This is a genomic window from Acidovorax sp. GW821-FHT09B03, from assembly GCF_059418305.1.
Window position 1 is genome coordinate 55,364 of the sequence record NZ_JBWKPP010000001.1, and the last position, 56,409, is coordinate 111,772.

Annotated in this window: 53 protein-coding genes (2 of these 53 only partly in view); 25 read left to right on the forward strand and 28 right to left on the reverse strand. The window is 68.1% G+C overall.

The features are described 5' to 3' along the window. Positions 1–152: the final stretch of a LysR family transcriptional regulator gene (locus AC07PA_RS00270; protein ID WP_494604056.1), read on the forward strand. The gene continues 754 nt to the left of window position 1, outside the view; the window shows 152 of its 906 coding nt (coding positions 755–906); the start codon falls outside the window, past its left edge; the stop codon is at positions 150–152. Between the two features lie 9 nt (positions 153–161). On the opposite strand, the gene AC07PA_RS00275 is transcribed toward AC07PA_RS00270, so the two are convergent. Next, on the reverse strand, positions 162–1,559 hold the full coding sequence (locus AC07PA_RS00275) for an aminopeptidase P N-terminal domain-containing protein (protein ID WP_494604054.1): 1,398 nt from the start codon (positions 1,557–1,559) through the stop codon (positions 162–164). Positions 1,560–1,707: 148 nt separating this feature from the next. On the opposite strand from AC07PA_RS00275, the gene AC07PA_RS00280 reads away from it, so the two are divergent. The 5 genes from AC07PA_RS00280 to AC07PA_RS00300 are packed head-to-tail and all read left to right on the forward strand — an operon-like array spanning position 1,708 to position 6,154. After that, on the forward strand, positions 1,708–2,217 hold the full coding sequence (locus tag AC07PA_RS00280; protein ID WP_494604052.1) for a hypothetical protein: 510 nt from the start codon (positions 1,708–1,710) through the stop codon (positions 2,215–2,217). 1 nt (position 2,218) lies between these two features. Beyond that, positions 2,219–2,893, forward strand: a complete 675-nt coding sequence (locus AC07PA_RS00285) for a PspA/IM30 family protein (protein WP_007850995.1) — start codon at positions 2,219–2,221, stop codon at positions 2,891–2,893. After that, positions 2,890–3,522: a YqiJ family protein gene (locus tag AC07PA_RS00290; RefSeq protein ID WP_145693742.1), complete on the forward strand. Its 633-nt coding sequence runs from the start codon at positions 2,890–2,892 to the stop codon at positions 3,520–3,522. The genes AC07PA_RS00285 and AC07PA_RS00290 overlap by 4 nt, the downstream gene beginning before the upstream one ends. Positions 3,523–3,572: 50 nt before the next feature. Next, a complete protein-coding gene (locus tag AC07PA_RS00295; protein ID WP_145693744.1) occupies positions 3,573–5,285 on the forward strand; it encodes a flotillin domain-containing protein in 1,713 nt (570 codons plus the stop codon). Continuing rightward, a complete protein-coding gene (locus AC07PA_RS00300; protein ID WP_494604049.1) occupies positions 5,282–6,154 on the forward strand; it encodes a hypothetical protein in 873 nt (290 codons plus the stop codon). The genes AC07PA_RS00295 and AC07PA_RS00300 overlap by 4 nt, the downstream gene beginning before the upstream one ends. A gap of 12 nt (positions 6,155–6,166) precedes the next feature. Here the strand turns inward: AC07PA_RS00300 and AC07PA_RS00305 are convergent, their stop codons facing one another. Beyond that, the gene (locus AC07PA_RS00305) at positions 6,167–6,925 is read right to left on the reverse strand and encodes a nucleotidyltransferase family protein (protein ID WP_007850984.1); all 759 of its coding nucleotides are present in this window, start codon (positions 6,923–6,925) and stop codon (positions 6,167–6,169) included. Continuing rightward, positions 6,922–7,323: an S-adenosylmethionine decarboxylase family protein gene (locus AC07PA_RS00310; protein ID WP_007850981.1), complete on the reverse strand. Its 402-nt coding sequence runs from the start codon at positions 7,321–7,323 to the stop codon at positions 6,922–6,924. The genes AC07PA_RS00305 and AC07PA_RS00310 overlap by 4 nt, the downstream gene beginning before the upstream one ends. 134 nt (positions 7,324–7,457) lie before the next feature. Here AC07PA_RS00310 and tkt point away from each other — a divergent pair, with 134 nt between their 5' ends. From tkt to AC07PA_RS00330, 4 genes are all read left to right on the forward strand, one after another. Beyond that, positions 7,458–9,515 carry a transketolase gene (tkt, locus tag AC07PA_RS00315; protein ID WP_108016571.1) on the forward strand — a complete coding sequence of 686 codons (2,058 nt, stop codon included), beginning with the start codon at positions 7,458–7,460 and terminating at the stop codon, positions 9,513–9,515. Between the two features lie 156 nt (positions 9,516–9,671). Continuing rightward, the gene (locus tag AC07PA_RS00320) at positions 9,672–10,376 is read left to right on the forward strand and encodes a hypothetical protein (protein WP_494604046.1); all 705 of its coding nucleotides are present in this window, start codon (positions 9,672–9,674) and stop codon (positions 10,374–10,376) included. A 27-nt stretch (positions 10,377–10,403) separates the two neighbouring features. After that, complete coding sequence (gene gap / locus AC07PA_RS00325) at positions 10,404–11,402, forward strand: type I glyceraldehyde-3-phosphate dehydrogenase (RefSeq protein ID WP_007849989.1); 999 nt, start codon at positions 10,404–10,406, stop codon at positions 11,400–11,402. A gap of 1,093 nt (positions 11,403–12,495) precedes the next feature. Further along, a complete protein-coding gene (locus AC07PA_RS00330) occupies positions 12,496–13,194 on the forward strand; it encodes a hypothetical protein (protein WP_007849983.1) in 699 nt (232 codons plus the stop codon). 78 nt (positions 13,195–13,272) lie between these two features. Here AC07PA_RS00330 and AC07PA_RS00335 read toward each other — a convergent pair whose 3' ends face one another. The 6 genes from AC07PA_RS00335 to AC07PA_RS00360 all read right to left on the reverse strand — a co-directional run bounded on the left by AC07PA_RS00335 (position 13,273) and on the right by AC07PA_RS00360 (position 20,349). Continuing rightward, positions 13,273–14,577: a four-carbon acid sugar kinase family protein gene (locus AC07PA_RS00335; RefSeq protein WP_494604044.1), complete on the reverse strand. Its 1,305-nt coding sequence runs from the start codon at positions 14,575–14,577 to the stop codon at positions 13,273–13,275. 7 nt (positions 14,578–14,584) lie between these two features. After that, complete coding sequence (locus tag AC07PA_RS00340; RefSeq protein WP_494604042.1) at positions 14,585–15,871, reverse strand: ribulose-bisphosphate carboxylase large subunit family protein; 1,287 nt, start codon at positions 15,869–15,871, stop codon at positions 14,585–14,587. A 4-nt stretch (positions 15,872–15,875) separates the two neighbouring features. Next, complete coding sequence (locus tag AC07PA_RS00345; RefSeq protein ID WP_007849975.1) at positions 15,876–16,427, reverse strand: VOC family protein; 552 nt, start codon at positions 16,425–16,427, stop codon at positions 15,876–15,878. Positions 16,428–16,501: 74 nt separating this feature from the next. Next, a complete protein-coding gene (locus AC07PA_RS00350; RefSeq protein ID WP_494604040.1) occupies positions 16,502–18,373 on the reverse strand; it encodes a TRAP transporter large permease in 1,872 nt (623 codons plus the stop codon). After that, positions 18,373–19,410, reverse strand: coding sequence for a TRAP transporter substrate-binding protein (locus AC07PA_RS00355; RefSeq protein ID WP_494604038.1), 1,038 nt, complete (start codon positions 19,408–19,410; stop codon positions 18,373–18,375). The genes AC07PA_RS00350 and AC07PA_RS00355 overlap by 1 nt, the downstream gene beginning before the upstream one ends. A gap of 135 nt (positions 19,411–19,545) precedes the next feature. After that, positions 19,546–20,349 carry an SDR family NAD(P)-dependent oxidoreductase gene (locus tag AC07PA_RS00360; protein ID WP_007849967.1) on the reverse strand — a complete coding sequence of 268 codons (804 nt, stop codon included), beginning with the start codon at positions 20,347–20,349 and terminating at the stop codon, positions 19,546–19,548. A 118-nt stretch (positions 20,350–20,467) separates the two neighbouring features. On the opposite strand from AC07PA_RS00360, the gene AC07PA_RS00365 reads away from it, so the two are divergent. The 4 genes from AC07PA_RS00365 to AC07PA_RS00380 all read left to right on the forward strand — a co-directional run bounded on the left by AC07PA_RS00365 (position 20,468) and on the right by AC07PA_RS00380 (position 23,841). After that, entirely contained in the window at positions 20,468–21,499 is a 1,032-nt protein-coding gene (locus AC07PA_RS00365; protein WP_007849966.1) for a LacI family DNA-binding transcriptional regulator, read from the forward strand. A gap of 205 nt (positions 21,500–21,704) precedes the next feature. Further along, complete coding sequence (locus AC07PA_RS00370; RefSeq protein ID WP_494604035.1) at positions 21,705–22,088, forward strand: DUF4398 domain-containing protein; 384 nt, start codon at positions 21,705–21,707, stop codon at positions 22,086–22,088. A 64-nt stretch (positions 22,089–22,152) separates the two neighbouring features. After that, the gene (locus tag AC07PA_RS00375) at positions 22,153–23,094 is read left to right on the forward strand and encodes an OmpA family protein (RefSeq protein WP_494604033.1); all 942 of its coding nucleotides are present in this window, start codon (positions 22,153–22,155) and stop codon (positions 23,092–23,094) included. 366 nt (positions 23,095–23,460) lie between these two features. Continuing rightward, positions 23,461–23,841, forward strand: a complete 381-nt coding sequence (locus AC07PA_RS00380) for a DUF4398 domain-containing protein (RefSeq protein WP_494604031.1) — start codon at positions 23,461–23,463, stop codon at positions 23,839–23,841. A 39-nt stretch (positions 23,842–23,880) separates the two neighbouring features. On the opposite strand, the gene AC07PA_RS00385 is transcribed toward AC07PA_RS00380, so the two are convergent. The 9 genes from AC07PA_RS00385 to AC07PA_RS00425 all read right to left on the reverse strand — a co-directional run bounded on the left by AC07PA_RS00385 (position 23,881) and on the right by AC07PA_RS00425 (position 31,726). Continuing rightward, complete coding sequence (locus AC07PA_RS00385; protein WP_494604029.1) at positions 23,881–24,888, reverse strand: aldo/keto reductase; 1,008 nt, start codon at positions 24,886–24,888, stop codon at positions 23,881–23,883. 76 nt (positions 24,889–24,964) lie between these two features. Then, positions 24,965–25,924: a Gfo/Idh/MocA family oxidoreductase gene (locus tag AC07PA_RS00390; RefSeq protein ID WP_007849961.1), complete on the reverse strand. Its 960-nt coding sequence runs from the start codon at positions 25,922–25,924 to the stop codon at positions 24,965–24,967. 1 nt (position 25,925) lies between these two features. Next, positions 25,926–26,792 (reverse strand): class III extradiol dioxygenase subunit beta, encoded by an 867-nt coding sequence (locus AC07PA_RS00395; RefSeq protein WP_007849959.1) that lies wholly within the window; start codon positions 26,790–26,792, stop codon positions 25,926–25,928. A 2-nt stretch (positions 26,793–26,794) separates the two neighbouring features. Then, a complete protein-coding gene (ligA, locus tag AC07PA_RS00400) occupies positions 26,795–27,235 on the reverse strand; it encodes a protocatechuate 4,5-dioxygenase subunit alpha (RefSeq protein ID WP_494604026.1) in 441 nt (146 codons plus the stop codon). Between the two features lie 4 nt (positions 27,236–27,239). Further along, complete coding sequence (locus AC07PA_RS00405; RefSeq protein WP_007849946.1) at positions 27,240–28,163, reverse strand: amidohydrolase family protein; 924 nt, start codon at positions 28,161–28,163, stop codon at positions 27,240–27,242. Between the two features lie 24 nt (positions 28,164–28,187). Next, the gene (locus AC07PA_RS00410) at positions 28,188–29,186 is read right to left on the reverse strand and encodes a Bug family tripartite tricarboxylate transporter substrate binding protein (RefSeq protein WP_494604024.1); all 999 of its coding nucleotides are present in this window, start codon (positions 29,184–29,186) and stop codon (positions 28,188–28,190) included. A 94-nt stretch (positions 29,187–29,280) separates the two neighbouring features. Further along, positions 29,281–29,964, reverse strand: coding sequence for a 4-carboxy-4-hydroxy-2-oxoadipate aldolase/oxaloacetate decarboxylase (gene ligK / locus AC07PA_RS00415; protein WP_145693782.1), 684 nt, complete (start codon positions 29,962–29,964; stop codon positions 29,281–29,283). Between the two features lies 1 nt (position 29,965). Further along, entirely contained in the window at positions 29,966–31,000 is a 1,035-nt protein-coding gene (locus AC07PA_RS00420) for an amidohydrolase family protein (RefSeq protein ID WP_494604021.1), read from the reverse strand. Between the two features lie 33 nt (positions 31,001–31,033). Continuing rightward, positions 31,034–31,726, reverse strand: a complete 693-nt coding sequence (locus AC07PA_RS00425; protein WP_494604019.1) for a substrate-binding domain-containing protein — start codon at positions 31,724–31,726, stop codon at positions 31,034–31,036. Positions 31,727–31,866: 140 nt separating this feature from the next. On the opposite strand from AC07PA_RS00425, the gene AC07PA_RS00430 reads away from it, so the two are divergent. Then, the gene (locus AC07PA_RS00430; protein ID WP_007849935.1) at positions 31,867–32,799 is read left to right on the forward strand and encodes a LysR substrate-binding domain-containing protein; all 933 of its coding nucleotides are present in this window, start codon (positions 31,867–31,869) and stop codon (positions 32,797–32,799) included. Here the strand turns inward: AC07PA_RS00430 and AC07PA_RS00435 are convergent. The 7 genes from AC07PA_RS00435 to AC07PA_RS00465 form a co-directional block, all read right to left on the reverse strand. Then, positions 32,784–33,698 (reverse strand): NAD(P)-dependent oxidoreductase, encoded by a 915-nt coding sequence (locus AC07PA_RS00435; protein ID WP_494604017.1) that lies wholly within the window; start codon positions 33,696–33,698, stop codon positions 32,784–32,786. The two genes, AC07PA_RS00430 and AC07PA_RS00435, sit on opposite strands and share 16 nt — an antisense overlap. A gap of 22 nt (positions 33,699–33,720) precedes the next feature. Continuing rightward, positions 33,721–34,446 (reverse strand): ABC transporter ATP-binding protein, encoded by a 726-nt coding sequence (locus AC07PA_RS00440; RefSeq protein WP_494604015.1) that lies wholly within the window; start codon positions 34,444–34,446, stop codon positions 33,721–33,723. After that, positions 34,439–35,224 (reverse strand): ABC transporter ATP-binding protein, encoded by a 786-nt coding sequence (locus AC07PA_RS00445; RefSeq protein WP_494604014.1) that lies wholly within the window; start codon positions 35,222–35,224, stop codon positions 34,439–34,441. The genes AC07PA_RS00440 and AC07PA_RS00445 overlap by 8 nt, the downstream gene beginning before the upstream one ends. Next, positions 35,221–36,189, reverse strand: coding sequence for a branched-chain amino acid ABC transporter permease (locus tag AC07PA_RS00450; RefSeq protein ID WP_494604012.1), 969 nt, complete (start codon positions 36,187–36,189; stop codon positions 35,221–35,223). Before AC07PA_RS00450 ends, AC07PA_RS00445 begins: the two co-directional genes overlap by 4 nt. After that, on the reverse strand, positions 36,189–37,061 hold the full coding sequence (locus AC07PA_RS00455) for a branched-chain amino acid ABC transporter permease (protein ID WP_007849923.1): 873 nt from the start codon (positions 37,059–37,061) through the stop codon (positions 36,189–36,191). Before AC07PA_RS00455 ends, AC07PA_RS00450 begins: the two co-directional genes overlap by 1 nt. A 194-nt stretch (positions 37,062–37,255) precedes the next feature. Further along, complete coding sequence (locus AC07PA_RS00460) at positions 37,256–38,434, reverse strand: ABC transporter substrate-binding protein (RefSeq protein WP_145693792.1); 1,179 nt, start codon at positions 38,432–38,434, stop codon at positions 37,256–37,258. Positions 38,435–38,570: 136 nt separating this feature from the next. Then, positions 38,571–39,347 carry a GntR family transcriptional regulator gene (locus AC07PA_RS00465; protein WP_494604009.1) on the reverse strand — a complete coding sequence of 259 codons (777 nt, stop codon included), beginning with the start codon at positions 39,345–39,347 and terminating at the stop codon, positions 38,571–38,573. A gap of 262 nt (positions 39,348–39,609) precedes the next feature. On the opposite strand from AC07PA_RS00465, the gene AC07PA_RS00470 reads away from it, so the two are divergent. After that, a complete protein-coding gene (locus tag AC07PA_RS00470) occupies positions 39,610–40,641 on the forward strand; it encodes a Rieske 2Fe-2S domain-containing protein (protein WP_494604007.1) in 1,032 nt (343 codons plus the stop codon). Next, complete coding sequence (locus tag AC07PA_RS00475) at positions 40,638–41,615, forward strand: PDR/VanB family oxidoreductase (protein ID WP_494604005.1); 978 nt, start codon at positions 40,638–40,640, stop codon at positions 41,613–41,615. Before AC07PA_RS00470 ends, AC07PA_RS00475 begins: the two co-directional genes overlap by 4 nt. Positions 41,616–41,620: 5 nt before the next feature. Here AC07PA_RS00475 and AC07PA_RS00480 read toward each other — a convergent pair whose 3' ends face one another. From AC07PA_RS00480 to AC07PA_RS00490, 3 genes are all read right to left on the reverse strand, one after another. Next, the gene (locus tag AC07PA_RS00480; RefSeq protein WP_494604003.1) at positions 41,621–41,971 is read right to left on the reverse strand and encodes an HPF/RaiA family ribosome-associated protein; all 351 of its coding nucleotides are present in this window, start codon (positions 41,969–41,971) and stop codon (positions 41,621–41,623) included. Positions 41,972–42,112: 141 nt separating this feature from the next. After that, entirely contained in the window at positions 42,113–44,092 is a 1,980-nt protein-coding gene (locus AC07PA_RS00485) for a CHASE2 domain-containing protein (RefSeq protein ID WP_494604001.1), read from the reverse strand. Further along, positions 44,073–47,687 (reverse strand): TonB-dependent receptor domain-containing protein, encoded by a 3,615-nt coding sequence (locus AC07PA_RS00490; RefSeq protein WP_494603999.1) that lies wholly within the window; start codon positions 47,685–47,687, stop codon positions 44,073–44,075. Before AC07PA_RS00490 ends, AC07PA_RS00485 begins: the two co-directional genes overlap by 20 nt. Before the next feature lie 273 nt (positions 47,688–47,960). On the opposite strand from AC07PA_RS00490, the gene AC07PA_RS00495 reads away from it, so the two are divergent. The 8 genes from AC07PA_RS00495 to AC07PA_RS00530 all read left to right on the forward strand — a co-directional run. After that, positions 47,961–48,845, forward strand: coding sequence for a gamma-glutamyl-gamma-aminobutyrate hydrolase family protein (locus tag AC07PA_RS00495; protein ID WP_494603997.1), 885 nt, complete (start codon positions 47,961–47,963; stop codon positions 48,843–48,845). A 213-nt stretch (positions 48,846–49,058) separates the two neighbouring features. Next, entirely contained in the window at positions 49,059–49,616 is a 558-nt protein-coding gene (locus AC07PA_RS00500; RefSeq protein WP_007849891.1) for a response regulator, read from the forward strand. Positions 49,617–49,895: 279 nt separating this feature from the next. Next, positions 49,896–50,546: a Csu type fimbrial protein gene (locus tag AC07PA_RS00505; RefSeq protein ID WP_494603995.1), complete on the forward strand. Its 651-nt coding sequence runs from the start codon at positions 49,896–49,898 to the stop codon at positions 50,544–50,546. 116 nt (positions 50,547–50,662) lie between these two features. Beyond that, positions 50,663–51,244 (forward strand): Csu type fimbrial protein, encoded by a 582-nt coding sequence (locus AC07PA_RS00510; RefSeq protein WP_494603993.1) that lies wholly within the window; start codon positions 50,663–50,665, stop codon positions 51,242–51,244. Positions 51,245–51,306: 62 nt separating this feature from the next. Beyond that, on the forward strand, positions 51,307–52,065 hold the full coding sequence (locus AC07PA_RS00515; protein ID WP_494603991.1) for a fimbrial biogenesis chaperone: 759 nt from the start codon (positions 51,307–51,309) through the stop codon (positions 52,063–52,065). After that, positions 52,052–54,421 (forward strand): fimbria/pilus outer membrane usher protein, encoded by a 2,370-nt coding sequence (locus AC07PA_RS00520; protein ID WP_494603989.1) that lies wholly within the window; start codon positions 52,052–52,054, stop codon positions 54,419–54,421. Before AC07PA_RS00515 ends, AC07PA_RS00520 begins: the two co-directional genes overlap by 14 nt. Next, the gene (locus AC07PA_RS00525; protein ID WP_494603987.1) at positions 54,418–55,389 is read left to right on the forward strand and encodes a Csu type fimbrial protein; all 972 of its coding nucleotides are present in this window, start codon (positions 54,418–54,420) and stop codon (positions 55,387–55,389) included. The genes AC07PA_RS00520 and AC07PA_RS00525 overlap by 4 nt, the downstream gene beginning before the upstream one ends. A gap of 77 nt (positions 55,390–55,466) precedes the next feature. Next, positions 55,467–56,409, forward strand: partial view of a putative DNA modification/repair radical SAM protein gene (locus AC07PA_RS00530; RefSeq protein WP_494603985.1) — the 5' portion only. It continues 335 nt past the right edge of the window; the window shows 943 of its 1,278 coding nt (coding positions 1–943); it begins with the start codon at positions 55,467–55,469; the stop codon falls past the right edge of the window.

Below are 56,409 nucleotides of genomic sequence, written 5' to 3' on the forward strand. Positions count from 1 at the left end.
TCGTGGAGGACGACCTGCGGCAGGGCCGGCTGGTGGAGGTGCTGCAGGACCTGGGCGGCCGTTCCCGGCCGTTTTCGATCATCTACCCGGCCACCCGCCACATGCCGCTGCGCGTGCGGGCCTTCATCGACCACCTCATCACCAGCGTGTAGAGCGGGCCATCAGGCGCGCATCAGCGCCTCGATCTCGTCCGCATCCACCGGCACGCCGCGCGTGATCAGCTCGCAGCCGGTGGCCGTGACGATGGCGTCGTCCTCGATGCGGATGCCGATGCCATGGAACTGCTCGGGCACGCCCTCGGCGGCGCGCACGTACAGGCCCGGCTCGATGGTCAGCACCATGCCGGGCTGCAGCACGCGGCTCGGGCGGTTGAGGATGGTTTCGCCCGAAAGCGGGTCCTTGCGCTCGGTGGTCTTGTCGGCCTCGCCGGGCTCCACGTAGCTGCCGCAGTCGTGCACGTCCATGCCCAGCCAGTGGCTGGTGCGGTGCATGTAGAACGGGAAGTAGGCGCGCTTGTCGATCACGTCCTGCACGCTGCCCACCTTGCTGGCGTCGAGCAGGCCCAGGTCCAGCAGGCCCTGGGCGAGCACGGCCACGGTGGCGTCGTGCGGGTCGTTGAAGCGGGCACCGGCGCGGGTCGCGTCCACGGCCGCGACCTGGCTGGCCAGCACCAGGTCGTACAGCGCCCGCTGCGGCCCGGTGAACCGGCCATTGGCCGGGAAGGTGCGCGTGATGTCGCTGGCATAGCCGTCGAGCTCGCAGCCGGCGTCAATGAGCACCAGTTCGCCATCGCGCACCGGCGCGGCATCGGCGCGGTAGTGCAACACGCAGGCATTGGCCCCCGCGGCCACGATGGAGCCATACGCCGGGTACTGCGAGCCGCCTTCGCGGAAGGCGTACAGCAGCTCGGCGTCGAGATGGTACTCGCGCACGTCCTCGCCAGCGCGCAACATGCGGGCCGAGCGCTGCATGGCACGGACGTGGGCGCGGGCGCTGATGTCGCTGGCGCGGCGCATGATGTCCTGCTCGTGCGCATCCTTGATGAGGCGCATCTCGTCGAGCGGGCCGCACAGGTCCTGCTGCACGGCCGGGCACTGTGCGCCGTAGCGCACCCGGGCGCGCACGGCATTGAGCCAGCCCTCCACGCGCGCAGCCAGGCCGTTGTGGGTGGCATGGGGGTACCACACGCTCTGGCGGTTCTCCAGCAGGCGCGGCAGCTGTGCGTCGAGCACGGCGCTCGAGTGCGCCGCATCCACGGCCAGCACGCCAGGCGCCGCCTCCGGGCCCAGGCGGTAGCCGTCCCAGATCTCGCGCTCCAGGTCCTTGGGGCGGCAGAACAGCGTGCTCTGCCCTTCGGCCGTGAGCACCAGGCAGGCTCCGGCCTCGGTGAAGCCGGTCAGGTAGTAGAAGTAGCTGTCGTGGCGGTACAGGAAGTCGGTATCGCGGTTGCGCGGGTACTCGGGTGCCGTGGGGATGATGGCAATGCCCCCCGCACCCAGCTGGGCAGCAAGGCGCGCGCGGCGCTGGGCATAGATGGAGGGCGAGGAGGGTGAGTTCATGCGCTATTTTTATCGCGAATCCACCGCCCTTCGGTGCCGCAGGCCATCCCGCCTGCAAACAATTCCAAAAACCTGCGGCGCCAAAGAGTTGTTGACAAACGTATTCACATGAATACCATCGCATTCAACCCCACTTCGGATGGATGCCATGGTCACCACCTCCACCACGATGGAACCCCTCTCCGCCCGCATACCGAGCGACCTCTACCTGTGGTTGGCACAGCTGCAGGTAGAGGGCGCCACCACCAACAGCGACAAGCTGCGCGTGCTGCTGGGCCAGCTCAAGCGCCACCACGACGGTGCACTGGACTATGTGGCCGCCCATGCCTGGGCGCGCGACATCACCGGCCGGCTGCGCGAGTCGCTGGTGCGCACCGAGGGCCAGACGGGCCGGCACTCGGACGTGCTCAACGCCATGCTGGACCATGTCACCACCTGCCTGGCCATCGTGGTGAGCAACGCGCCCGCTTCGGAGCAAGAGGCCGCCCGGCTCGAAGACCTGCTGGTGCGCCGGGGCTTTGCGCTCAGTGAGATGCTGCTGCGCCAGGCGACCACCACGCAGGCCAGCGCGTACGATCCGGCCGTCGTGCAGCGCCACGCCGCAGCGACGCTGGAGCTGGCCCAGTCGATTCACTCCCCTCTCTCGAAAGGAGCCTGAGATGGCAGATTCGCTCAAGACACGCGTAGGCCGCATCATTGCCGGCAGCGTGCATGCGCTGGTGGACCACCTGGAGAACCATGCGCCGCTGGCGGTGATGGAGCAGTCGCTGCGCGAGGCCGACACCGTGATCGGCGAGGTGCGCCATGAACTGGGCCGCACCAGCGCCAACCGCCACCTGGCCCAGCAGCAGCATGCCCACCTCAACGGCCAGCACGGCACGCTGGCCGAGCAGATCGACCAGGCCCTGGCGGCCGGCCGTGACGACCTGGCGCGTGTCGCCGTGGCGCGCCAGCTCGACATCGAGGCCCAGATCCCGGTGCTGGAGACCACGCTGGCCGACCTGGCGCGGCAGGAAAGCGAGCTCACCGGCTATGTGGCCGCCTTGCTGGCCAAGCAGCGGGAGATGGCCTCTGCCCTGGAGGCCTTTCGCCAGAGCCGCACGGCGGCAGCCCAGGCCGCCCCTGTGCCCCCAGGCGGTGCCAACGCGGTCCAGCAACGCATGGATGCCGTGACTGACGCCTTCGACCGCGTATATGCGCGCCAGAGCGGCCTGGCCGGCACCGACCGCAGCCACACGCTGGACCAGGCGGCCAAGCTCAAGGAGCTCGACGACCTGGTGCGCGACCACAAGATCGCCGAGCGCATGGCGCGCCTGAAAACGGGGCACGCGTGATCACCTCCCTGTTCACCGCCCCTGAGACCTGGCCCTTCGGCGTGGCCTTTGCGCTCATTGTCGGCATCGCGCTGATCGAGGGCCTGGGCATGCTGGTCTCGCTGAGCCCGAGCAACTGGCTCGACGATCTGCTGCCTGACATCGATGGCGACACCGGCCTGGACCGGGTGCTGGGCTGGCTGTACATCGGCAAGGTGCCCTCGCTGGTGCTGTTGGTGCTGTTCCTCACGGGCTATGCCATCTTCGGCTACAGCCTGCAGAAGGTGGCCCATGGCCTGCTGGGTGGCTACCTGCCGGTCTGGCTCGCCGGCCTGGTGGCCGTGGCACCCGGCATGGCCACGGTGCGCAGCCTGGGCTCGCTGATCGCGCACATCATCCCGCGCGACGAGACCTCGGCCGTGAGCGAGATGTCGCTGATCGGGCGGCCGGGCGTGGTCTCCGCCGGCGCTGCGCGCCGCGGCCTGGCGGCGCAGGCGCGGGTGCGCGATGCCCATGGCCGCACCCACTACCTGATGGTCGAGCCCGACCTGGATGACGAGGTCTTCGACGAAGGCGCGCAGATCCTCATCGTGCGCAAGATCGGGGCCTTCTACCGCTGCATTGCCAACCCGCATCCGGGGTTGATGTAGCCGTCCATTGCCATCAACATACCAACACCAACCGAGGGAGAGACTGAGAAATGAGCAACCTGATCGAACTGGGCGCGATTGCCGGCATCGCCCTGCTGGCGCTGCTGACCATCGGCATCGTCTTTGCGCGCCTGTACAAGCGCTCCACCAAGGAGACCGCCTTCGTGCGCACGGGCCTGGGGGGCCAGAAGGTCATCATGGACGGCGGCGCCATCCTGCTGCCGGTGTTCCATGAGCGCGTGCTGGTGAACATGAACACCCTGAAGCTCGAGGTGGTGCGCCGCGCCAAGGAAAGCCTGATCACCAAGGACCGCATGCGCGTGGACGTGACGGCGGCCTTCTTCGTGCGCGTCAAGCAGACCGAGGAGGCCGTGAGCATCGCCGCCCAGACCCTGGGCGCGCGCACCATGAGCCCCGAGGAGCTCAAGGCCCTGGTGGAAGACAAGTTCGTGGACTCGCTGCGTGCCACGGCCGCCACCATGACCATCCAGGAGCTGCAGGACAAGCGCCGCGACTTCGTGCAGGCCGTGCAGAACGCGGTGGCCGAAGACCTGGAGAAGAACGGCCTGGAGCTCGAATCCGTCTCGCTGACCAGCCTGGACCAGACCGAAAAGCAGTTCTTCAACCCGAACAACGCCTTCGACGCCGAGGGCCTGACGCGCCTGACCGAACAGACCGAGGCACGCCGCAAGCAGCGCAACGACGTGGAGCAGGACACCGAGGTGCAGGTGCGCACCAAGGACCTGGAGGCCACGCGCCAGAAGCTCACCATCGAGAAGGACCAGGAGTTCGCCTCGCTGTCGCAAAAGCGCGAGATCGAGACCACGCGCGCCGAACAGGCCGCGCTGATCGCCACGCAGCAGGCCGAGCGCAGCCGCGAGGCCGAGGCCGCCAAGATCGAGGCCGAGCGCCAGGTGAGCCAGAAGCGCATCGAGGCCGAGCGCGAGATCAAGGCCGCCGAGATCGAGAAGAACCTGGTGATCCAGACGCGCGAGATCGAACTCGAGCGCCACACCGAGACCAAGCGCGCCGAGCAGCGCAAGCAGGTCGAGATCGCGCGCCAGGATACGCAGATCGCCATCGCCACCAAGTCGCGCGAGCAGTCCGACGCCGATGCCGCCGCCAACCTGGCGCGCGCCGAAGCCGTGAAGGCCGAGGAAGCCGTGAACACCGCGCGCCAGGTGGCCGTGGCCGAGCGCGACAAGAACATCCAGCTGATCGAGGCCTCCAAGGACGCCGAGCAGAACGCGATCTCGATCCGGGTCTCGGCATCGGCCGAGAAGGAGGCCGCGATGGACCGCGCCGAGGCCATCACTATCGAGGCCCGCGCCCGCCAGGCCGCGGCCCTGGCCGAGGCCGAGGGCAAGCGCGCGCTGAACGAAGCGCTCAACACCCTGTCGGCCGCCCAGGTGGACCTGCAGGTGCGCAGCCTGCTGCTGCAGCAACTGCCACAGATCATCGCCCAAGCCGTGCGCCCCATGGAGAAGATCGACTCGATCCGCATCGTGCAGGTCGGCGGCCTGCCGGGTGGCGCGGGAAGCCAGGGCGCGGGGCTGGGCGGCAATGGGTCCCAGGGCACCTTCCCGGAGCAGGTCCTGAACTCGGCCCTGCAGTACCAGATCGCCAAGCCCATCGTGGACGCGGTGATGAAGGACGCGGGCCTGTCCAATGAAGGCATCACCGGCATGGCGCAGAGCCTGGCCGGCATGCTGGGCAGCCCGCCACAGGCCGCGCCAGCGCCTGCCAGCCACGCCGCTGAGTGAGCCTGCGGCCGCGGCCCGGCCTGGCCGGGCTCGCCGCCCATCGCCGTGGCTTGTGCGCCACGCAGCTCCCTGCCGGCCCGGCCGCCCTGGCCATGGGCGTGGCAGACTTGGGCACCATGCTCAACCTGCTTGCATCCCTGCTGAATTTCATCTTCACGCTGCTGTTCCCCGTGCTGGGGCTGGCACTGACGGGGGCCTTGCTGGTGTATGCCGCCTATGTGCGCTTCGTGGACATCCCGCAGAAGTGGATGCTCACCCGGCGCGCGCTGCAGATCCTGTGCGCCGTGGCCTTGCTGTGCCATGCGCTGATCCTGCTGAAGTGGTACCTCTCCGTGCGCACGGAGCAGGAGCGGCAGTACGGCGCCGTGGTGCGCGCCAGCAGGGAGCGCTTCGTGCTGCCCGCAGATTTCCAGTACGGTGAGCTGCTGCTCCCCGCAGGCAGCCTGATCAACCGCAACGACCCCTTCGACAAGGGCGAGCCCGGCAAGCCGGTCGCTCTGCACGGGCTGGAGTCGGTGCGCTTTGCCCAGCCCGTGCAGATCGCAGGAGCCTGGGTGAGCGCGCTGCAGACCCTGCCCCTGCGCCTGGAGCTGGCGCAGGACCAGACGCTGGGTCCCGTCTACCGCTTCGACAGCAACACCCAGGGCTGGGTGGAGCACAAGCTGGTGCCGGCACTGGCCTGCCGCAAGGGGCAGATGGCGGTGTTCCAGGTCCCCCCTATTCCCTACGATGTGCAGGCGGAAGTGGGCAAGCCCGCGCCGGACGGGCCCGAAGCGCGCTTTCGCCCCAGCGAATGGCTGCTGCGTGCCTGCGAGAACGGCACCGCCATCGCCGTGCAGCCTGCCCACCCGGCCGCGGCCAGCCAATGACCCGACGAGGGTTCAGCGGTTGAGTTCGGCCAGGCGCTCGGGCGTGCCCACGTCGGTCCAGCGGCCCGTGTAGAGCGAGGCACCCACGCGGCCCGCGTCCATGGCGCGGCGCAGCAGCGGCGCCAGCGGCGCTTTCAGGCCGCCCGGGTTGCCTACCGGAATATCGCACCAGGGCTTGAAGAACAGCTCGGCATGCAGCAGCGCGATGGTGCTGTAGGTGTAGCGGGGAGCGGGATCGTCCGCTGGCAGGTTCAGCGCCAGCCCCTCGGGCGACAGGCCGAAATCGCCGCGCGGGTGGTGCTCGGGGTTAGGCACCAGCCACAGGTGGGCCAGTTGCCGGCTGGCCTTGAAGGCCTGCACCGCCCGGGTGTCGAACACGAAGTCCGGCACATACACGTCCCCGGCAGCCAGCCAGAAGACGTCCGACTCCACCAGGGGCAGCGCGCGCGCAATGCCACCCGCCGTCTCCAGCGCGCCGCCGAAGTCGCGACCCTCTCGGGAGTAGGCGATCTCCACCCGGTGGTTGCCCCGGCGCGAATGGTGCGTGCCGAAGGTGGTGCCGCAGTGGGCCTCGATCTGCTCGCCCAGCCAGGCGGTGTTGATGACCACCTCGCCCACACCGGCCTCGGCCAGGGCCTGCAGGTGCCATACCAGCAGCGGCTGCCCCTGCACCGGCAGCAGGGGCTTGGGGACGGTGTCGGTCAGGGGCCGCATGCGTTCGCCGCGGCCGGCGGCCAGCAGCAGGGCCGGCACCTGGGCTGCGGCGCTCACGCGGCCACCTCCACGGCAGCGGTGTCCACGGCACCACGCTGCAGCGCATGGCGCTGTACGCTGACCGGATCGAACAGCGCCAGCAGCGTGTCCATTAGATGGCGCGCCCGGCCCGAATGGTCGGCGCCGAAGTTGCAGACATAGACGTCCAGCGTCACGGCCTGCTGCTCGGGCCAGGTGTGCACGCACAGGTGCGACTCGGCAAGCAGCACCGTGGCCGTGACCCCCCCGGGCCCCTGGGCGGTGGCCGGGAAAGCATGGAACAGCTGGCCCACGGGCTGCAGGCCCGCGGCGCGCACGGCGTCCGTGCAGGCGCGGCCCAGGGCGGCGGAATCCAGCAGCCATTCAGGCGCGCAGCGGCAGCCATGGAGGTCGGCGGTGAGGTGCAGTCCTTGCATCAGCCGCACTGTAGTGCATTGCCCGGCCACCAAGGCACAAAGACGTGTTTGCACCAGCGGAAACCGTTCTCGGGCGCTCACCGGTAAAATAGCGGGTTTCCCCTGAACCTCCCCCACCCGGAGCCGCTCTTTCCATGGCCAACACCCTGCAAAACCAACCAATGGCAAACGCGATCCGCGCGCTGGCCATGGACGCCGTTCAACAAGCCAACTCCGGTCACCCCGGCGCCCCGATGGGCATGGCAGACATGGCTGTGGCCCTGTGGGGTCGCCACCTCAAACACAACCCGACCAACCCCCAGTGGTTCGACCGCGACCGTTTCGTGCTGAGCAATGGCCATGGCTCCATGCTGCTGTACGCGCTGCTGCACCTCACGGGCTATGACCTGCCGATCGGCGAACTCAAGAACTTCCGCCAGCTGCACAGCAAGACTGCCGGCCACCCCGAAGTGGGCATCACCCCTGGCGTGGAAACCACCACCGGCCCGCTGGGCCAGGGCATCACCAATGCCGTGGGCTTCGCGCTGGCCGAGAAGCTGCTGGCCTCGGAATTCAACCGTGACGGCCATGCCGTCGTGGACCACAACACCTACGTCTTCCTGGGCGATGGCTGCCTGATGGAAGGCATCAGCCACGAAGCCGTGTCTCTGGCCGGCGCCTGGAAGCTCAACAAGCTGATCGCCCTGTACGACGACAACGGCATCAGCATCGACGGCCAGGTCGCCCCCTGGTTCGCCGACAACACGCCCCTGCGCTTCGTGGCCAGCGGCTGGAACGTGATCGGCCCCATCGACGGCCACGACGCCGAGAAGGTGGCCGCGGCCATCGCCGACGCCAAGAAGCAGACCGAGCGCCCCACGCTGATCGTCTGCAAGACGCATATCGGCAAGGGCAGCCCGAACCGCGCCAACACCGCCAAGGCCCACGGCGAGCCCCTGGGCGCCGAGGAAATCGCGCTGACGCGCGAAGCCCTGGGCTGGAGCCACGAGCCGTTCAGCATCCCCGAAGACGTGTACGGCGCCTGGAATGCCAAGGACACCGGCCAGGCCGCAGAAGCCTCGTGGAACGAGCGCTTTGCTGCCTACACCGCTGCGTTCCCCGAACTGGCCGCCGAACTGACGCGCCGCATGCAGGGCCAGTTGCCCGCCAACTTCGCCCAGGTGGCCGTGGACACCGTGGTCGCCGCCCACACCAAGGGCGAGACCGTGGCCAGCCGCAAGGCCAGCCAGCTGGCGCTGGAAGCCTTCACCGCCGCCCTGCCCGAACTGCTGGGCGGCAGCGCCGACCTGACCGGCTCCAACCTCACCAACACCAAGAGCACGCCCAACCTGCGCTTCGACATGCAGGGCCACGTGGTGCAGACCGAAGTGTCCGAGGGCAAGAAGATCGGCGGCCGCCACATCAACTACGGCGTGCGCGAGTTCGGCATGGCCGCGATCATGAACGGCATTGCGCTGCACGGCGGCTTCATCCCGTACGGCGGCACCTTCCTGACCTTCAGCGACTACAGCCGCAACGCCATCCGCATGGCCGCGCTGATGAAGCAGCGCGTGATCCATGTGTTCACGCACGACTCCATCGGCCTCGGTGAAGACGGCCCCACCCACCAGTCGGTGGAGCACGCCGCCAGCCTGCGCCTGATCCCCAACCTGGACGTGTGGCGTCCCGGTGACACGGCCGAAACCGCCGTGGCCTGGAGCGTGGCCCTGTCCAACAAGGACAAGCCCACGGCGCTGCTGCTCTCGCGCCAGAACCTGCCCTACGCGCCCAAGCGCGACCTGGGCGACATCAGCCGCGGCGCCTATGTGCTGAGCGAGCCCGCCGACGTGGGCCTCAAGAAGAAGGCCGTGGCCGTGATCATCGCCACCGGCTCCGAAGTGCAATTGGCCCTGAAGGCGCAGCGCCTGCTGGCCGACCGCAAGATCGCCGTGCGCGTGGTCTCCATGCCCAGCAACACCACCTTCGACCGCGAAGACGCCAAGTACAAGAAGTCCGTGCTGCCCGCCGGCATCCCCCGCGTGGCGGTGGAAATGGGTGTCACCGACGGCTGGTGGAAGTACGGCTGTGCCGCAGTCGTCGGCCTCGACACCTATGGTGAGTCGGCCCCGGCGCCGGTGCTGTTCAAGCACTTCGGCTTCACCGAAGAGAATGTGGCTGCCACCGTGCAGGCCGTGCTCAAGGGCGGCCGCTGACCGGGCGCGGCGGGGCAGGGACGTAACATTGTGCAAATATGCAGAGGTTTCGCGTGACTTACAGCACGTTGCAGCCTCTTTGCATGCTTGACGCCGTTACATGTGGCCGGCACGCTAGTCGTTTTCATTGACGTCCCCCTTTTTCAAGGAGCTGCCATGATCCCGACCCTGTTTCCCCGCAAGTCCCTGGCCGCCATGGCCGTGCTGTCGCTGGCCTGCCTCTCGGCCCATGCCCAGGTGGAGATCACCGATCCACCGGCCGGCCACAACTACGGCAAGGTTCCGCTCCAGGCCACGTTTGCGACGCAGTACTTCTCGGTGTTCAACCGCAGCAGTGCGCCGCTGCAACTGGGCACGTTGATCTCCAGCGGCGCGGCCCTGGCGACCTGTGCCGGCATCGGCTGCCCGGTCGTCGCCCAAGGGGACTTCCTGATCCCGGCCGGCTCGGACGGCTGCTCGAACGCCGTGCTGCAACCTGGCCAGGGCTGTTCGACCCTGGTGGCCTTCACCCCCACCGCCCCGGGGTCGCGCATCTCCCAGCTCATAGTCCCGTCGCGCACCGGCGCGGCGCTGGCGACCTACCCGCTGCACGGCACAGGCACATCGACACCGCTGGACTGCGTGCTCGACTGGGCCGAGAAGAGCTTCCCGCAGCTGCTGACCACGCCCACCGGCACCGCCACCGTCTCGCCCTTCCACCTGCGCTGCTATGCCAACGGCACGATGTGCCTGGGCGCCGACACGGCCGTGCCCACCTTCGACCAGCCCAGTGTCTACTTCTACCAGACGCAGCCCACCCCCTCGGTGCAGCGCCTGGGATACCTCTCGACATTCGCACAGGCGGCGCAATGTCCACCCTGATTCCTTAACGTTTGGAGAACCTTGGAAATGACGATCAAGATTGGCATCAACGGCTTCGGCCGCATCGGCCGCAACGTGCTGCGCTCCGCCATCCAGAATTTCAGCGACATCGAGGTCGTTGCGATCAACGACCTGCTGGAGCCCGAGTACCTGGCGTACATGCTGCAGTACGACTCGGTGCACGGCCGCTTCAAGGGCGACGTGTCGGTGGACGGCAATACCCTGATCGTCAACGGCAAGAAGATCCGCCTGACGCAAGAGCGCGACCCCGCCAACCTCAAGTGGAACGAGGTCGGCGCGGACGTGGTGATCGAATCCACGGGCCTGTTCCTGGACAAGGTCACGGCCCAGAAGCACCTGGACGCCGGCGCCAAGAAGGTCATCCTGTCGGCTCCTTCCAAGGACGACACCCCCATGTTCGTGTACGGCGTGAACCACACGAGCTACAAGGGCGAGGCCATCGTCTCCAACGCCTCGTGCACCACCAACTGCCTGGCCCCCGTGGCCAAGGTGCTCAACGACAAGTGGGGCATCAAGCGCGGCCTGATGACCACGGTGCACGCAGCCACTGCCACGCAGAAGACGGTGGACGGCCCGTCCAACAAGGACTGGCGCGGCGGCCGCGGCATCCTGGAAAACATCATCCCTTCGAGCACGGGCGCTGCCAAGGCCGTGGGCGTGGTGATCCCTGCGCTCAACAAGAAGCTCACCGGCATGTCCTTCCGCGTGCCCACCAGCGACGTCTCGGTGGTTGACCTGACCGTGGAGCTGGAAAACGCCGCCACGTACGAAGAGATCAAGGCCGAGATGAAGGCCCAGTCCGAAGGCGCGCTCAAAGGCGTGCTGGGCTACACCGAAGACAAGGTGGTGGCCACCGACTTCCGTGGCGATACCCGCACCTCGATCTTCGACGCCGACGCCGGCATCGCCCTCGATGGCACCTTCGTGAAGATCGTCAGCTGGTACGACAACGAATGGGGCTACTCGAACAAGTGCCTGGAAATGGTGCGTGTGGTGGCCAAGTAAGCCGCCAGGCCCCGGCCGACACCAAGGCCGGCTGCCCGCAAGGGTGGCCGGCCTTTTTCTTTGCCCGCATGCAGAAGAACGCAATGCCACCGTGGAGAAAACTGCTGTTGGCGTGACATGTGGCACTTTGCCGCCCATTGCTTCCTTGACGACCTCCTAGAGGGCAACCTTGTCGTGACTGACTCACGCCCAAGGAACCGCCACGCGACCAAGCCGCCCTTCTCCAATCCCTGGTCGCCTTAGCTATGCTCTCGCTGGCCGACCTGTCAGCCCATGCCCAACTGGAGATCACCGACCCGCCGGGGGAGCACCGCTTCGGCAAAAGCCCCGCTTTTCCCCACCTCGGCCATCCAGTATTCTCCGTGTTCAACTCCGGCGCCTGCGCCGTGCAACTGGGCACCATGGTCTCAAGCCGCGCCGCGGAAATGACCTGTACCGGCTTGGACTGCCCCGTGATCTCGGCATCGGACTTCGCCATAGCAGCAGGCTCGGACGACTGCAGCAATGCGCTACTCCCGCTCAGCAGGGTTGCTCGACTTTGGTGGTCTTTTCGCCCAAGGAACCGGGTGCACGGCTCTCGCAATTGATCTTCCCTTTGCGCGATGGTTCGGCGACTAGGACTCGCATCGTCGCTCGGCACGGGCGTCGCACCCAGCATCAACTGCATTCTCGAATGGACCGAAAGACCTTTCGCTGGTATTGACCACACCCATCGGCACGTTCACGGTCTTGCTGTGCCACCTGCGCTGCTACGCTAACGGCACGTTGTGCCTGGGGGCTGATATGGCATCGGACGACCTCAACCTGAAGGACGTGTAAACCAGCCACAGGCCCCCCGCTGCACCGCCTTGGAGATCTTTCGGAGCTGAGCAAGCGACCCAATGCCGGTGATTCTGTCCGCGATGCAAACCCCGGGGCCGGACCCGCAGTGCGCGCTGGCGAGGTCCCATTCCCTCTATCGACGGCCAAAGCGGCGCTCCACAATGCATCTGCTGGCGCAATCTACGGCGCTGGCGCGCGGCAAACGACTTGACGCCGCCATATGGCCAAGGCACGCTTGCCATTTTTCCCGAATTCTTCTCAAGGAATTGCCATGATCCCACCCCTGATCTCCCGCAAGTCGCTGGCCGCAATGGCCCTTCTGTCGCTGGCATCCGTGTCGGCACAAGCCCAGGACGTGTTGATCTCCGATCCCCCACAGGACCACACCTTCGGCAAGGCGGCGCTCAACTCCACGTTTGCGACGCAGTATTTCTCGGTCTTCAACCGCGCGAGCACAGCGGTGCAGCTGGGTACGGCCGGCGTGGACGGTGCCCTGGTTACCTGTGCGGCGCTGGGGTGCCCGACCATTGCACCTGCCGACTTTACGATTCCGGGCGGCTCAGATGGTTGCAGCAACGCCATACTACAACCGGGCCAGGGGTGCTCCACCCTGGTGATCTTTTCACCCAAGCAGCCGGGTTCCCGCCTGGCACGCCTAGTGTTCCCAGTTCGCGGTGCAGCCGCCGTTACCCGCACAGTGATGGGCACCGGCCTGGCCCAGCCGACGGACTGCGTGCTGGACTGGGCAGAAAACTCCTTCCGCTCCATCCTGACGAGTCCTACAACGACCATCACCGCCTCGCCGTTCTACCTGCGCTGCTATGCCAACGGCGCGCTCTGCCTCGGGGCCGATGCAGCCGTGCAGACCGCCGACCAGCCCAGCGTCTATCTCTACCAGCCTCATACCACACCGACGGTGCAGCGCCTGGGGTACCTCTCGACTTTCGCGCAGGCAGCCCAATGCCCATGATTTTGCGTACTTACAAGGCGACAACGCCAAGCCGGCGGCCCGCAAGGGCTGCAGGTCTTTTTCATCTCGCCCGCGGGCTCAGGCGCCGTCACCGTGCAGCAGCCGCTCGAAAAGATCGTCCGATCCCATCTGCCCACCCTTGAGCATGATCTCCAGGCCATCGAGCGCCGGGTGCTCGCTGTGCAGCTGGCACAGCGCCACACCGGGCGCGAGCGAGGCCCGGTACGACAGGCCCCAGGCCGCAAGCGCCTGCACCGCCAGGCTGGAGGTATCGCCCCCGGCGATGCCGATGCGGCGCAACGGCACCTGCGCCAGCACCTGCGCCAGCAACCGGCCGCCGGCCTGGGCCACCTGGTGGGCCGTGGCACCGTGCGCGGCGCTGCCCGCAGTCACCGCCAGCACGCTGCGGCCGGCCTGCAGCAGGGCTCCCAGGTGCTCCGCCAGGGCCCTGACTGCGTGCTCGCCACCGTGCACCAGGGCTGCCACATCGACGGACACCTGCTCGTAGGACACCGCAGCGCGCACCTGCTGCGCCGTCACCGGCGACAGGCTGCCCGCCAGCACGAAAACAGGCCCTGGTGCGGGCGCCAACGGCGCTGCCGTCGCCGCTGCCGCATGGGGCCACTGCGTCGCCAGCGCCTGCACCACGCTGCTCGGCCCCACCGCCAGCAGCCTGGCCTGCTGGGCACGGCGCCACACCAGCTGGCCCACGGCCTGCAGGTCATCGGGCCGGCTGGCGTCCATCAGCACCGCGGCAGGGCGCTCTGCCAGGGTGGCATCAAGCACCGCCTCCTGCCGGGCCAGCGGCTGGGCATACAGCGGGTAGTCTATGCCGGGCACCGGCTGCAGGCCTTGCTGGGCCAGGTGCAGGCGCAGGTCGCTCTCCTGCATGGGCGTGACCGGGTGGCGGCTCATGGTGGGGTGCCGGTCGATGCGGTGCACCGCCGGATCGCTCCCGGCACGCGCGAACAGGTGGCCGAACACGCAGTAGCGCCCCAGGCTGGGCTGGCCGCCGACGATGGGAACGAAGCGGTTTTCCACATGCTGGCGCAGGGTGTGCACAGCCACGCCGATGCTGCCCACGTGCGGCGCGCTGTCGAAAGTGGAGCACACCTTGTAGTGCAGCACCGGCACGCGCATCTGCGCGAAGAAGCGGCCTACGGGTTCCAGTTCGGCACGCATGGCCTCAGGGTCCATTGCGCGTGCGGCGCCCGCGATGCCGATGGCGTCCAGCGGCCCTGCGCGCCGCAGCTGCGCGGCCGTGGGCACGCCCATGAACAGCAGGGCCCGCAGCCCCGCCTGGGCGGCCGTGGCCAGGGTGTCGGTGGCCCCGGTGAAATCGTCGCCATACCAGCCCAGGCGGGCAGTGGATGCAGCCATCATGGTGTGCTCAGCCCTTGGAGCCGAAGAAGCCCAGCGCGCACTGCAGTTCGGGCGCATTCTGCGCAAAGTGATCGAGCGGCGTGCCCGCCGCCACGGCCTCCCAGGCCTGCTGGATGCTTGCCACGCCCGCGGCAGGGCCATCGGGGTGGGCCAGGATGCCGCCGCCCGACATGAACAGGAGGTCGGTGCTGCGCAGGCGCTCCCAGGTCAGCGGCACGGTGCCGGCCCACTGGCCGTTGGAGATGGCGGGCAGCACGGCGTCATCCAGCCCCGGTGCCAGCGGGGCCAGCGTGTCATGGGCCGATTCGACCACCTCGTCGTCGGTCTGCGAGAACTTGCCTTGCAGGCCGTGCACGTGCATGTGGTCCACCCCGGCCAGGCGCCACAGGGTCTGCCAGGCCTGGAACGAAAAGCCCAGCAGCGGATGCCGCGACAGCGCGCCATAGCCGTTGCGGTGGCCATGCAGCGCCAGCGGTGTGTGGCGGCGCAGGGTCTGCACGGCTGAGTAGCCGCACCAGTTGAGGCTGGCCATCACGCAGCTGCCGCCTTCGGCCTGCACCAGGTCGGCATGGCGGCGCATGGCGTCGGTCTCGTCCGTGATGTTGAAGGCCACCATGACATGCTTGCCCGTGCGGTCCTGGTGCGCGCGCACGGCGCGCATCACGGCCCGGACGCGCTCCTGCAGCGGGGCGTGCGCGGGGTCGGCACAGACCTCGTCGTCCTTGATGAAGTCCACGCCCGCCGCGCACAGCCGCGCGGCCAGCGCGCCGGTCTCCTCGGCCGACAGGCCCACATTGGGCTTGACGATGGTGCCGATGAGCGGGCGCCCCTGCACCCCCGTGAGCGCACGCGTGCCCGCGATGCCCTGGCGCGGCATGTCGAAGCGCCGGCGGTACTCCGCCGGCAGGTGCAGCGATTCGAGCCGCAGGCCCGTGACCTCGCCCAGGTCGAACAGGTTGCCCGACACCGTGGCCGCGAGCGTGGGCAGATTGGCGCCCACATTGGCCACCGGAAAACGCACCGTGAGCCGCGCCCGGCGGAACGGCCCGGCCAGCGGCCTGCCGGCCGCGGCGCGGCGCTCCAGCCAGCCATTGGGCAGGCTGGGCGCGGCCACGGATTCGAGTTCCTCGATGGATTGCACGGTGGCGCGCGCACGCTCGCGCAGCGCATCGGTCTCACCCTCCACGCGGGTGAAGGTGCCACAGGACTGTTCACCCGCAAGCACCTCGGCCACATGGGCCGGGTCCAGCGGCGTCTCGATCAGGTAGCGGGCTTCGAAATGCTCGGCGTCCATGGGATCAGAGGGTGTTGAGATCGGGGAAGGGGCGCACCGGGTCCTCGCCGTCCCAGTCCTTGGCTGCCTCGCGGATCAGCGTGAACAGCCGGCCCTTGGGCCCGGCCACTTCGGACAGCTCGATCAGCGCGCCCGGGTGCAGGCCCGGGTGCTTGCCGTCCTCGAAGTACACGAAGCGGCCGTTCACACCCACCTCGCCGCTCATGCAGACCTTGAAGCCCGCGGCCTCGGCACGTGCGAGGTCGGCGTCGAAGTCCTCCGTCCAGTAGGCCACGTGCTGGCCGCCCACATGGCCGGCCTGCTGGAAGTCACGGTACATCGAAGGCACGTCGTTGCGCGTCTGCAAGAGCTCGATCTGCACGCCGCCGGCATTGGCCAGGGCCACCGAGTTGTGCGGCTCATGGCGCTCGCCACGGTAGGTGTAGTTTTGAATCGGCACGCGCGGGTTGTAGTACCAGGGCCCGACGCCCAGCACATTGGCCCAGTAGTCCATGGCGGCCTCGATGTCGGGCACGAGGTAGGCCACCTGGCGGATTTCACCAAAGAATCGGCTCATGGTTTGCTGCTTTCAGAAAGGGAAGGAGGGCCCGGCATGCAGGGCGGCCGGACCAGGGGGTTGGATGAATTGCGTTATTTGGTCAGGAACCCCGTGGAGAACCACGGGATCGCGGCCACGATGACCAGACCCACGAACAGCGCCATGACGTAGCCGCCGATGTGGGACAGGCCTTCGTTGGGGTGCACCTTGCTGATCGCGCAGGCGCCGTAGTAGCCCACACCGAAGGGCGGCGCGAACAGGCCGATGCCCATGGCGAAGATCACGACCATGGCGTAGTGCACCTCGTGGATGCCCACGGCCTTGGCAATCGGGAACAGCAGCGGCCCGAACAGCACGATGGCCGGGATGCCTTCGAGCACGCTGCCCAGTACCACGAAGGCAATGATCGACACGGCCATGAAGCCCCAGGCGCCGCCGGGCAGCTGCTTCATCACCTCGGCCAGGTCGCGCGAGAAGCCCGACTGCGTGAGCCCCCAGGCCATGGCCGTGGCGCAACCCACGATGAAGATGATGGCGCCCGTGAGCGAGGCAGTCTCGATGAGCATGGGCCGCAGCCGGCGCCAGTCGAACTGGCGGTGGATGAACAGGCCCACCAGCACAGCGTAGACGATGCCGATCGTGGAGACCTCGGTCGCCGTGGCCACGCCCTCGACCACGGCCGCGCGGATCACGAAGGGCAGGGCGATGGCCGGCAATGCGGTGACCAGGAAGCGCACGATCTGCGCACGCCCGAAGCGCTGCACCTGCGACAGGTCTTCGCGCCGGTAACGCCACCAGACCACGGCGCACAGGCAGGCGCCCACCACCACGGCCGGCAGCATGCCCCCTGTGAACAGCGCCGCGATGGACACGCCCGTGACCGAGCCAATGGTGATCAGCACGATGGAGGGCGGGATGGTCTCGGTCTGCGCGCCCGTGGCCGACAGCAGCGCCACCAGGTCGCCGGGCTTGGCGCCGCGCTTTTGCATCTCGGGAAAGAGCACGGGCGCAATGGCCGCCATGTCGGCGATCTTCGAGCCCGAGATGCCCGAGACCAGGTACATGGCCCCGATCAGCACGTACGACAGCCCGCCGCGCACGTGGCCCAGCAGGCTGGCCAGGAACTGGATCATGGCGCGCGCCATGCCGGTCATCTCGATCAGCGCACCGAGGAAGATGAACAGCGGCACGGCCAGCAGCATGAGGTGCGACATGCCTTCGTCGAGCCGCCCCACCAGTACCAGCATGGGAGCGCGCGTGGTGAGCGCCAGGTAGCCGAAGGTGGCCAGCGCGAACGAGAAAGCGATGGGCACGCCCGCGAAAACGCAGGTGGCCACCACCACGACGAAGAAGATCACCAGGTTGAGCTTGCCCAGCGGCGGGAACAGCGGCTGCGCGAGCCAGAAGGCCAGCGCCAGCGCCCCCACCGTGGCCACGGCCGCCAGCATCACCGCCAGGCCGCCCTCGCGCAGCATGCGCAGGGTGCACACCAGCAGCATCAGGGCCATGCCGGCCGGCAGCGCCGAGGCGCGCCAGGCGTTGCTGATCTCCAGCGCCGGCGTGACGATCACGGCCTCTTCGGCCGCGTACTCATAGGCGTGGTGCAGGATGAGCAGCAGGAAGGCGAAGGACGCGGCCATGGCCAGCGCCTCCAGGTAGGCACGCGCCGCGGGCGGCACCTTGCCCACGAAGGCGGTCATGCGCATGTGCTCGCCGCGGCGCAGCGCCACCACCGCGCCCAGCATGGACAGCCACAGGAACAGGATGGAAGCCAGTTCGTCCGACCAGACCAGCGGCGCATGGAACACATAGCGCGACACCACGCCGCAGAACAGCAGGCAGATCTCCACCAGCACCAGCAACGCTGCGGCGGACTCCACCACCACGCCGATGCCGCGGTCCAGCGGGTCGAGCGTGGTGCGCCAGCCCGTGGGGACGGGCGCGGGCACGGCAGCGGCCAGCATCAGGACACCTTGCCGACGGAGGCTTCGAGCAGCGCCCAGGCTTCGTCGCCGAACTTGCCCTTCCACTCGGAGTAGTAGCCGGCCTTGCGCAGCTGCTCGCGAAAGCTCTGCGGGCTGGCGTCGTTGAAGGCCATGCCCTTGACCGTGAGGTCACCGCGCAGCGTCTCGTTGAGCTTCTTCAGGTCGGCGCGCTGCTGCAAGCCTGCCTCGTCGAAGGCCCGGCCGAGGATGAGCTTGAGGTCGTCCGGCAGGCCGCGCCAGGCGCGCCCGTTGACGACCATGTGGTAGCCGTCCCAGCTGTGGTTGGTGACCGAGCAGAACTTCTGCACCTCGTAGAGCTTGGCGGTCTGCACGATGGCCAGCGGGTTCTCCTGCGCATCGACCACCTTGGTCTGCAGGGCCGAGTAGACCTCGCTGAACTGCAGGCTGGCCGGCGATGCCGACAGGGCCTTGAACATCGAGATGCCCATGGGGCTCACCGGCACGCGGATCTTCATGCCGCCCAGGTCGGCCGCGCTGTTGACGGCCTTGGTGCTGGTGGTCACCTGACGGAAGCCGTTGTCCCACATGCGCGGGAAGGTGTACAGGCCCACCTTGGCGAAGGCCGCGCGGATGCTGTCGCCGAGCTTGCCGTCGACCGTCTTCCAGACCTGGTCGTAGTCGGCGAAGGCAAAGCCCACGGCCGTGATGGCGCTGATGGGCGCGAGCGTGGCGATCACCATGGTGCCGGCGTTGAAGATTTCCAGGCCGCCGCTGCGCACCTGCGAGAGCATGTCGGTGTCGCCACCGAGCTGGTTGTTGGGAAAGACCTTGAGCTCGAGCCGCCCCTTGCTCTCGGCCAGGATGCGCGCCGCCGCCTCGTTGGCGCGCACGTTGAGCGGGTGCGACACGGGCAGGTTGTTGCCGAACTTGAAGCTGTACTCCGGCGCGGCGGCGCTGGCCAGCCCGGGCCAGGCGCCCGCGACGGATGCGGCAGGCAGTGCGCACAGGCCGCGCAGCAGGCTGCGGCGCGAGGAAGAGGGATTCGAATGGGCCATGGTCTTTGTCTCCTGTCTTTATGGAATCGTTGGAAGGGGCACGCGCGGGGCGGCTCTTTCAAGGGCTGACCTTATCGGTGGTCTGCGCCCCGCGCAAATCAGAAATCTGATGGCTTTTGATGGAAATTTGACGCTTCAATTGCACCGCGCATGCATGCCGCCGTCGACCAGCAGCTCCACGCCGTTGATGTAGCGCGCCTCGTCGGACGCCAGGAACACCGCGGCGTTGGCCACGTCCCAGCCATCGCCCATGCGCCCCGTGGGCGAGAGTTTGTGGCGTGCGGCCACCATCTCCTCGTGGCTCGCGTAGAAGCCCGAGATCTGGCGGTAGATGTGCGGCGTGTCCATCACGCCCGGCAGTATGCAGTTGGCGCGGATGCCCTCGGCCGCGTACTGCAGGGCCACGCTCTGCGTGAAGGAGTTCACCGCCCCCTTGGACGCGGCATAGGCGCAGTAGGCATAGCCCGTCCAGCGCACGCCGCCGAGCGCGCCGATGTTGACGATGGCGCCCGACTGCCGCGCCTGCATCAGCGGCAGCACGGCCTTGCAGGTCAGGAACATGCTCTTGACGTTGACCGCCATCACCCGGTCCCAGGTGTCCTCGGAGGTTTCCACCGGCCCGCCCTGCGAGGTGATGCCCACGTTGTTGTGCAGGATGTCGATGTGGCCATAGGCCTGCACCGCCGCCTGCACGGCGGCCTGCACCTCGTTCCACTGCGTGACATCCGCGCGCACGGCAAGGGCTTCATTGCCTTCGCCGCGGATGGTGTCGCGCGTCACCTCGGCCGCGGCGCCGTCGCGGTCCACCGCAACCACCTGGGCCCCGGCCCGCGCATAGGCCGCCGCAGCGGCCTTGCCATTGCCCCAGCCATCCCCGTCGGACCCGGCACCGAACACCAGGGCCACGCGGCCCGCGAGCCGCTTGTTGTTTGTCTCCATCATTGTTCCTTGTCTTGACCGCCGCCCTCTGGCATGCGGTGGGCTCTTACGATAGCCTCGGGCCCGTGATGCACCAATCGCCAAACATGATGGTTTTTGATGGCTTCGGAGGCCGACCGTGAGCCGCGCCCTGCCCGGCGTGGCCGAGGTCGCCACGCTGGCCGGTGTCTCCACGGCCACGGTGGACCGGGTGCTCAACCGGCGCGGCGGCGTGCGCCAGGCCACCGCGCAGCGCGTGGTGCAGGCCGCGGGCGAGCTGGGCTACCTGCCGGCGGACGGCCTGGCCGCCACGCTGGCGCCAGCGCCCCTGCGCGTGATGTTCCTGCTGCCGCGCAACACCAGCCGCTTTCTCACCATGCTGGGCGACATGGTCAGCTACTCGCAGGAGCACTGGGCACCGTTCCACGTCAAGTGCCGCGCCGAAACGGTGGACAGCTTCAACCCCGAGGCCCTGGCCCAGGCGCTGTTGCACCACGGCAAGCGCTACGACGGCCTGGTCATGATGGCGCTGGAACACCCCCAGGTGCGCGAGGCCGTGGCCACGCTGGCCGAGCGCGGCGTGCCCGTGGTCACCGTGATCTCGGACCTGGGCAACTCGCAGCGCGTGGGCTATGTGGGCCTGGACAACCGGGCGGCGGGCCGCACGGCGGGTTACCTGATCGGCCGCTTCATCGGCGCGCGTGCCGCCAAGGTGGCGCTGGTGGCCGGCAGCCTGCGCTACGCGGCGCACCAGGAGCGCGAGGCGGGCTTCCTGCACGTGCTCGAAGAGCTGTTCCCGCAGCTCACCGTGGTGGGCCTGCGCGAAGGTCTCGACGACTCCGAGAAGAATTACCGCCAGACCCGCACCCTGCTCGAGCGCCACCCCGATCTGGCCGGCATCTACAACATCGGCGGCGCCTCCGATGGCATCGCCCGCGCACTGCAGGAGTGCGGCATGCAGCACAAGGTGGTGTTCATCGGCCATGGCCTCACGCCCGACACGCGCGCCCAGCTCATCGACGGCAGCATGGACGCCGTGATCACCCAGAACCCGCTCAGCACCATCACGAGCTGCGTGCGCATCTTCGCCAACCTGCGAGACGGGCGGTCGGCCTTGTCGGGCGTGGAGACCACGCGCAGCCAGGTCGTGTTCCGAGAGAACCTGCCCTGACGCGCCCCGGGTGCCGCTGCGCCCGCGCACGTAAGCCGGTGTAAGACCTCGCCCACAGGCGAACTGTGGCGGGGCCTACGCGCCATGGCGACCCCAGCGCGAACAATGCACCTGAACCAGCAGCGTCTCCTGGTCGCCTCCTCGCCCGGCATGCCGGCATCTCGGGGAAGGCCGATCCCACCCCCTCCTAGGAGTTCAGAACACCATGCATTCATACGCACCCATCCGCATCGCCGTCGCCACCCTCGCCCTGGGCGCCCTGGCGGCCTGCTCCTCCACCCCCCCACCCACCGAACAGATGGCCGTGAGCCGCACCACGCTGACCCGCGTGTCGGCCTCGCCGGCCGTGACCGCCACCGCCCCCGTGGAACTGCAGCGCGCCCGCGACAAGCTCATGGCCGCCGAGAAGGCCATGGGCGCACAGGATTACACCGCCGCGCGCCGCCTGGCTGCCGAGGCCGAGGTGGACGCCCGCGTGGCCGAGACCCGCGCCGACGCGGAGCGCAATGCCGGCAACCTGGCCCAGGTGCAGGACGGCATCCGTGCGCTGCAGGAAGAAATCAACCGCCGCGCTGCACCCGCACGCTGAGCACCGCAGCCCATGCATGCCACCACGGCAGCGACGACCACCGAATCTTGAAGGAATCCCGACCATGCATCCCATTCTTCGCCGCACTTCCGCCCTCGCCTCCGGCCTGATCGCCGCGGGCCTGCTGGCCGCCTGCGCCAGCACCGCCCCCTCCGTGCCCCTGGAACAGGCGCGCCTGGCCGTCGGCCGCGCCAGTTCCGACCCAGCCGTTGCGCAGTACGCGCCGCTGGAGCTCAAGCAGGCCAGCGATGCGCTGCTGCGCGCCGACCGCCTGTGGGCCGACAAGCACGACGAGTCGGAGACCAGCCACCTGGCCTACATCGCCACGCAGCGTGCCGAGATCGCCAACAACGCGGCACGCGCCCGCATGCTCGATGCGAGCATCCAGAGTGCGAGCACCGAGGCCGACCGCATCCGCCTGGAGGCACGCACCCGCGAGGCCGATGAGGCCCGCCTGCGCGCCGACGCCCAGGCGCGCAATGCGCAAATCGCCCAGGCACAGGCATTGAGCGCCGAACAGCGCGCCGCCCAGCAGCAGGCGCAGGCCAATGCCGCGCTGGCCCAGGCAAGTGCAGCGCAGGACCGCGTGCGCCTGCTGGAGGCCCAGTTGCGCGAGATGGAAGCGCTGCAGACCGAACGCGGCCTGATCGTGACGCTAGGCGACGTGCTGTTTGCCTTCAACAAGGCCGAGCTCTCGCCCCAGGCCGCGCCGCGGCTCGACAAGTTGGCCAGCTTTCTGCAGCAATTCCCCGAGCGCAAGCTGCTGATCGAGGGCTACACCGACAGCGTGGGTTCGGACGCCTACAACCAGGAACTGTCGGCACGCCGGGCCGGCGCCGTGCGCGATGCGCTGGTGGCGCGCAGCGTGGACGCGGGCCGCATCACGGCACGCGGCTATGGCAAGGTCTACCCGGTGGCCGACAACGCCTCGCCCGAGGGCCGGGCCATGAACCGCCGCGTGGAGATCGTGATTGCCGACGACAAGGGCAACCTCAGGGGCCGCTGACGCCACAGCCCTGGGCGGGGTTCCGCCCAGCGATGCCACCAAGACCGCGCCGCTCACGCCGCGCGGTCTTTTGCATTCGCGAACCCCGCAACAGCAGACCGATCGCCTGGCCAGCGCCTTTCCCGAAGAGGTGGATGCATCTAAGTAAGCATTTACCCACATGTAACATTTGGCGCCGTGCCTGGGGCGCATCGGCATGGTGCAGGCGCCGGACGCTGGTAACGGCAATACCCCACCAGGGTAAGCCCCATGCGGGGCGGCACAGGTTTTGCTGTTCAATTTCTGCCACGGGCGGGTCATATGCATCTGTTACATATGGATCCGATGCAGACCACGCCCAAAAGCGTCTTCAAGGAAACAGCCACCATGCATCCCATGCTTCGAAGCACCACCGTTCTCGCCATCAGCGCGATGGCCGTAGGGTTTCTGTCCGCCTGCGCCACCGCGCCGTCCATGGCCCTCGAAAGGGCCCGCACGGCGGTCAGTACCGCCAGCGCCGACCCGGCTGTGGCCCGCCATGCGGCCCTGGAACTGAAGCAGGCCACCGACGCCTTGGCCCAGGCCAACAGCATCTGGAGCAAGACCAGCGACGAGGCGGAAACCAACCACATCGCCTACATGGCAGCCCTGCGTGCAGAGGCCGCCACCAGCGCGGCACGCACGCGCATGCTGGCGACCAACATCCGCGCGGCCAGCTCCGGTACCGACCAGATCAGCCTGCACACCGACACCCAGGCACGCCGCTGATCGCGCCCGCCCTGCCATGGTGCGGGGCGTTGCAACGTCTCAGGCGAATGTCTCGGTGTCCACCTCGCTCGCGCTCTGCGCGCTGTAGCGGGGACCCACGACGTTCTGCTGGTTGATGGCCTGGTCGAGCGCGACCAGCGTCGCTGCGTCGAGCTGCACGCCAGCTGCGCCCAGGTCGTCGTGCAGGTGCTCCACGCTCGTCGTGCCCGGAATCGGGATGATGTGCCCACCCTGGTGCAGCAGCCAGGCCAATGCCAGTTGCGCGGGGCTGCAGCCCACCTGGCGCGCAATCGCGACATACCCCTCCAGCAACGCCAGGTTGGCGGCATAGGCCTCGGGCGCAAACCGCGGCATGGCGCGGCGGATGTCCTTGGCGTCCAGGGTGGAGACATCGGTCAGCCCGCCGCACAGGTAGCCGCGCGCCACCGGGCTGAAGGCCACGAAAGCCACGCCCAGCTCGCGGCAGGCGTCGAGCACCGCGATCTCGGGGTTGCGCGTCCACAGCGAATACTCGGTCTGCACGGCAGCGATGGGGTGCACCGCATGCGCGCGGCGCAGTGTGGCCGCCGATACCTCGGACAGGCCGATGCTGCGGATCTTGCCCGCGCGCACCAGGTCGGCCAGCGCGCCCACGCTATCCTCGATGGGTACCTGCTTGTCCCAACGGTGCAGGTAGTACAGGTCGATCACATCGGTCTGCAGGCGGCGCAGGCTGTCCTCGCAGGTCTGGCGCAGGGTGGCGGGGCGGCCATCGATCACGCGCACCAGCTTGCCGTCGCCGGCCACGTCCACGCCCTGCATGCCGCATTTGCTGGCCAGGGTGAAGCGCTGGCGGTGCGGCTTCATCACCCGGCCCACCAAGGTTTCGTTGGCGCCGAAGCCGTAGAGCGTGGCCGTATCGAACAGGGTCACGCCCGCGTCGAGCGCGGCCAGCAGCACCCGCTCGCCCTGCTCGGGCGAGACCGGTGCGCCGTAGGCGTGGCTCAGGTTCATGCACCCCAGGCCAATGGCGCTGACGTCGAAGGGGCCGAGTTTGCGTGTCTGCATGCTGGTCATTGCTCCATGAAAAACGCCCACAGCGTACAGGCTGCGGGCGCTGTTGAATCGAACGAAGGAATCGCTGTTATTGAAGCTGCTGCTCCAGGTCGTGCAGCACCTGGTAGCAGGCCAGCACCTGGGCCACGCTGGAGTTGGGCTCGCGGCCCTCGCGGATGGCAGCGAAGAACTCGCGGTCCTGCAGCTCGATGCCGTTCATCGACACGTCCACCTGGCTCACGTCGATCTTCTCCTCCTTGCCGTTGACCAGGTCGTCGTAGCGCGCGATGTAGGTGCCCGTGTCGCCGATGTAGCGGAAGAAGGTGCCCAGCGGGCCATCGTTGTTGAACGACAGCGACAGCGTGCAGATCGCGCCATTGGCGGCCTTGAGCTGGATGCTCATGTCCATGGCAATGCCCAGCGCAGGGTGGATGGGGCCCTGCACGGCATTGGCCTTCACGATGGGGCTGCCCGCCTGGTAGGCGAACAGGTCCACGGTGTGGGCAGCGTGGTGCCACAGCAGGTGGTCGGTCCAGCTGCGCGGCTGGCCCAGGGCGTTCATGTTGGTGCGGCGAAAGAAGTAGGTCTGCACGTCCATCTGCTGGATGTTGAACTCACCCGCCTGGATCTTCTTGTGCACGTACTGGTGGCTGGGGTTGAAGCGGCGCGTGTGGCCGCACATGGCGACTAGGCCGGTTTGCTTCTGCAACGCCACGACCTCCTGTGCACCCTTCAAGCTGTCGGCCAGCGGGATCTCGACCTGCACGTGCTTGCCGGCCTTCATGCAGGCGATGCTCTGCTCGGCATGCATCTGCGTGGGCGTGCACAGGATCACGGCGTCCACCTCGGGCAGGGCCAGGCTGTCGGCCAGGTCGGTGGTGACATGACCGATGCCGTACTTGGCGGCGACTTCCTTCGTCTTGTCCAGGTCGCGGCTGACCAGCGAGACGACCTCCACGCCGTCGATGTTCTTGATGCCGTCCAGGTGCTTGATGCCGAAGGCACCGGCGCCCGCGAGGGCGACCTTGATGGTCTTGTTCGTAGTCATGTCAGGAGTTCTCCAGGATCAAATGGCCCACGGCCGTGTTGGACGCAGGCACATGGTAGAAGCGGTGCGCGACCTTGGGCGGCTTGCCGCCAGCCACGTCGGCCATGGCGCCACGCGCGATCAGCCACATCACGAGCTCGATGCCCTCGCTGCCCGCCTCGCGCACATAGTCGATGTGCGGGATGCTGGCAGCGGCCTCGGGGTCGCTGATGAGCTTGTCGAGGAAGTCGTTGTCGAAGTCCTTGTTGATCAGGCCCGCACGCGGACCCTGCAGTTGGTGGCTCATGCCGCCCGTGCCCCAGATGTGCACGTTGAGGTCTTCGTCGTAGCTCTCGATGGCCTTGCGGATCGCCTGGCCCAGGTTGTAGCAGCGCCGGCCGCTGGGCACGGGGTACTGCACCACGTTGACCGCGAACGGAATCACCGGACAGGGCCAGGCGCCGGCCACGGGGTCGGGCTGGCCGCACATCAGCGACAGCGGCACCGTGAGGCCGTGGTCCACGTCCATGCGGTTGACGATGGTCAGGTCGAAGTCCTGCTGGATCACCGACTGCGCGATGTGCGAAGCGAGATCGGGATGGCCGATGACCTTGGGCACGGGGCGCGGGCCCCAGCCCTCGTCGGCCGGCAGGTACTCGGCCGCCGTGCCGATGGCAAAGGTCGGGATCATCTCCAGGCTGAAGGCCGTGGCATGGTCGTTGTAGACCAGGAAGACCACGTCCGGCTTGTTGTCCTTCATCCATTGCTTGGAGAAGTCGTAGCCCGCGAACAGCGGCTTCCAGTAGTCCTCCTGGGTCTTGCCCAGGTCGAGCGCCGCGCCGATGGCCGGCACGTGCGAGGTGAAGACGGAGGCGGTGATGCGCGCCATGTTCAGGTTCCTTTCTTTCCCGCAGCGCCCTGCGGCTGGCGGTGCGCCTGGGCATCGCCGTCTTCGCCGATGACGCGGTTGCCTTCGGCCGAGCGGCCGCCGCCGACCATCATGGCGCGGTATTCGTCCTCGGTCATACCGGTCATGGAGCCGGCCATCTGCTGGAAGCTCTTGCCGTCCGTGGCACCGATCTTGGCCAGGAAGTAGATGTTGCCGCCCAGGCGGATGCACCAGTTGAGGTCGCGCGCGAGCACGGCCTGTTTCTGCTCTTCGGTCATCGCCCAACCGTCAAGGTAGGCGCGCTCGTCCGCCTTGAAGCGGGCGCGGTTCTCGGCCTTCATGAGGCTCATGCAGAACTGGTTGAGCCAGTAGCCCTTGCGGCTCTGCTCTGCGTCGAAGATGGTCGTGCCGGGCACGTCCAGGTAGGGTTTGTCGAGGGACATGGCTTCAGCCTTTCACTTCCTCAGGCCAGTAGAGGCGCATGGGATTGTCCACCAGCAATTGGCGCTGCAGCTCGGGCGTCGTCGCAATGTGCGGGATGAAGTCCACCAGCAGGCCATCGTCGGGCATGTGGTCCTTGAGGTTGGGGTGCGGCCAGTCGGTGCCCCAGAGCACGCGCTCGGGAAACTCCTCGACCACGCGGCGCGCAAACGGCACCACGTCGCGGTAGGCCGCCTGCTCGCCGTCGAGCGCCTTGGGCCCGGCCACGCTCAGGCGCTCGGGGCAACTGACCTTGCTCCACACATTGGGGTGCTGGCGCATGAATTTCAGGAACAGCTCGAACTCGGGGCCATCGACGGGCTTGGTCACATCGGGCCGGCCCATGTGGTCCACCACGATGGTCGTGGGCAGTGCGGTGAAGAAGTCCCACAGCTCGGGCAGGTCCACGGCCTCGAAGTAGATCACCACATGCCAGCCGAGCTTGGCAATGCGCGCAGCGATCTCCAGCAGCTCGTCCTTGGGCGTGAAGTCCACCAGGCGCTTGACGAAGTTGAAGCGCACGCCGCGCACGCCGGCGTCGTGCATGGCCTGCAGTTCCTCGTCGGTCACCGAACGGCGCACGGTGGCGACGCCGCGCGCCTTGCCGCCCGAGTGCACCAGCGCATCGACCATGGCGCGGTTGTCCGCGCCGTGGCAGGTGGCCTGCACCACCACGTTGCGCGCAAAGCCCAGGTGGTCGCGCAGCGCATAGAGCTGCGCCTTGCTCGCATCGCAGGGCGTGTACTTGCGCTCGGGTGCGTAGGGGAACTCGGCACCGGGGCCGAACACATGGCAGTGCGCGTCCACGGCGCCCGCAGGCACCTGGAAGCGCGGCTTGCTCGGGCCGGCGTACCAGTCGAGCCAGCCGGGGGTCTTGGTGAATTCGCTCATGCTGCGTACTCCTTGTCTGGCCGCTCAGTCCAGCGAGACGTTGGCCTTCTTGATCACGTCGCCAAAGCGCTGGCTCTCGTCCTTCACGAACTGCGAGAACTGGGGACGCGTGGTGGGGAACTGCTCGTAGCCGAAGGTCTTGAACTTCTCGGCCACATCGGCACCCGTCAGGGCCTGCTCGATGTCGCGCTTGATCTTGTCGGTGACGGCAGCGGGCAGGCCGGGCGGCACGGCGATGGCGTTCCAGCCCGTGACGGTGAAGTCCTTGGGGCCACCGGCTTCGACCACGGTGGGCACGTCCGGGAATTCGGCCGAACGCTGCGGGCCGGCAAAGGCCAGCAGGCGCAGCTTGCCGGCGCGGTACAGCGGGCCGGCCGTGGCGGCGCTGCCCAGCGCGAAGTCGATGTCGCCCGTGGCGACCGAGGTGTAGAGCTGCGTGGTCTCCTTGAAGATCACATGCTCCATCTGCGTTCCCGTGGCCGATTCGAACAGCTCCGAGCCCAGGTGCACGGGATTGCCCACCGACCAGGAGCCGTAGTTGAGCTTGCCCGGGCGGGCCTTGGCATCGGCCACGATGTCGCCCACGGTCTTGTACTTGCTGCCCGTGCCCACGGTGAAGAAGAAGTGCGTCTTGAACAGCGGCAGCAGGGTGTCGAAGTCCTTGGCGGCGTCGTAGGGCAGCTTCTTGAACAGGCTGGGGTAGGCGGCCAGGTGCACGTTGTCGAGCACGATCAGGTCGTGCCCATCCTTGGCACCGCGCTTGAAAGCGTCGATGGCGATGAAGCCGTTGCCACCAGGGCGGTTCTCGACCACCACCGGCTGGTTCCAGGCGCGGCCGAGCTTCTCGGCCACGATGCGTGCCACGCCGTCCGGGCCACCGCCTACCGGGAAGGGCGTGATGATGCGCACCGCCTTGGTCGGGAACTGCTGGGCGGCGGCGAACTGCGGCGCCAGGCCGGCCGCGGCGGCCATGCCCAGGGCGAGGGCGGCACGGCGGGAGAAGGAGGAGGAAAGCAGGCTCATGGTGTGTCTCAGGGAAGTTGTCGGGATGCGCCGCACACGGCGGCAGAGACACCGCCTGCCGGACAGGCGGTGCCGATGGGTTGTCGAGGACGGGTCAGTCGATGTACTTGAGCCCGGCCTTTTCGAGCCCGGGACGCATGTTGTACATGTCCAGGCCGAGCACGCCGGAGGCGAGCTTGGCGCGCTTCTCGCCCTCGAAGCTTTCGCGCTTGCGCGCGGCTTCGAGCGTCTCGGCGGCGCGCGCAGCGGGCACGCAGACCACGCCATCGTCGTCGGCCACGATCACGTCGCCCGGCGTGACCCACATGCCGGCACAGACCACGGGAATGTTCACCGAGCCCAGCGTGGCCTTGATCGTGCCCTTGCTCGAGATGGCGCGGCTCCACACGGGGAAGTTCATCTCCTGCAGCGTCTTCACGTCGCGCACGCCGGCATCGATGATCAGGGCCCGCGCACCGCGCGACTGGAACGAGGTGGCCAGCAGGTCGCCGAAGTAGCCATCGGTGCATTCGGAGGTGACGGCCGCCACAACCACGTCGCCGGGCTGGATCTGCTCGGCCGCCACATGCATCATCCAGTTGTCACCGGGCTGCAGCAGCACCGTGACCGCCGTGCCCGAGACCTGCTGGCCCGAATAGATGGGGCGCATGTAGGGCTTGAGCAGGCCCACGCGGCCCATGGCCTCGTGCACCGTGGCCGAGCCCAGCGCGGCCAGGCCGTCGGCGGCTGCGCGATCGGCGCGCGCGATGTTGCGGTAGACAACGCCTAGTTCGTACATGTCAGAGCCCCTTTGCCTTCAGGCGTGAATCGAGTCGGGAGAACACGCGGCGCACATTGCCTTCGTAGATCTGGTGCTTGTCGTCGCCACTCAGGATCTTCGACGCCTCGATGTAGCGCTTGGTGTCGTCGTAGTAATTGCCGGTGGTGGGGTCGATGCCGCGCACGGCGCCGATCATTTCCGAGGCGAACAGCACGTTCTTCACCGGGATCACGGTGTTCAGCAGGTCGATGCCCGGCTGGTGGTACACGCAGGTGTCGAAGAAGATGTTGTTCAGCAGGTGGTCTTCGAGCAGCGGCTTCTTCATCTCCTGCGCCAGGCCGCGGAAACGGCCCCAGTGGTAGGGCACGGCACCGCCGCCGTGCGGGATCAGGAACTTGAGCGTGGGGAAGTCCTTGAACAGGTCGCCCTGGATGCACTGCATGAAGGCCGTGGTGTCGGCGTTCAGGTAGTGCGCGCCCGTGGTGTGGAAGCACGCATTGCAGCTGGTGCTCACGTGGATCATCGCGGGCAGGTCGTACTCCACCATCTTTTCGTAGATGGGGTACCAGTGGCGGTCGGTCAGCGGCGGGCTGGTCCAGTGGCCGCCCGAAGGATCGGGGTTCAGGTTGATGCCCACGGCGCCGTATTCCTTGACGCACTTTTCCAGCTCGGGGATGCAGGTCGCGGGGTCCACGCCGGGGCTTTGCGGCAGCATGGCCACAGGCACGAAGTGCTCGGGGAACAGCGTGGAGACGCGGTGGCACAGCTCGTTGCAGATGGCCGCCCAGGTGCTGGAGACATTGAAGTCACCGATGTGGTGGGCCATGAAGCTCGCGCGTGGCGAGAACAGGGTGATGTCGCTGCCGCGCTCCTTCATCAGGCGCAACTGGTTGCTCTCGATGGACTCGCGCAGCTCGTCATCGCTGATCGAGAGATCGGCGACCTTGGGCATGGCAGCCGGGTCCTGGATGCCCGCGATCTGCTGGTTGCGCCAGTTCTCCAGCGCCTTGGGTGCCGTGGTGTAGTGGCCATGGCAGTCGATGATGAGGCTCATTGCGTTGTGCTCCTTGGATCTTGGTGTTCGGGTTCAGGCTGGGTCCATGCCCTGGCGCTGCTTCGCCTCTGCGGCCGCAGGGGAGGCCAGGAAATCGAGCAGGGCCTTGGCCGCCTCGGGCTGCTGGCTGGCGGTGCTCACGCCAGCTGAAAAGATGGTGGTGATCTGGATCGCTGGCGGCAGCGGGCCCACGATGGTGATGCCCTCCACATTCAACAACTCGCTCAGCTGCTGGAAACCGAGTTCCACGTCGCCGCGTGCAATCAGCGAGCCCACGGGCACGCCGGGCGGAGCCTGCACCATGCGGCCCGCCACCTCGTCGGCGATGCCCCAGCGCTCGAACAGTTTCGCCAGCGCCACGCCACTCGGGCCGGTGGAGTAGCTGATGCTGCGCGCGGCGAGCACAGCGCTGCGCACCGCCTCTTCCGAGCCGATGTCGGGCAGCGCTGCACCAGTGCGCACCGCAACGGCCACGCCGGAGCGCACCCAGTCGGTCTTGCTCGCGGCGTCGATGGCACCGGCGGCGATGAGCTTGTCGATGGCGTCGGAGGCCAGCACCACCACGTCGAAGGCCTCGCCAGCCTGCACGCGCTTGGCGGCATCCACGCCGCCCACGGCTTCGATGACCGCGCGCTGGCCGGTCTGCTGCTCGTAGGCGGCCAGCAGTTCGGCCAGCACCTGGCGCGTGGCCATGGACGAGATTCCACGAAGGGTGGGCGCACTCATGGGAAGGTGGCAGTCGCTGTATACATGCCGCCGATTGTGGGCAGGGCCGGGCCCGACATAAAGCCGGCAGGGGCACTACCAGATATATCATTCTTGTATTGTCGAATTCGAGCTATTGCAAATAGCAGAGAGCACACCCCATGGACCTCAAGCAGATCGAGTACTTTGTGCGCGTGGCCGAACTGGGCAGCTTCACCCGCGCCTCGGTGGTGCTGGACATCGCCCAGCCGGCCCTGAGCCGCCAGGTGCGCCTGCTGGAGGTGGAGCTGCGCCAGAACCTGCTGGTGCGCAATGGCCGGGGCGCGATACCGACCGAGGCCGGCAAGCTGCTGCTGGAGCATGGCCGCGGCATCCTGCACCAGGTGGAGCGCGCGCGCGAGGAGCTTGGGCGCGTGCGCGGGGCGCTGGCCGGGCGCGTGGCCATCGGCCTGCCACCCACCATGGCCAAGGTGCTCACGGTGCCGCTCACGCGCGCCTTCCGCGTGCAGATGCCCGATGCGGCCCTGGCCATCAGCGAAGGGCTCACGGTGGCCATGCGCGAATCGCTGACCACCGGGCTGCTGGACATCGCCTTGCTCTACAACACGCCCGCCTCGCCGGGCATCGAGATCACGCCGCTGCTGGAGGAAGACCTGTTCCTGGTGCAGCGCCGCCCCGTGGGCCAGAGCGATGCCGACACCGACGCGCAGGCGCAGGAACCGGTGGCGCTCGAGGCGCTCACGCGCTTCGCCTTGGTGATCCCCACGCGGCCCAACTCCATCCGCATGCTGGTGGAGTCGGAACTGGCGGCCCTCGGCCTGCGCCCGCAGATCAGCCTGGAGATCGACGGCGTGGCCGCCATCTTGGACCTGGTGGCCGATGGCGCGGGCAGCGCCGTGCTGCCCATGAACGCGGTCACCACCTCGGGCCGGCCCGAGGTGTTCAGCACCCGGCCCATCGGCCAGGCGGGCGAGCCCCGGCTGCGCAGCAAGCTGTCGATGGCCGTGAGCTCGCAGCGCCCGGCCACGCTCACGCAACAGGCCATGGCGGAGCTGATCCGCACGACCCTGCAGACCATCTACAAGTCGCCCTGATCCTTCGCCAGATGCGCCAGCAGCCGGTCGGCGTAGTCCTGCCACGGCGCATCCTTGGGCAAGCCGGCGAACACGCCTTCGCGCGCCATGGCCGCTACGGCCGCCTGCTTGTGCGCAATGGCGCTGGCCATCAGCGGCTCCACTCCAGCCTCGCGCACGGTGCGCGCAGCCTCGTGCATCTCTTCGGAGCGGCGCTGGCCGTGCTGCACCACGCGGCTGAAGAAGTAGCTGCCCTGCTTTGCCCAGTCGATGGAGGGGAAGGTCTCGGCCAGGGTGGGCAGCACATGCGCCTCCACACCGTACTGGCGCGCGGTGGCATAGCTTTCGATCACCAGGGCCTCGAGCCCCTTGATCATCACGCTGCGGCACATCTTGATGGCGCTAGCCACGCCCAGCTCCTCGCTGACGGGCGTGGCGTCCATGCCCCAGCCCTGCAGCACGGCAGCCAGGGCCTGCGCCTGGGCGCCCCCGAGCAGCATGGGCACACGGATGCCGTAGGGCGGCACCGAGGTCATGACGCCCGCCTCCACGTAGTGCGCGCCACGCGCCTCGATCAGCGCAGCAGCCTGCTGCTTGGTGCCGGGCGAAGCGGAGTTGAGGTCGAGGAACAGCGTGCCGGGGCGGATGTGGGCAGCCACCTCCTGGGCCACCTCCAACGTGTGCGAGGCAGTGACGGCGGAGATGACGAGGTCACTGGCCGCGCACAGCGCCGCCGCCGAGGCATGGGCGGTGATGCCGTGCTGCGCGGCATGCGCCAGCTCGGCGTCGCGCGTGGCGCCCTGCGCGAACTTCAGGTCCCATGCGCCGACACCGGTGACGCCGGGCTGCGGCTGCAGCCCCAGGGCAAAGGTCTTGCCGACTTCACCGTAGCCGATCAGGCCGATGTGCTGCATGGTCATGGTGGAGTTTCCAGTCTGCGGCCTACCGGGCCACGCCCAGCAGCCGGTCCAGCAACTCGGGCTGCGCACCGAGATCGGCGGCCGTGCCGGTGTGCACCACCGTGCCCCGGTCCAGCACCGCGGCGTGGTCCGAGATCGCCAGGATGGCCTGCGGGTGCTGCTCGACGATGATGGCCGAGAGCCCCTCTTCGCGCGTGATGCGGCGGATGGCGCGCAGCAGCTCCTCGACGATGATGGGGGCAAGGCCTTCGAGCGGCTCGTCGAGCAGCAGCAAGCGCGGGTTGAGCACCAGTGCGCGGCCCACGGCCAGCATCTGCTGCTCGCCGCCGGACAGCTGCGTGCCCAGGTTGGTCTTGCGCTCGGCCAGGCGCGGGAACATCGCGTAGACCTTGTCAGGCGTCCACGGTGCTGCCGTGGCGCCCTTGCGGCCGGGCCGCGCCACCGCGGTCAGGTTCTCGTGCACGGTGAGCGACTTGAAGATGTTGCGCTCCTGCGGCACCCAGCCAATGCCGGCGGCCGCGCGCTCGTGTGCAGGCAGGCGGTGCAGCGCCATCCCACCCAGCGCCACCGTGCCCGCATGCTGGCGCGTGGCGCCCGCCAGGGTGTTGATCAGCGTGGTCTTGCCCGTGCCATTGCGGCCCAGCAGGGCCAGGGTCTCGCCCTCGGCCAGCGACAGGGACACGCCCTGCAGCACCACTGCTTCGCCGTAGCCAGCGCTCAGGCCCTCGATCTTCAGCAGCTCAGACATGCGCGCCCTCCCCATGCCCCAGGTACACGGCCTTGACCTGCGGGTCGTTGGCGATGGTGTCGGGGTCGCCTTCGGTGAGCACGGTGCCGTTGACCAGCACCGTCATGCGCTTGGCAAAGCTGAAAACCAGGTCCATATCGTGTTCGATCAACAGCACCGAGACATCGGCGGGCAGAGCCGCCACGGTCTGCAGCAGTTCTTCGCGCTCGCCCGCGGGCACGCCGGCCACGGGCTCGTCGAGCAGCAGCACGCGCGGCTCGCAGGCCAGGGCGATGGCGATCTCCAGCAGGCGGCGCTTGCCATAGGCCAGCACGCGCGTGGGCTCGGCCATCACGGCCGTGAGGTGGAATTGTTCGAGCAGTTGCTCGCAGCGCTCGTTCACCGCGCTGCGCGCGCCGAGCTTCTGCCACCACTTGCCGCCCAGGCCCTGCTTTTGCGAGACGGTGAGCGCCAGCGTTTCCAGCGGCGTGAGCGAATCGAACAGCTGGTTGATCTGGAAGGTGCGCACCATGCCGCGCTGCACCCGCTGGTGCGGTGCCAGGCGCGTGATGTCCCGGCCTTCGAGCACGATGGAGCCCTCGGTAGGCTCCAGCACGCCGGTCAGCAGGTTGATGAGTGTGGTCTTGCCGGCCCCGTTGGGGCCGATCAGCGCATGGCGCGCGCCCTGGCGCAGGTTCAGCGTGACGTTGTTGGTGGCGGTGATGCCGCCAAAGCGCTTGACCAGGCCCTGCGCGGCCAGCACGACGGGAGCGTCGTTGTGGACTGCGGTGGTGTTCATGCCTTACGCCCTCCGAACCAGGTCCAGGGGCGGATCAGGCGCTCGCGGCCCACCAGCACCAGCACCACCAGGAACAGGCCGATCCAGAAGGTCCAGTACTGCGGCGTCACGGCCGAGATCACGTCCTGCAGCAGCTTGAAGCCGATGGCGCCGACCACGCCGCCGTAGAGCCAGCCCACGCCGCCGATCACCAGGATCAGCATCACGTCGGCCGAGCGGTGGAACTCGAACAGGTCCAGCGAGGCAAAGCCCGTGGTCTGCGTGAGCAGCGCGCCCGCGGCCCCGGCCAGCGCGGCGGCCAGCGTATAGACCTGGGCCAGCTTGGCCGTCACCGGGATGCCGATGGCCATGGCACGCAGCCGGTTGTCGCGGATGGCCTTGAGCGTGGCGCCAAAGGGCGACTGCACGACGCGCCGTGCCAGCAGGAACAGCACCAGCAGCACGCTCATCGAGTACCAGGCCGCCGTGCGCCCGAACAGGTCGAACTCGAACCTGCCGAGCACCGGGCCCATGACCACGCCCTGCAGCCCGTCGGCACCGCCGGTCAGCCAGTCGAGCTTGTTGGCCAGCTCCAGCATGATCAGGCCGACACCCAGCGTGACCATGAGGCGCGTGAGATCCGTGCCGCGCATGACGGTGAACGAGGCCACCGCGCCCAGCACCGTGGCGGCGGCGATGCCCACGGCCAGGCCCACCAGCGGGTCGGGCATCACATGCTTGGCGAACAGGGCTGCCGCATAGCCGCCCATGCCGAAGAAGGCCGCATGGCCGAGCGAGACGATGCCGGTGTAACCCAGGATCAGGTCCAGCGAAATCGCGAACAGCGCCACGATGGCGATCTCGTTGATGATCAGCGCATGGCTGGGCAGAGCCGCCGGCGCGGCAAAGGCCAGCAACCAGAGCAGGGGCTCCCAGGGCCGCATGCGGCGGGCCTGGAGCAGCACATTGGGTCGGGACGCGTCCATCACTTGCCCCCCTTGCGCACGAACAGGCCCTGGGGCCGCCAGATCAGGATCAGGATCATGAGGCTATAGACGATGAAGGCCCCGAGCTTGGGGATGTAGTACTTGCCCGCCACGTCGGCAATGCCGAGCAGCAGCGCGGCCAGCAGCGGCCCGGTGATGGACGAGGTGCCACCCACGGCCACCACGATCAGGAAATAGATCATGAACTTGAGCGGAAAGCTCGGGTCGAGCCCCAGCACCTCGGCCCCGAGCGCGCCACCCAGGCCTGCCAGGCCCGAGCCGAAGGCGAAGGTGGAGAGGAACACGATGTTCACGTTGATGCCCATGCCGGCGGCGACGCGCTGGTCGTCCACCGAGGCACGCAGCCGGCTGCCGAAGCGCGTGCGCGTGAGCACGTACTGCAGGCCCACGGTGAGGGCCGCGCACACCGCGATGATGAACAGCCGGTAGTGCCCCATGCCCAGCATGAAGGCGCCGCTGCCGATCTCGGTGCGGCCCTTGAGCCAGGCCGGCAGCTGGATGATCTGGCCCGTGGAGCCCACGAAGTAGTCCACCGTGGCCACGGCCATGAACACCAGGCCGATGGAGAACAGCACCTGGTCCAGGTGGGCCTTGTGGTACAGCGGGCGGTACAGCGTGCGCTCGAGCACCGCCCCCAGCAGCGCCGTGCCCACGAAGGCCAGTGGCAGGCACACCAGGAAGGGCACGTTCAGGCGCTGCATGAGCAGCACCGTGATGTACCCGCCCGCCATGGCAAAGGCCCCATGCGCGAGGTTGATGAAGTTCATCAACCCCATGGTCACGGCCAGCCCCACCGCCAGGATGAACAGCAGCATGCCGTAGGCAACGCCGTCGAAAAGAATGGTCAGCATGCAATCACTTCAATAGAAAACAGCACATGCGCGGTGCACCCGCACCACCGGCGTACCCAGGGCACAACCACCCCATCCGCCGAGGCAATCCACTGGCCATCCATACTGGCACGCCACAAACCAGCGCCACCGTGGAACTGGCTTTGCCAGGCCACGGTCCCCCTTAGGGGGATGGCGCGCAGCGCCTCAGGGAGTTACTTGGTTTTTCCGGGATCCTTGACGTCCTTGATGACATCGAATTCCACGTTGTAGAGCTGGCCATTGACGCGCTCGACCTTGCGCAGGTAGACGTTCTGCACGATGTCGCGGGTCTGCGCATCCACGAACACGGGGCCGCGCGGGCTCTCGAAGACCTGGCCCTTCATGGCCGCCAGCAGGGCGTCGCCGCCGCCAGCGCCCTTGGTGGTCTTGAGCGCTTCGTAGATCACGCGCATGCCGTCGTAGCCGCCCACGGCCATGAAGTTGGGGCGCAGGCCCTTGTTGGCCTTCTCGAAGGCCTCGACGAACTTCTTGTTCAACGGCGAGGGATGCGCGGCCGAGTAGTGGTGCGAGGTGACCACGCCCAGGGCGCCGTCGCCCATGTCGTTGAGCTGGTCGTCATCGGTCACGTCGCCGGTGGCGATGAGCTTGATGCCGGCCTTGTCCATGCCACGCTCCAGGAACTGTTTCATCACCGCGGCGCCCGCGCCCGAGGGCACGAACACGAACAGCGCATCGGGCTTGGCGTCGCGCACCTTCTGCAGGAAGGGGGCGAAGTCCGGGTTGCGCAGCGGCACGCGCAGCGCCTCGGTCACCTGGCCGCCGTTGAAGGCCAGGCGCTGGTTGAAGAACTTCTCGGCGTCGATGCCCGGGCCGTAGTCACTCACCAGGGTGACGACCTTCTTGATGCCGTTCTTGGGCGCCCAGTCGGCCAGGGCCACCGACACCTGGGGCAGGGTGAAGCTGGTGCGCACCACGTAGGGGGATGCCTCGGTGATGCTCGACGTGGCCGCCGCCATCACCACCAGCGGGGTCTTGGCCTGTGTGGCCAGTGGCGCCGTGGCCATGGCCGAGGGCGTGATGCCCATGCCGGCGAGCACATTGACCTTGTCGTTCACCACCAGTTCCTGGGCCAGGCGGCGCGTCACGTCGGGCAGGCTGGTGTCGTCCTTGACGATGAGCTGCACCTTCTTGCCACCGACCGTGTCGCCGTTCTGCGCCATGTACAGGCGCGCGGCGGCCTCGATCTGGCGGCCCGTGGTCGCCTGCTGCCCGGTCATGGGCAGGATCAGGCCGATCTTGAAGACATTGTCCTGGGCCATGGCCGGCAGCGCGGCCAGAGTCATCACGGCGGCGGCAGCGGCCGAGGCGCGCAGAAGGTGGCGTTTGTGCATGGTGCTTTGTCTCCTGTGGAAATGTCGTTGTATACAGCGTTGACTGGGCGGAGTCTGTAGGGAGGTGCCAGCTTACACAAGCGGGATTTCAAACTTTTAGATATCGCCGATTGTGATAACTTGCCACAGTTATAGGTCAGGCGCCTTCCCTGATGAGTTGCACCCCGGGCAAACCCTGACCCTGGGACGCCTGCACGGCAGCGAGCAGGTTGCGCCGCGTGATGCGCGAGTGCTCGCGCATGATGGCCTCGGCCCGTGCGCCCTCGCGCCGCTCGATGGCGTCGAGCACCTGCCGGTGCTGGTCCTGCGCCACCACCAGCATGTCGCGCGCAGCGGGTGAATGCGTCTGCACCACCACGAAGGCCGAGGGCGAAGCGAAGGGCAGGCCCTTGACCCGGTCGAGCTCGCGCACGATGACGTCGCTGCCCACCATGCGGCTGAGCAGCTGGTGAAAGCGCGCATTGAGCGCCACGTAGGCCGAAAAACCCTCATCGTCGAGCGAGCGCGGCGCCAGCACGGTGTCGATCTCGTCCAGGCATTGCTCGGTTTCGGCCATCACCTCCGCCGCCACGCCGCGCTCGGCGGCCAGCCGCGCGGCCAGCCCCTCCATGGTGCCGCGCAGTTCGATGGCATCGGCCACGTCGGTTTCCGAGAAGGTGCGCACGGCATAACCGCCACCTTGCAGGCGGTGCAGCAGCCCTTCCTGCTCCAGCCGCATCAGTGCGGCCCGGATGGGGGTGCGCGAGACCCCGAGCATCTCCACCAGCGGCAGCTCGGCAATGCGCGCGCCACCGGCAAGCTCGCCAGCCAGGATCATCTCGCGCAACCGCAGCTGGGCCTTGACCGACTGCGAGGCGCCAGCTTCTGCCGCGTCGCCAAGGGCGGCCAGGGCCTGGGGTTCGGGATGGTTCATGGTCGGTGCGGAGCGGGAGTTCTGGCGTAAGGCTGAATGTATACAGAAATCTGCCAGACCTCCATCCCCTGGCAACCCCTCCCCATATAAAACAACATCTTACGGGATATGCCAACGCGCGATAACTGGTTTATGGCTTTTTTATGTATACAGAAATCGGGCTTTTTCGCACAATCCCCTTGCGAATACAGCGATTCGCAGGCTGCCTGTATACAGGCCTGCGGCGCGACACATCCTTCCCCCACGGAGAGAGACAAGCATCATGTTTCCCAAGAACGCCTGGTACGTCGCCTGCACCCCCGACGAGATTGCCGACAAACCCCTGGGCCGCACCATCTGCGGCGAGAAGATGGTCTTCTACCGCCCGGCGCCCGACCAGGTCGCGGCGCTCGACGACTTCTGCCCCCACCGAGGCGCCCCCCTGTCGCTGGGCAAGGTCTGCGATGGCCAGCTGATGTGCGGCTACCACGGCCTGCGCGTGGGCTGCGATGGCAAGGCCGTCTCGATGCCGGGCCAGCGGGTGCAGGGCTTTCCGCGCACACGCAACTTTCCGGCGGTGGAGCGCTACGGCTTCATCTGGGTCTGGCCCGGCGATGCCGCGCAGGCCGACCCCGCCAAGATCCACCACCTCGCATGGGCCGAGAGCCCCGAGTGGGCCTATGGTGGCGGGCTCTACCACATTGCCTGCGACTACCGGCTGATGGTCGACAACCTGATGGACCTGACGCACGAGACCTATGTGCACTCCAACAGCATCGGCCAGAAGGAAATCGACGAGGTGCCGTGCAAGACGCGCGTCGAAGGCGACGAGGTCATCACCAGCCGCTTCATGGAGAACATCCAGGCGCCCCCGTTCTGGCAGATGGCGCTGCGCATGAACGGCCTGCCTGACGACCAGCCCGTGGACCGCTGGCAGGTCTGCCACTTCACGCCGCCGAGCCACGTGCTGATCGAGGTCGGCGTGGCGCTCGCCGGCCATGGCGGCTACGACGCCCCGGCGGACAAGAAGGCCTCGAGCATCGTGGTCGACTTCATCACGCCCGAGACCGAGACCTCGATCCACTACTTCTGGGGCATGGCGCGCCACTTCAAGCCCGAGGACCCGGCCCTCACCGCGCAGATCCGCGAAGGCCAGGGCAAGATCTTTTCCGAGGACCGCGAGATGCTGGAGCTGCAGCAGCTGAACCTGCTGCGCTACCCCGAGCGCAAGCTGCTCATGCTCAACATCGACGCCGGTGGCGTGCAGTCGCGCAAGGTGATCGATCGCGCCCTGGCCGCGGAGCAGGCGGCATGACGGCCGCCCAGGAAACCCTGCAGGTGCGCGTGGTGCGCAAGCAGGTCGAGGCCGAGGGCATCGCCAGCTTCGAGCTGGCCCGACCCGATGGTGCGCCGCTGCCCGCCTTCAGCGCCGGCTCGCACATCGATGTGCACGTGCCCAGTGGCTCCAGCCAGATAACGCGCCAGTATTCACTGTGCAACAGCGCCAGCGAGCAGCACCGCTACCGCATCGCCGTGCTGCGCGATGCGGCCTCGCGCGGCGGCTCGGCGGGCATGCACGATGCCGTGCACGAGGGTGACATGCTCACCATCAGCACGCCGCGCAACCATTTCGAACTGCACCCGGCGCGGCGCACGCTGCTGCTGGCCGGGGGCATCGGCGTCACGCCGCTGCTGTGCATGGCCGAACGCCTGGCCCACACCGGCGCCGACTTCACCTTGCACTACTGCACGCGCTCAGCGGCGCGCACGGCATTTGCCCAGGAGATCGCAGCGTCGGCCATTGCACCGCACGTGCGGGTCCACACCGACGAGGGCGGGCCCGAGCAGAAGCTCGACCTCATGGCCGTGCTGGCCGACATCACGCCAGACGCACGCCTGTATGTCTGCGGCCCTGCCGGCTTCATCGACCATGTGGTGAACACCGCGAAGAACCTGGGCTGGCCGGCCGACCGCATTCACCTCGAATACTTCGGCGCGCCCGCACAGGACACCTCGGGCGACGGCGCCTTCGAGGTGCGCATTGCCAGCACGGGCAGCACCTACACGATCCCGGCCGACATCTCCATCGTGGATGCGCTGCGCACCCACGGTGTGGACATCATGACCTCATGCGAGCAAGGTGTCTGCGGTACCTGCCTTACGCGCGTGCTCGAAGGCGAGGTGGATCACCGCGACATGTACCTCAGCGACGAGGAGCGGGCGACGAACGAGCAGTGCCTGCCCTGTTGCTCGCGGGCCAAGGGCAAGCTGCTGGTGCTGGACCTTTAAGCGCCCTATTCCGCTTCAGCCGTGCGGATGGTGTCGCGGCCATGGCGGTCCTTGGCACGGCCCAGGTCGGTGTCGAGCGCACGCGCCAGCTTGTCGGTGGCGCCGATGAAGGCATTCGCCATCTTGTCGGCCTCGTCCGTCACGGTCACGGGCTGGCGGCCGGTCACGCGCGCCTCGATGCGGCAGCGCTTGTCCTTGGCGCCCGACTTGCCGGCATCGACATCGGACAGGAACACCTCCAGCCGCGTCACATGGTCCTGGAAGCGGGACAGCCGGGACTTCGCTTCGTCCGTCACCCATTGGGCCAGTGAATCGCTGCCGTTGATGTGGTCGTCGGTGTTGACTTGTACTTGCATGCTGGTGCTCCTTGGGTGGGTCCGGAAGAAAAGGCACTGGCCCTCGCCGCACGCGGCGCGGGACCACGGCCATGCCCCATGGTGGCACCAAAGCCGCTGCAGCGCGAGCCGAGCACGTAAGAACCTGTGAGACACAGGTTCTTACAACTTCTCCAGCGCCACCGCGGTCTGCCAGGGCACGCCCGGAGGCAGCGCCGCCGCCTCGGCCAGCCGGGCCTGCAGGCGCAGCGCGGCCGGGTCGCCGGGGCAACGCTGCAGCAACTGGTCGAGGTGGGCCGCAGCCGCTGTCGCATCGCCGGCCTGGAAGGCGTCCAAGGCCGCCGCGGACAGCATGCAGGCTTCGCTGTCGGCACAGAGAGTGAAGACACGCACCGGCTCGGCCCGGCCCTTGACGATCACCTCGTCGAGCACGCGCACCGGCAGGACGGCCGGCAACTGCCGCGCCGTCGTTTCCGACAGCAGGATGCCCGTGCCGAAGGCCTTGTTCGCGCCCTCCAGCCGCGCCGCGAGGTTCACCGCATCGCCGATCACCGTGTACGAAAAGCGCTGCTGCGAGCCCACGTTGCCCACCACCACCCGCCCCGTGTGCAGGCCGATGCGCATCTGCAGCGGCGGCAGGCCGCGCGCGCGCAGATCGGCCACCAGCGCTTCCATGGCCTGCTGCATGTCCAGGGCCGCATGCACCGCATGCTCGGCGTGCTGCGCATCATCGAGCGGCGCGCCCCAGAAGGCCATCACCGCATCGCCGATGAACTTGTCCACCGTGCCGCCGCTGGCATGGATGATGGGCGTCATGGCGTCGAAGTAGCCCGTGAGCAATTCCACCGTCTGCTCCGCACTGAGCTGTTCCGACAGGGTGGTGAAGTTGGCCAGGTCGGTGAACATGATGGTCACCTCGCGCACCTCGCCGCCCAGGCGCATCAGTTCGGGCTCGGCCACCAGGCGCGCCACCACCTCGGGCGGCACATACTGGGCGAACATGGCCCGGGTCTGCTGCGCCCGTTGGCGCACCGTCGCGTAGATCACCAGGGCGGTGGCACCCGTCAGCCCCAGGGCCGCGGCCATCGGCATCAGCGGCGGCCACCACAGCCGTGCATGGGCGAACAGCAGCCACGAGGCGAGCGCCATCGCCAGCACCAGGGCCGCCATCAGCACGATCGCCCAGCCCGTGTGCAGGCGCCGGCCGGCCAGGATCACCAGCGGCACCATGAGAAGGAGCAGCACGGGAGTCCAGTGCCCTGGCGCGCTGCGCAAGCCATCGCCCGCGAGCAGGTTGTCCACCTGCGTGGCCTGCAGTTCCACGCCGGGAAAGAGGCGGTCCCCTGCGGCAGTGCCGAAGGGCGAATTGAACATGTCGGCACGCCGGCTCTCCAGGTCCGAGGCGCTCAGCGCAGAGCGCCCCACCAGCACGATCTTGCCCTTGAAGAAGCCGGGCGGCAGCAGGCCCGGCTCCAGCGCCTGGTAGTACGAGCGCGTGTCGAAGCTGCCGCGCGGGCCCCGGTAGGCCAGCCACTCGGCGGGCTGCAGCCCTTCTGAGCGCGCGCCGGCCACGCGCCGCGCCAGGAGCATGGCCAGGCTGTCCCCGTCGCCGAAGGCACGGCGCACCACGAAATCGTCGTCGGGCTGCACCAGCGAACTGCCGGCCTGCCCGCCTGCGGCCAGCAGGCGCTGCAGCGGCGGCACATCGGTCCACAGCGTGGCGTTGCCGCTGTCGATCTTTTCGCGCGCCGAGGCCAGCATGACCGGCGCGGCCATGGCCACCGCGCGTTCCAGCGCCGCATCGTCCTCCTCGCTGCCCGGGTCGGCGAACACCACATCCATCCCGATCGCCACGGCACCATCGGCATGCACGCGCTCGATCAGGCGCGCATGCAGGCTGCGCGGAAAAGGCCAGTGCTGCTGCAGCTCCTGGAAGGTCGGCTCGTCGATCGCGAGGATTACGACCGGGAAAGCAGCGCGCTGTGGCGCAGCCCATGCCGTGAGCACGTCGAAGGTCTTGAACTCCAGTGCATGCCAGGGCCGCGTGAACGTGGCAGCCCAGACCAGCAGCAGCACCAGCGCGCTGGCCGCCAGCGCCAGCGCCGTTTCGCGCCAGACGCCCCTAGAAGCGGTAGCGCGCATCGATCACGTACCGGACGGTCTGGCGGGGCGTCCGGTCCCCGAAGAGGTTCAGCACCCCGGCGCCCACCACCCAGTGCTTGTCCTGTGTCTCCCAGTAGCCCACGAGGTCCAGGTTCCAGCCCGGCGGGCGGCGCGTGAGGTTCTGCTTGTCCTCGAAGCGCTCGGACCGGTAGACCGCCCGGGCACTCAGGTACACGCGCTGCGCGCTGGCCCAGGTGGCCCCGATCACGGCCGTGTGGCGCGGGATGTAGGGGATGCGCAGGTCGCGCACCATGCTGTTGCTGGTGCTGTCCAGGTACTGGCTGCTGCTGTGCTGGTACAGGTATTTGGCATAGCCCGACCACTGGCGGCTGAACATGCGGTTGACGCCGGCCCCCAGGGCCTGCAGCGTGCCTTCCTCGAAGCCCGGCGTGCCTTCGAGGACGTCGGTGGTCGAGAGATTGATGAGCTGCGCATTGCGCATCTCCTCCAGGAAAGGCATGCTCGGTGTGCGCAGGTCCACCCCGATCACGCCGGGGTTGCGCACGCGCAGGTGGTCGGCGCGCAGGCTCAGGAAGGTGCGCCCATCGATCTCCATGCCCAGTTGGGCCACCGTTCGGCGATGGCGCCCGCCGGCCTCCACCATGCGGTCCTCGACGGGAATGCCGGCCGTCTCCACGCTGGTGAGGGTGGACGCGCTCAGCGGGCGCAGCCAGTCCTGGTAGGCCATGCGCAGCGTGGTACCTTCCGCCGGGGTGAGCACCACACCCACGCGCGGTGTCACCACCTTTTCCGTGTCGGTGCGCCGGGCCTGGCCCGATTCGCTGACGTCCCGGATCAGCAGGCCCACCGCATTGCCCCCGCGCACCCGATGGCGGATCTGCTGCAGCCCCAGGGCGCCGTCGAGCAACAGGTCGGGCGTGAACTGCTGGCTGCCCGCCAGGGTCAGGCCGGTATAGCGCCGGTCGATCTCATTGACGCCGGCAAACACCAGGATGTCCGGCCGGGCGCCGCTGTCCTGGCGGACCAGGGGGCCGTAGCCGATCACCTCGCTGGACTGCTTTTCGGCCACATGCTCGAGGGCCACGCTCCAGCGCTGCCCGGGTTGCGGGTCCACGCTGTGGCGCAGCTGCAGATCGGTGAGGGCTTTCTCGGGAGAGGCCTTCAGCCCGCCCAGGGCCGCCAGCGGCGGAAAGAGGAACAGGGTGGGAAAGTTGTCGGCGCGGTTGCGCTCCCTGCTGCGCCCGAGCTTGAGCCAGGTTTGCTCCACCGGGCTCCAGCGGTACGACAGCCCGGCCACGCCCAGGCGCGCCCGGTTGTCCGCCGTGGTCTGCCGCACCTCGGAGCCATCGCCCCACAGGTCCAGCCGGTTGCGGCCCTGAAGCGCCACGTCGTACTGGTTGGCGTAGGCGAACAGGTTCAGGCGTTCGCTGGGCTGCAGCCCCAGGCCGACGGTGAGTACGTCGGCACCGATGTCCGCCGTTCCCGAGGGATCGTGGAATGCCGGCACATTGAACACCCCGACGTCGATCGGTGAACGCCTGGCGCGCGCGCTCTGCGCCTTGAGGAACCAGGACACCGGCAAGTGGCTGTTGTCCATGCCGTTGAGCGTGAGCGAGGGCGCGCTCATGCGGTAGAAGTCGCGGTCCAGCAGCAGGCCCAGCGCGCCATGGCTACCCGGGCGCTGCAGCAGCGAGGAATGCAGCTGGCTGGCACCGAAGGCCATGGGGTCGGTCAGAAAGCCCTGGAACAGGGCCGAGTTCTTGGCGAATTCGCCGCGGTAGCGGTCGGCCAGGAACAGGTGGCTGCCGCCCCAGTAGGGCGAAAAGCTCTGTTGCGCCAGCTCCAGCGCCCAGTCCTCCATGCCGAAGAAGGCCAGCGAGGCGCCGAGGTTGGCGCTGCCCTTCTGGTCGTTGGCGACCTGGTTGAGCGACTTGAGGTAGGGCATGCGCTGCACGGCCGCTCGGGCGGAATCGACGGCATCGCCGGGCTGGAACAGGTCGGTCTGGATCTGCGCCAGCAGCAGGTAGGGCAAGGGATCCTTGTCGTCGAGGGCACTGGCCTGGCGCAGCGTGGCAAGCGCATCGGGCGTGCGCCCGAGCTGGTAGTAGGCCACCGCCGTCCAGACCTTGGCGCGCGCATAGCGCGGCTCCATCACGCCGGCACGCAGGAAGTCATCGAGCGCGGCCTGCGTCTGGCCGCGCTTGAGGTGCATCAGCCCCTGGCCGGTCAGCGCGACATAGTCGGCCGGGTTATCGCGCAGCGCGGTCCCGAACGCCAGGCCCGCCTCGGTGAACTGGTTGACGAAGGTCGCCAGCGTGCCCCGTTCACCCTGCGCCCCCGGCGCCTGCGCATCCAGTGCCAGTGCCTGGCCCAGCGCCTTGCGCGCGGGGTCGGTCTCCTCGCGTTCCACATGCGCGCTGCCCAACCCTTGCCAGGTCCGTGCGTCGCCTGGCATGTGTACCGTGGCCTCGGTGTAGGCCGCAATGGCCGCCGGCCCATCGCCCTGGCGCCGGGCCAGTTCGGCGCGCACCAGCGCCAGGCTGGCATCGCCCGTGCCGGCGCCCGCCAGCGTGGCCTGGGCTTCGTCCACCCGGTCGGTGAGCAGTTGCACGCGCGCCAGTTGGGCCACCAGGGCGGGATGCGCGGGCCAGTGCCGAGCCAGCGCCGTGCGCAGGGTGCTCACGGCGGCGGGTCCATCGCCGTCAAGCAGTTGCAGGTCCGATTGCATGAGCCAGGCGACGAGCACAGGCGCCTGGCCCGCACCATCGACCTGGCGCGCCAGCTGGCTGCGCGCAGCCTGCAGGTCGCCCGCCTGCAGTGCCACGGCGGATTCCATCGCGGCGGCCCAGCCTGCCGACACCTGGCTGCGGACCTGCGCCAGCGCCCCGGAGGCTGCGGCGACGTCGCGCCGGGCCAGTGCCTTGCGCACCGGCTCCAGCGCGGCGGGAATGCCCCCATCGGTCGCACCCTGCGCAGCCAGCGAGGGCAACGCGTCGGCGCGCAGCGCATTCACCCACTGGATGCGGTCACGTGGCTGACTCAGCACCATCTTCACCGGTGCCTGGCCCACATCGGCGTAGGCAGCCTCGTTGGCCGCCACCGACACCTGCCCCTGTGCATTGCCGAACTCCACCGTGCCCGAGAGCACGGTGATCAGCGTGCGCCCATCGCCAGCGACCTCGATGTCCCAGTCCGTGCCGCGGATCGCGGCCGTGGCGGCGGGCGTCTCCAGCGTGAGGCGGCTGCCGTCGGCGCGGCGCGTCTGCGTCCAGGCCCGGCCGGCGCTGAGCATCAGCGTGGTCATCGGCTGCGCGGTCGTGGCCACGGCCTTGACCTGCAGCACGGTGTTCTGGTGCAGGCGCAACTGGGTGTCGTCGGCAAACAGCAGGGCCATGCGCGCCGCTTCGCGCGTGCGCACGAAGTCACCGGCCGCCAGCGCCTGGGCCTGGCGCGCCGGCTTCCAGTCCGGCGTGGCCGCGGCGCGCTGCTCGCCCGGGCCCTGCAGGCCCACGATCTCGGCCGCCGCGCCCGGGGGCACGGCGGCATGGCTGGGTGGCCAGGCCAGGGCCAGGAGCGCGGCCAACGCGGAAAGGTGCATCGTGGGATGGCGCATGGGTGCCTTGTTGTTTGGGGTGGACGAGCAGCGCAGGCCGCAGGTCACACCCGGTTACCAAATTATCGGAAACGGGGCTGGTCGCAGCGCAAGGCGCGCAGCCGGCAAATCGCCATTTCATGAAGAAAGCCACATTTCATAGCACCGCGTGGCGCAGGCAGGGGCGTGCACGGCCCTTTCCTACAGACGGCGCCGAGAGCGGGTGCTACAACGTAAATACCTATTGCCTTGCATGTGCAGCGCCTGGTGCACATGCTTACGGAGCCCCCATCCATGCCCGCAGCCCCCCGCCTCAAGATCGGCCTGTCCGCCTGTTTCCAGCACGCCGATCCCGCCCGTGCCCTGTTCACAGGCAAGACCCTGCAGTACGTCGAGCAATCCATAGCGCACTGGCTCATGTCCGCCGGTGCCATGGTGGTGATGGTGCCCTGCCCCACGGGTGAAACCGCGCGCGGCGACGTCACGCTGGCCCACTATGCCGAGTGGCTCGATGGCGTGGTGATGCACGGGGGCGCGGACGTCTGGCCGGGCAACTACGGCGAGGAGCCCCTGCGCGAGGAATGGACAGGCGACCGCGTGCGCGACCTGTACGACCTGGCCGTGGTCAAGGCTTTCGCCGAGGTGCGCAAGCCCATCTTCGGCGTCTGCCGGGGCCTGCAGCTGATCAACGTGGCCTTCGGCGGTGCGCTCTACCAGGACATCGAGTTCCAGCACCCCGGCGCGCAGCAGCACCGCAACGCCACCACCTACGACCAGCATTTTCATGACATCGAGATCGTGGCCGGCTCACGCCTTGCCCAGTTGTACCCCGACACCTCCCGTGCACGGGTCAACAGCATCCACCACCAGGGCATCAAGCGGGTGGCACCGGACTTCGAAGTGGAGGCCCTGAGCGAGCCAGATGGCGTGCCTGAAGCCATTCGTCTCAAGCCTGCCCCAGGGCGCGGCTACATCGCTGCTACGCAATGGCACCCCGAGTTCCACAAGGTGGGCTCCGACACGCTGGACGACACCGCCATCCTCGAGGATTTTCTCGCCGCATGCGCCAAGGCCAAGGCGCTGGCCCCATTGGAGCACCATGCTTCGCCCTTGCGTGACCGCGCCACCCGCCTGTTGCGGCGGGCGTTGCGCAAGGACAGGCAGAAGGCCGGGGAGTAACGCCGGGAGGCTGTGCCTTGCCCGCGTAGTGGGGTAGTACCGGTGGCCGGACGGCAACACCGTCCAATCAATCGCCACGCAAAAGTAGCGAAAGTGCTTAATTTTCCTCACTGGGAGGGGCTCGCGAAACGCCAACATCTTCGGCCACCCGCCCAACATCCTGGATACTGGGTGCTTGCTGGGCCTTTATCCAGCGAGAAGCGAGCCCGTACCATGAGTATCCTAGATCGCCTTCTAGGCGGCATGCGCAAGACGACGGACCGTCCAGACGCACCCCCCGCACGTGCCGCAGCCCCCCTGGAGCGGCGCAAGCACAGGCGCGTCAATGCGCGCAAAGGCACGAAGGTGCTGATCATCGACGACTCGCCGACCGTTATCGCCGTCCTGCGCAAGACGCTGGTCTCGGCAGGCTATGAAACCCGCGAGGCGCTGGATGCCGAGCAGGGCCTGGCCCTTATCGCCGAGGAACCACCCGACCTGGTCTTTCTGGACATCATCCTCCCGGGTATGAACGGGTTCAATGCGCTGCGCACCATTCGCAGGCTGCCCGCCTCGCAGCACATCCCGGTGATCATGATCAGCGGCAACGAGCACGCCACCGAGCAGTTCTACGCCAATCGGATCGGCGCTGACGATTTCATGAAAAAGCCGTTCTCGCGCCATGAGATTTTCGCCCGCATCGAAGCCTTGCTCGACGGGCAGCTCATTCCCCGGCGCAGCGGTGCCGCTCCGGGCGGCACCGCCACAGACGTGCCACCCGGCCCTTTCTGATCCCGCGGCGGACCTGAGCGGCCCCGCTTTACGCTGGCCATCCTGGCGGCCGCCGCAGCCGACCCATAACCCCAGGCGGATCAACGCCCTCACATCACGTTCGTCGCCCTGCAAGTTACAGCAGCGCCAGCGCGTCCAAAGCGCCCGCGCCCGCCACGGGTAAAAAAAAGCTGGACGTTTGCCCAACAACGGTGCAAGGTGGCCTCGTAGTTGTGTGGCAAAGGAGGCCTTCCAGCAGGGCCCCCTCTGCCTTTCTTCCGGCTTTGAGAGGAGGACAGCATGCGAGCAACCGTGCGCAAGCGACAGACGCGACACCCGGTGGAGGACCTGCACCCAACCCCTGCCAACGGGTCAGTACCCCATCGAAAGCGCTACGCAGCGGCACTGGTCCTGGCGGCCGGCATGCTGGCATGGCCGACGGTGGCAGGCACGCTCACCGGTACCCTGCAATCGCAGATCCAGCTCACGGCGGGTTGCGTGATTGCGGGGAGCTCGGGCAACGCTGCCGGTGTGAACTTCGGTCTGCTGGATTTCGGCACCAAACCCAGCACCTTCACGGGCATCGTCAACGCCACGGCCTCCGGCGGAGAAGGCGTCTCGGGCCCCACGCAGATCGTGTGCTCGCCCGATGTGCTGGGCATCAGCATCCAGGTGGGCCCCGGCTCGTATGCCGGCCAGGGCGGCTCCATCGGCGCAGGCAGCCGCGCCATGCGCAACGGCAGCACCGCGGCCTACATTCCGTATGACGTGTTCCGCGACGCGGGGCACAGCCAGGCCTACCCGACCGGGGCGGCGGTCACGGGGATCACGGTGCCAGCCAACGGGGTGGCCTTTGCATTGCCCATCTATGGCCAGATCAACAAGTCGGACCCCTCGGCACTGCCGGCGGGCATGTACACGGATACGCTGCAGATCACGCTGACCTACTGATCTCCGAGAGCCGGACACCGGCCACAGGCACGAGACAGAGGCGGCAGGGAAGGGGGTGTGAAGGGCGCTGGAGCGCTCACACCAGGCCGTGGCGGGCGGCCGAGGGAGCATCATCCATGGTTCAAGAAATGCATGCGCGTGCAGGAAGAGGCTCGTGCGCCAGAAGCCGGGCCGGCCCGCAGGCGGCCATCGCTCTGCCATTGCTGTGCACATCGCTCGCGGCCCTGGCCGCGACGGTGCCCACCAGCCCCTCCTTTGCGGTGAATGCCACCATCGTCAACGGCTGCATCGTGTCCGGCAATTCGTCGCAGGTGACGGGCGTGCCCTTCGGCTTCGTCAACTTCGGCACGCACTCCGCGGTCAACACCGGCCCGGTCACTGCCATGGCCAGCAACGACATGGGCATGCAGGCCAAGCTGGTATGCACCGCCGGCACGGCGGCGCAGGTCAGCGTGAACGGCGGCCTGAACCTGCAGGGCGCACAGCGCCGACTGTCCAACGGGGCCGGCCAGTTCATTCCCTATACGCTGTCGCTGGTGGCCGGCACGGTGACCGCCCTCACGCCCAACGTGGCGGTCGGCATCACCATGGGCACGACGCCGACGGCCCTGCCCATCCGGGGCAGCCTGGTCCTGCCCGGTGCCGCCGCCATGGCCGGAACCTACGTGGACACGGTGCAGGTGACCGTGACATGGTGAGAGCACACCACTTCCCGGCTTTCCCCTCTGCAGCTGCCTGGCTGCTTCGCACTGCATGCCGCGTGGTGTTCACGCTCGCGGCCTGCGCCGGTTGGGTACAGGCCGCGACCCCGTTGATGATCTGGCCGGTCGATCCTGTGATCACCGAGGAACAGCAGGCCGTGGCCGTCTGGCTGGAAAACCGCGGCACTGCCTCGGTCTCCCTGCAGGTCCGGGTGCTGGACTGGAGCCAGACCGATGGCGAGGAGTTTTTCTCCGCGCAAAAGGACGTGGTAGCCAGCCCGCCCATCAGCGTGGTGCCGGCCGGCAAGCGGCAGATGGTGCGCCTGATCGCCGCCCGGCGCCCGCCCATGGGCCGGGAGGAAGCCTACCGGGTGGTGATCGACGAGCTGCCCGCCCTCGACGATTCGGCGCAAAAGCCCACCGGCGCCGAGACCGGCATGGGCATCCGCCTGAACGTGCGCTATGCCATCCCGCTGTTCGTCTATGGTGAGGGGGCGCAGCCGTTTCGGCCGACCAAGCCCCTGCTCGCTGGTGGCAAGGGCAAGCCCTTGCCGCCGTCCCTCACCTGGCACGCCACCAGGCAGGGCAACCGGCACCAGCTCGTGGTGCGCAACCAGGGGGCGGGCCACGCCCGCCTGACCTCCGTGCAATGGAATACCGGTAGCCGGGGCACCATCGCGATCAACGAAGGCCTCATGGGTTATGTGCTGCCAGGCAGCCAGATGCGGTGGGAGCTGGAGGCGCCACCGCCGGCCAACCCGGAGCTCAAGGCCACGATCAACGGGGTTGACACCCTGCTCCCCCGTGCGCCGCGATGAACGCCCTGGCTTCTGGAACCGCGCAGGCCATGCACTGGTGCTCCTTGCCTTCCTGCCCGCACAGCTGTCTGCAGGCTCCCTGCCGCCACCGCCTTCGGCGTCCGATGCGGCCTCGGAGCCCACGGTGCTGTACCTCGACATCGAGGTCAACGGCCAGGCGTCGGGGGCACTGGTGGAAGTGCTGCAGCGCGGCCCCCATTTCGAAATCGAGGCGCAGACCCTGCGGCAGATGCATGTGCAAAACGGCCAGCCCGCAGGCGCACGGGTCGCGGTCGATGCGCTCCCCGGCGTCACGGCCGACTACGACGCCCTGGGCCAGCGGCTGCGCCTGTCGGTGCCCGCGCAGTGGCTGCCCATGCAGCGCCTGGCCGACGAGACGCCCGAAGAGACGCCCACCAGTGCTGCGGGCAGCGGCATGCTGCTCAACTACGACCTGTACGCCAGCCACTCGCGCGTGCAATCGATCACCTCGCTGTGGTCCGAGCAGCGCTACTTCAGTCCCCGCGGCGTGATCTCCAACACCGGCATCCTGCGCCTGCAGTCCACCGGTGGTAACCGGGGCTACATACGCCATGACACGCGCTGGACCAGCGCCGATACGGCCAATGCCACGGAAACAACTTACGGAGACCTGGTGAGCGACTCGCTGCCCTGGACCACGTCCGTGCGCATGGCGGGCGTGCAATGGGCGCGCAACTTCGGCGTGCGCCCCGACCTCATCACCTACCCGCTGCCCGAGTTTGCGGGCCAGGCGGCCCTGCCCTCGGCCGTGGATCTGTTCGTCAATGGCTTCAAGGCCGCCAGCCACCGTGTGGCGTCAGGCCCGTTCACGCTGGGCGAGCTTCCCGTCGTCAGCGGTGCCGGCACGGCATCCATGGTGACCACGGATGCCTTGGGCAGGCAGGTCTATACCACCATTCCGTTCTATGTGAACCGGGAGCTGCTGCGCCCCGGCTGGACCGACTATTCGGTTTCGCTCGGCGCCTTGCGGCGGGCCTACGGGCTGCGCAGCTTCGCGTACGGCCGGCCCATCGCCACAGGCGTGTACCGGCAAGGCCTTTCGGACCGCTTCACCATCGAGGCCCAGGCCCAACTGGGCAAGGGGCTGGGCGTGGCGGGCGTCGGTGGCATGGCCGGCCTGGGCATGCTGGGCATTGCCAACGCGTCGCTCACGCGCGGCACCACGGCGCGCTCCGGCAGCGGCTGGCAGTACACCGCAGGATGGCAGTACAACACGCCGCGCGCCGGCTTCTCATTCCAGCAGACCGGGCGTGACGCGCGCTTCGGCGATGCCAGCACCTATGCCGACGACGGCTACCAGCTGTCGCGGCGATCGCGCCAGTTGAGCGTGAGCTGGAACCTGGGCACGGGCTCGGTCACGGGCGGCTGGCTGGACCTGCGCAATGCCAGGAACGAGCGCAGCCGCCTGGCTTTCGCAAGCTACAACATGCCGGTCGCGACCAACGCCTTCCTGTCGGTCACTGCGGGGCGCACCGTGGAAACCGGGGAAAACCAGTTGCGGCTGCAGCTCACCTACTTCCTCGGCGACCGCTCGACGGCCCAGCTGTCCGCATCGAAGAACCGCGAGTCCACCCAGACCTACGCCAGCTACCAGCGCACCATGCCCACCGAAGGCGGCTATGGCTGGAACGTGGCGCAGACGCTGTCGGGCGGCCCGCAACGCTACAGCCAGGCCGCGCTGCAGTACCGCAACAGCACGCTGAGCGTGGAGGGGGGCGTGAGCACCAGCCCCGGCCAGACGCTGCAGTGGGGCACGCTCGCGGGCTCGCTGGGCAGCATCGACGGCCATCTGTTCGCGGCCAACCGTGTGTACGATGGCTTCGCGCTCGTGTCCACCCAGGGCATGCCCGGCGTGCCCATCCTGTATGAGAACCAGCTGGCCGGGCACACCAACGCCCAGGGCTACCTGCTGGTGCCCAGTGTGCCCGCCTACTACCCGGGGCGCTATGCGGTGGACCCGCTCACCCTGCCGGCCGACGTGGACATCCCGGCGCTGGAGCGGCGCATGTCCGTCTCGCGCAATGCCGGCATGCTGGTGGAGCTGCCGGTGCTCAAGCTGCGCACCGCCACCGTCACGCTGGTCGACGCCCAGGGCACGCCCGTGAAGGCCGGGAGCGCCGTGCTCCACACGCCCGGGAACATGCAGACCGTGGTGGGCTGGGACGGAGTGGTCTACCTCACCGTGCTGCGGCCGCAGAACTCCCTTCAGGTGCGCACGCCCGAGGGCGCGACATGCCAGGCCGATTTTTCCGAAACAGCGTATGCATCGGCCCGCGACCTGATCGTCCGGTGTCTGCCTGCCGCGCCCCGCCCCCAGGAAGGAGCCGAGCGATGACGACCCGTTTTCTTCATCCCCTCCTGCGGCGCTGGAGCCGCCTGTGGGCCTGCCTGGTGCTGGCCTGCTGTCCGATGCAGGTGCTTGCCATTTGCGCCGCAACCGAGACCAGCGGCGCACTGGGTACCCACCCCTCGCAACGGGTGCGCAGCGGCTCGCCCATCACCACCAGCGCGGATTTCAAGCTCGGCTGCGGAGTGGTGGTGCTGGCGCTGTTCGCGACCCCCACACTCAAGGCGAAGATCACCTCCGCCACTTCGGGCCTGACCCTGAAGAACACCCTGAACAGCACCATCACCGTTCCCTACGAGATCAGCCCGGTGGGCGGCGGCACCTTCAATTCGGGGCTGCTGATCATCGACCTCAACGGCATCAACGCGGTCTCGCTGCTGAGCAACAACAGCGCCACCATCGGCATCAAGATCAGTACGCTCGCCGGCGCCAACGTGCCGGCAGGTACCTACACCGACAACATCACCGTGAACTGGACCTATGCCAACATCTGCGAAGGCATTGCCGTGGGCACCGCCTGCGTGGGCGACGTGCGCAACGGCAACGTGGACCGCACCCTGACCGTGACGCTGGTGGTCATCAACGACTGCACCATCACGGCGCCGGACATCCAGTTCGGATCGGCGCCCCTGCCCAGCGGCTTCACCCCCGTCGCGCAAAGCATCTCGCTGCTGTGCACCAAGGGCATGACCTACTCGGTGGGGCTGAGCCCGGGCAACAACCTCAACGGCGTCCGACGGCAAATGGCCAGCGGCACCAGCCGGCTGCAATACAACATCTTCAAGCCCGACGCCAGTGTGTGGGGCAGCGTCGGCACAGCGCGCGCCGCCGGCCTGGGCGTGGCCGATGGCCAGACCCTGCAGGTGATGCCCTATACCGCGAGCATCTACGCAGACCAGCCGAACGTGCCCGTAGGCACCTACACCGACAGCGTGAAGGTGGACGTAGAGTTCTAGTTCTGAGCCGCCCTGCGGGTAACGCAGCGAATAACCCTGCACTGGCCAAAACCCCCAAATCACTGTAAATTCATACAGTGATTTTGCAATCCAAACTGGCCATCCTGGCCGACGCCGCCAAGTACGACGCCTCCTGCGCGTCGAGCGGTGCCGCGCCACGCGACTCCGTGGGCGGGCGCGGCATGGGCTCGACCGAGGGCATGGGCATCTGCCACAGCTATGCACCCGATGGGCGCTGCATCTCGCTGCTCAAGATCCTGCTCACCAATTTCTGCCAGTACGACTGCCTGTACTGCGTGAACCGGGTCAGCAGCAACGTGCCGCGCGCCCGCTTCACGGTGCAGGAGGTGGTGGAGCTCACGCTCGATTTCTACCGGCGCAACTGCATCGAGGGGCTGTTCCTGTCCAGCGGCATCATCCAGAGCCCCGACTACACCATGGAGCAGGTGGTGGAGGTGGCGCGCGTGCTGCGCGAGGAACACGACTTCCGTGGCTACATCCATTTGAAGACCATTCCCGATGCCTCGCCCGAGCTGATGGAGCGCGCGGGCCGCCATGCGGACCGGCTGAGCATCAACGTGGAGCTGCCCACGCCCGAAGGGCTCACGGCCCTGGCGCCGCAGAAGGACGGTGCAGCCATCGCACGCTCGATGGCGCGCATGGCGGTGCACATCGAGGACGCGCGGCAGGCGCGCAAGGAGCAGGCGGCCGCCAAGGTGGTGTCCATGCCCGCCTCGGCGCGCGCCCGCCGGGCCCCGGCGCCACACTTCGCGCCGGGCGGCCAGAGCACGCAGATGATCGTGGGCGCCGACGCCACCGACGACCGCACCATCCTGGCCACCAGCGCCGGGCTCTACGGCGTGCACCGGTTGCGGCGCGTGTACTACTCGGCCTTCAGCCCCATCCCCGATGCGGCGCGCGCGCTGCCGCTGATCGCGCCGCCCACCGTGCGCGAGCACCGCCTGTACCAGGCCGACTGGCTGATGCGCTTTTACGGTTTCGCGCACGGCGAGATCGTGC

Bases quoted from the DNA above. Each gene is read 5' to 3' on its own strand.
- AC07PA_RS00275 (WP_494604054.1), bottom strand. From the start codon at position 1,559: ATGAACTCACCCTCCTCGCCCTCCATCTATGCCCAGCGCCGCGCGCGC.
- AC07PA_RS00280 (WP_494604052.1), top strand. From the start codon at position 1,708: ATGGTCACCACCTCCACCACGATGGAACCCCTCTCCGCCCGCATACCG.
- AC07PA_RS00285 (WP_007850995.1), top strand. From the start codon at position 2,219: ATGGCAGATTCGCTCAAGACACGCGTAGGCCGCATCATTGCCGGCAGC.
- AC07PA_RS00295 (WP_145693744.1), top strand. From the start codon at position 3,573: ATGAGCAACCTGATCGAACTGGGCGCGATTGCCGGCATCGCCCTGCTG.
- AC07PA_RS00310 (WP_007850981.1), bottom strand. From the start codon at position 7,323: ATGCAAGGACTGCACCTCACCGCCGACCTCCATGGCTGCCGCTGCGCG.
- tkt (WP_108016571.1), top strand. From the start codon at position 7,458: ATGGCCAACACCCTGCAAAACCAACCAATGGCAAACGCGATCCGCGCG.
- AC07PA_RS00320 (WP_494604046.1), top strand. From the start codon at position 9,672: ATGATCCCGACCCTGTTTCCCCGCAAGTCCCTGGCCGCCATGGCCGTG.
- gap (WP_007849989.1), top strand. From the start codon at position 10,404: ATGACGATCAAGATTGGCATCAACGGCTTCGGCCGCATCGGCCGCAAC.
- AC07PA_RS00330 (WP_007849983.1), top strand. From the start codon at position 12,496: ATGATCCCACCCCTGATCTCCCGCAAGTCGCTGGCCGCAATGGCCCTT.
- AC07PA_RS00335 (WP_494604044.1), bottom strand. From the start codon at position 14,577: ATGATGGCTGCATCCACTGCCCGCCTGGGCTGGTATGGCGACGATTTC.
- AC07PA_RS00340 (WP_494604042.1), bottom strand. From the start codon at position 15,871: ATGGACGCCGAGCATTTCGAAGCCCGCTACCTGATCGAGACGCCGCTG.
- AC07PA_RS00345 (WP_007849975.1), bottom strand. From the start codon at position 16,427: ATGAGCCGATTCTTTGGTGAAATCCGCCAGGTGGCCTACCTCGTGCCC.
- AC07PA_RS00350 (WP_494604040.1), bottom strand. From the start codon at position 18,373: ATGCTGGCCGCTGCCGTGCCCGCGCCCGTCCCCACGGGCTGGCGCACC.
- AC07PA_RS00355 (WP_494604038.1), bottom strand. From the start codon at position 19,410: ATGGCCCATTCGAATCCCTCTTCCTCGCGCCGCAGCCTGCTGCGCGGC.
- AC07PA_RS00360 (WP_007849967.1), bottom strand. From the start codon at position 20,349: ATGGAGACAAACAACAAGCGGCTCGCGGGCCGCGTGGCCCTGGTGTTC.
- AC07PA_RS00370 (WP_494604035.1), top strand. From the start codon at position 21,705: ATGCATTCATACGCACCCATCCGCATCGCCGTCGCCACCCTCGCCCTG.
- AC07PA_RS00375 (WP_494604033.1), top strand. From the start codon at position 22,153: ATGCATCCCATTCTTCGCCGCACTTCCGCCCTCGCCTCCGGCCTGATC.
- AC07PA_RS00380 (WP_494604031.1), top strand. From the start codon at position 23,461: ATGCATCCCATGCTTCGAAGCACCACCGTTCTCGCCATCAGCGCGATG.
- AC07PA_RS00385 (WP_494604029.1), bottom strand. From the start codon at position 24,888: ATGCAGACACGCAAACTCGGCCCCTTCGACGTCAGCGCCATTGGCCTG.
- AC07PA_RS00390 (WP_007849961.1), bottom strand. From the start codon at position 25,924: ATGACTACGAACAAGACCATCAAGGTCGCCCTCGCGGGCGCCGGTGCC.
- AC07PA_RS00395 (WP_007849959.1), bottom strand. From the start codon at position 26,792: ATGGCGCGCATCACCGCCTCCGTCTTCACCTCGCACGTGCCGGCCATC.
- ligA (WP_494604026.1), bottom strand. From the start codon at position 27,235: ATGTCCCTCGACAAACCCTACCTGGACGTGCCCGGCACGACCATCTTC.
- AC07PA_RS00405 (WP_007849946.1), bottom strand. From the start codon at position 28,163: ATGAGCGAATTCACCAAGACCCCCGGCTGGCTCGACTGGTACGCCGGC.
- AC07PA_RS00410 (WP_494604024.1), bottom strand. From the start codon at position 29,186: ATGAGCCTGCTTTCCTCCTCCTTCTCCCGCCGTGCCGCCCTCGCCCTG.
- ligK (WP_145693782.1), bottom strand. From the start codon at position 29,964: ATGTACGAACTAGGCGTTGTCTACCGCAACATCGCGCGCGCCGATCGC.
- AC07PA_RS00420 (WP_494604021.1), bottom strand. From the start codon at position 31,000: ATGAGCCTCATCATCGACTGCCATGGCCACTACACCACGGCACCCAAG.
- AC07PA_RS00425 (WP_494604019.1), bottom strand. From the start codon at position 31,726: ATGAGTGCGCCCACCCTTCGTGGAATCTCGTCCATGGCCACGCGCCAG.
- AC07PA_RS00430 (WP_007849935.1), top strand. From the start codon at position 31,867: ATGGACCTCAAGCAGATCGAGTACTTTGTGCGCGTGGCCGAACTGGGC.
- AC07PA_RS00435 (WP_494604017.1), bottom strand. From the start codon at position 33,698: ATGACCATGCAGCACATCGGCCTGATCGGCTACGGTGAAGTCGGCAAG.
- AC07PA_RS00440 (WP_494604015.1), bottom strand. From the start codon at position 34,446: ATGTCTGAGCTGCTGAAGATCGAGGGCCTGAGCGCTGGCTACGGCGAA.
- AC07PA_RS00445 (WP_494604014.1), bottom strand. From the start codon at position 35,224: ATGAACACCACCGCAGTCCACAACGACGCTCCCGTCGTGCTGGCCGCG.
- AC07PA_RS00450 (WP_494604012.1), bottom strand. From the start codon at position 36,189: ATGGACGCGTCCCGACCCAATGTGCTGCTCCAGGCCCGCCGCATGCGG.
- AC07PA_RS00455 (WP_007849923.1), bottom strand. From the start codon at position 37,061: ATGCTGACCATTCTTTTCGACGGCGTTGCCTACGGCATGCTGCTGTTC.
- AC07PA_RS00460 (WP_145693792.1), bottom strand. From the start codon at position 38,434: ATGCACAAACGCCACCTTCTGCGCGCCTCGGCCGCTGCCGCCGCCGTG.
- AC07PA_RS00465 (WP_494604009.1), bottom strand. From the start codon at position 39,347: ATGAACCATCCCGAACCCCAGGCCCTGGCCGCCCTTGGCGACGCGGCA.
- AC07PA_RS00470 (WP_494604007.1), top strand. From the start codon at position 39,610: ATGTTTCCCAAGAACGCCTGGTACGTCGCCTGCACCCCCGACGAGATT.
- AC07PA_RS00475 (WP_494604005.1), top strand. From the start codon at position 40,638: ATGACGGCCGCCCAGGAAACCCTGCAGGTGCGCGTGGTGCGCAAGCAG.
- AC07PA_RS00480 (WP_494604003.1), bottom strand. From the start codon at position 41,971: ATGCAAGTACAAGTCAACACCGACGACCACATCAACGGCAGCGATTCA.
- AC07PA_RS00485 (WP_494604001.1), bottom strand. From the start codon at position 44,092: ATGCGCGCTACCGCTTCTAGGGGCGTCTGGCGCGAAACGGCGCTGGCG.
- AC07PA_RS00490 (WP_494603999.1), bottom strand. From the start codon at position 47,687: ATGCGCCATCCCACGATGCACCTTTCCGCGTTGGCCGCGCTCCTGGCC.
- AC07PA_RS00495 (WP_494603997.1), top strand. From the start codon at position 47,961: ATGCCCGCAGCCCCCCGCCTCAAGATCGGCCTGTCCGCCTGTTTCCAG.
- AC07PA_RS00500 (WP_007849891.1), top strand. From the start codon at position 49,059: ATGAGTATCCTAGATCGCCTTCTAGGCGGCATGCGCAAGACGACGGAC.
- AC07PA_RS00505 (WP_494603995.1), top strand. From the start codon at position 49,896: ATGCGAGCAACCGTGCGCAAGCGACAGACGCGACACCCGGTGGAGGAC.
- AC07PA_RS00510 (WP_494603993.1), top strand. From the start codon at position 50,663: ATGGTTCAAGAAATGCATGCGCGTGCAGGAAGAGGCTCGTGCGCCAGA.
- AC07PA_RS00525 (WP_494603987.1), top strand. From the start codon at position 54,418: ATGACGACCCGTTTTCTTCATCCCCTCCTGCGGCGCTGGAGCCGCCTG.